46 protein-coding genes and 1 pseudogene are annotated in these 51,770 nt (G+C 33.1%); 4 read left to right on the plus strand and 43 right to left on the minus strand.

Annotation, left to right across the window (positions count from 1 at the left end):
• Positions 1-125: 125 nt before the first annotated feature.
• Positions 126-821, plus strand: a pseudogene (gene yfhO / locus IDG66_RS04955) (lipoteichoic acid-specific glycosyltransferase YfhO); the annotation flags it as partial.
• Between the two features lie 468 nt (positions 822-1,289).
• On the opposite strand, the gene rplS reads toward yfhO, so the two are convergent.
• The 17 genes from rplS to IDG66_RS05040 form a co-directional block, all read right to left on the minus strand.
• The gene (gene rplS / locus IDG66_RS04960) at positions 1,290-1,640 is read right to left on the minus strand and encodes a 50S ribosomal protein L19 (protein ID WP_000181404.1); all 351 of its coding nucleotides are present in this window, start codon (positions 1,638-1,640) and stop codon (positions 1,290-1,292) included.
• 102 nt (positions 1,641-1,742) lie between these two features.
• Complete coding sequence (gene trmD, locus IDG66_RS04965; protein ID WP_000687328.1) at positions 1,743-2,480, minus strand: tRNA (guanosine(37)-N1)-methyltransferase TrmD; 738 nt, start codon at positions 2,478-2,480, stop codon at positions 1,743-1,745.
• Positions 2,480-2,983 carry a ribosome maturation factor RimM gene (gene rimM, locus IDG66_RS04970; RefSeq protein WP_001261987.1) on the minus strand — a complete coding sequence of 168 codons (504 nt, stop codon included), beginning with the start codon at positions 2,981-2,983 and terminating at the stop codon, positions 2,480-2,482. Before rimM ends, trmD begins: the two co-directional genes overlap by 1 nt.
• Before the next feature lie 187 nt (positions 2,984-3,170).
• Positions 3,171-3,446 (minus strand): 30S ribosomal protein S16, encoded by a 276-nt coding sequence (gene rpsP / locus IDG66_RS04975; RefSeq protein WP_000268754.1) that lies wholly within the window; start codon positions 3,444-3,446, stop codon positions 3,171-3,173.
• A 434-nt stretch (positions 3,447-3,880) separates the two neighbouring features.
• Entirely contained in the window at positions 3,881-5,248 is a 1,368-nt protein-coding gene (gene ffh / locus IDG66_RS04980) for a signal recognition particle protein (RefSeq protein ID WP_000863479.1), read from the minus strand.
• Between the two features lie 25 nt (positions 5,249-5,273).
• Positions 5,274-5,606 carry a putative DNA-binding protein gene (locus tag IDG66_RS04985; RefSeq protein ID WP_000531320.1) on the minus strand — a complete coding sequence of 111 codons (333 nt, stop codon included), beginning with the start codon at positions 5,604-5,606 and terminating at the stop codon, positions 5,274-5,276.
• Complete coding sequence (gene ftsY, locus IDG66_RS04990) at positions 5,593-6,843, minus strand: signal recognition particle-docking protein FtsY (protein WP_000007693.1); 1,251 nt, start codon at positions 6,841-6,843, stop codon at positions 5,593-5,595. The genes IDG66_RS04985 and ftsY overlap by 14 nt, the downstream gene beginning before the upstream one ends.
• A complete protein-coding gene (smc, locus tag IDG66_RS04995) occupies positions 6,843-10,409 on the minus strand; it encodes a chromosome segregation protein SMC (protein WP_000262712.1) in 3,567 nt (1,188 codons plus the stop codon). Before smc ends, ftsY begins: the two co-directional genes overlap by 1 nt.
• Before the next feature lie 146 nt (positions 10,410-10,555).
• Positions 10,556-11,287: a ribonuclease III gene (gene rnc / locus IDG66_RS05000; protein WP_000043237.1), complete on the minus strand. Its 732-nt coding sequence runs from the start codon at positions 11,285-11,287 to the stop codon at positions 10,556-10,558.
• A gap of 115 nt (positions 11,288-11,402) precedes the next feature.
• On the minus strand, positions 11,403-11,636 hold the full coding sequence (locus IDG66_RS05005; protein ID WP_000426914.1) for an acyl carrier protein: 234 nt from the start codon (positions 11,634-11,636) through the stop codon (positions 11,403-11,405).
• Positions 11,637-12,005: 369 nt separating this feature from the next.
• Entirely contained in the window at positions 12,006-12,740 is a 735-nt protein-coding gene (gene fabG / locus IDG66_RS05010) for a 3-oxoacyl-[acyl-carrier-protein] reductase (protein ID WP_000167269.1), read from the minus strand.
• Complete coding sequence (gene fabD / locus IDG66_RS05015) at positions 12,733-13,659, minus strand: ACP S-malonyltransferase (protein WP_000047343.1); 927 nt, start codon at positions 13,657-13,659, stop codon at positions 12,733-12,735. The genes fabG and fabD overlap by 8 nt, the downstream gene beginning before the upstream one ends.
• The gene (gene plsX / locus IDG66_RS05020; RefSeq protein ID WP_000239748.1) at positions 13,652-14,638 is read right to left on the minus strand and encodes a phosphate acyltransferase PlsX; all 987 of its coding nucleotides are present in this window, start codon (positions 14,636-14,638) and stop codon (positions 13,652-13,654) included. Before plsX ends, fabD begins: the two co-directional genes overlap by 8 nt.
• A gap of 4 nt (positions 14,639-14,642) precedes the next feature.
• Positions 14,643-15,215 (minus strand): transcription factor FapR, encoded by a 573-nt coding sequence (gene fapR / locus IDG66_RS05025; protein ID WP_001548538.1) that lies wholly within the window; start codon positions 15,213-15,215, stop codon positions 14,643-14,645.
• 202 nt (positions 15,216-15,417) lie between these two features.
• On the minus strand, positions 15,418-17,478 hold the full coding sequence (gene recG / locus IDG66_RS05030) for an ATP-dependent DNA helicase RecG (RefSeq protein WP_001151517.1): 2,061 nt from the start codon (positions 17,476-17,478) through the stop codon (positions 15,418-15,420).
• Positions 17,479-17,667: 189 nt separating this feature from the next.
• Complete coding sequence (gene fakA, locus IDG66_RS05035; protein ID WP_000623903.1) at positions 17,668-19,314, minus strand: fatty acid kinase catalytic subunit FakA; 1,647 nt, start codon at positions 19,312-19,314, stop codon at positions 17,668-17,670.
• Positions 19,315-19,328: 14 nt separating this feature from the next.
• Positions 19,329-19,703: an Asp23/Gls24 family envelope stress response protein gene (locus IDG66_RS05040; RefSeq protein WP_000171418.1), complete on the minus strand. Its 375-nt coding sequence runs from the start codon at positions 19,701-19,703 to the stop codon at positions 19,329-19,331.
• Positions 19,704-20,145: 442 nt separating this feature from the next.
• On the opposite strand from IDG66_RS05040, the gene rpmB reads away from it, so the two are divergent.
• Positions 20,146-20,334 (plus strand): 50S ribosomal protein L28, encoded by a 189-nt coding sequence (gene rpmB / locus IDG66_RS05045; RefSeq protein ID WP_000517908.1) that lies wholly within the window; start codon positions 20,146-20,148, stop codon positions 20,332-20,334.
• A gap of 380 nt (positions 20,335-20,714) precedes the next feature.
• Here the strand turns inward: rpmB and IDG66_RS05050 are convergent, their stop codons facing one another.
• The 9 genes from IDG66_RS05050 to IDG66_RS05090 form a co-directional block, all read right to left on the minus strand.
• Positions 20,715-21,356: a thiamine diphosphokinase gene (locus tag IDG66_RS05050; RefSeq protein ID WP_000547905.1), complete on the minus strand. Its 642-nt coding sequence runs from the start codon at positions 21,354-21,356 to the stop codon at positions 20,715-20,717.
• A gap of 6 nt (positions 21,357-21,362) precedes the next feature.
• Positions 21,363-22,007: a ribulose-phosphate 3-epimerase gene (rpe, locus tag IDG66_RS05055; RefSeq protein ID WP_000164332.1), complete on the minus strand. Its 645-nt coding sequence runs from the start codon at positions 22,005-22,007 to the stop codon at positions 21,363-21,365.
• Positions 22,008-22,883, minus strand: coding sequence for a ribosome small subunit-dependent GTPase A (gene rsgA, locus IDG66_RS05060; protein WP_000847936.1), 876 nt, complete (start codon positions 22,881-22,883; stop codon positions 22,008-22,010).
• Positions 22,884-23,110: 227 nt separating this feature from the next.
• A complete protein-coding gene (gene pknB, locus IDG66_RS05065; protein WP_000579564.1) occupies positions 23,111-25,105 on the minus strand; it encodes a serine/threonine protein kinase Stk1 in 1,995 nt (664 codons plus the stop codon).
• The gene (locus IDG66_RS05070; RefSeq protein ID WP_000888498.1) at positions 25,102-25,845 is read right to left on the minus strand and encodes a protein-serine/threonine phosphatase Stp1; all 744 of its coding nucleotides are present in this window, start codon (positions 25,843-25,845) and stop codon (positions 25,102-25,104) included. Before IDG66_RS05070 ends, pknB begins: the two co-directional genes overlap by 4 nt.
• A gap of 6 nt (positions 25,846-25,851) precedes the next feature.
• Positions 25,852-26,946 (minus strand): dual-specificity RNA methyltransferase RlmN, encoded by a 1,095-nt coding sequence (gene rlmN, locus IDG66_RS05075; RefSeq protein WP_000626905.1) that lies wholly within the window; start codon positions 26,944-26,946, stop codon positions 25,852-25,854.
• Between the two features lie 2 nt (positions 26,947-26,948).
• Positions 26,949-28,256 carry a 16S rRNA (cytosine(967)-C(5))-methyltransferase RsmB gene (gene rsmB, locus IDG66_RS05080; protein WP_103143721.1) on the minus strand — a complete coding sequence of 436 codons (1,308 nt, stop codon included), beginning with the start codon at positions 28,254-28,256 and terminating at the stop codon, positions 26,949-26,951.
• Positions 28,253-29,188 carry a methionyl-tRNA formyltransferase gene (gene fmt / locus IDG66_RS05085; protein WP_000161286.1) on the minus strand — a complete coding sequence of 312 codons (936 nt, stop codon included), beginning with the start codon at positions 29,186-29,188 and terminating at the stop codon, positions 28,253-28,255. Before fmt ends, rsmB begins: the two co-directional genes overlap by 4 nt.
• Positions 29,181-29,669, minus strand: coding sequence for a peptide deformylase (locus tag IDG66_RS05090; RefSeq protein ID WP_000985287.1), 489 nt, complete (start codon positions 29,667-29,669; stop codon positions 29,181-29,183). Before IDG66_RS05090 ends, fmt begins: the two co-directional genes overlap by 8 nt.
• Positions 29,670-29,967: 298 nt before the next feature.
• Here IDG66_RS05090 and IDG66_RS05095 point away from each other — a divergent pair, with 298 nt between their 5' ends.
• Positions 29,968-30,171 (plus strand): TM2 domain-containing protein, encoded by a 204-nt coding sequence (locus IDG66_RS05095; protein ID WP_001198024.1) that lies wholly within the window; start codon positions 29,968-29,970, stop codon positions 30,169-30,171.
• A 162-nt stretch (positions 30,172-30,333) separates the two neighbouring features.
• Here the strand turns inward: IDG66_RS05095 and IDG66_RS05100 are convergent, their stop codons facing one another.
• The 5 genes from IDG66_RS05100 to gmk all read right to left on the minus strand — a co-directional run bounded on the left by IDG66_RS05100 (position 30,334) and on the right by gmk (position 36,454).
• Entirely contained in the window at positions 30,334-31,287 is a 954-nt protein-coding gene (locus IDG66_RS05100; protein ID WP_206158564.1) for a hypothetical protein, read from the minus strand.
• Between the two features lie 502 nt (positions 31,288-31,789).
• Positions 31,790-34,198 (minus strand): primosomal protein N', encoded by a 2,409-nt coding sequence (gene priA / locus IDG66_RS05105; RefSeq protein ID WP_000560840.1) that lies wholly within the window; start codon positions 34,196-34,198, stop codon positions 31,790-31,792.
• Positions 34,198-35,397 carry a bifunctional phosphopantothenoylcysteine decarboxylase/phosphopantothenate--cysteine ligase CoaBC gene (coaBC, locus tag IDG66_RS05110; RefSeq protein ID WP_000722165.1) on the minus strand — a complete coding sequence of 400 codons (1,200 nt, stop codon included), beginning with the start codon at positions 35,395-35,397 and terminating at the stop codon, positions 34,198-34,200. Before coaBC ends, priA begins: the two co-directional genes overlap by 1 nt.
• Positions 35,398-35,612: 215 nt before the next feature.
• Positions 35,613-35,831: a DNA-directed RNA polymerase subunit omega gene (gene rpoZ, locus IDG66_RS05115; RefSeq protein WP_000933956.1), complete on the minus strand. Its 219-nt coding sequence runs from the start codon at positions 35,829-35,831 to the stop codon at positions 35,613-35,615.
• On the minus strand, positions 35,831-36,454 hold the full coding sequence (gene gmk, locus IDG66_RS05120) for a guanylate kinase (protein WP_000368227.1): 624 nt from the start codon (positions 36,452-36,454) through the stop codon (positions 35,831-35,833). The genes rpoZ and gmk overlap by 1 nt, the downstream gene beginning before the upstream one ends.
• Positions 36,455-36,728: 274 nt before the next feature.
• On the opposite strand from gmk, the gene IDG66_RS05125 reads away from it, so the two are divergent.
• Positions 36,729-38,426 (plus strand): Rqc2 family fibronectin-binding protein, encoded by a 1,698-nt coding sequence (locus IDG66_RS05125; protein WP_000312786.1) that lies wholly within the window; start codon positions 36,729-36,731, stop codon positions 38,424-38,426.
• Between the two features lie 262 nt (positions 38,427-38,688).
• Here the strand turns inward: IDG66_RS05125 and IDG66_RS05130 are convergent, their stop codons facing one another.
• The 12 genes from IDG66_RS05130 to lspA all read right to left on the minus strand — a co-directional run bounded on the left by IDG66_RS05130 (position 38,689) and on the right by lspA (position 51,511).
• Positions 38,689-39,090 carry a VOC family protein gene (locus tag IDG66_RS05130; RefSeq protein WP_000354184.1) on the minus strand — a complete coding sequence of 134 codons (402 nt, stop codon included), beginning with the start codon at positions 39,088-39,090 and terminating at the stop codon, positions 38,689-38,691.
• 436 nt (positions 39,091-39,526) lie between these two features.
• Entirely contained in the window at positions 39,527-39,739 is a 213-nt protein-coding gene (locus IDG66_RS05135) for a hypothetical protein (RefSeq protein WP_000998557.1), read from the minus strand.
• Positions 39,740-39,768: 29 nt separating this feature from the next.
• Positions 39,769-40,380, minus strand: coding sequence for an orotate phosphoribosyltransferase (pyrE, locus tag IDG66_RS05140; protein WP_001040246.1), 612 nt, complete (start codon positions 40,378-40,380; stop codon positions 39,769-39,771).
• Positions 40,380-41,072 (minus strand): orotidine-5'-phosphate decarboxylase, encoded by a 693-nt coding sequence (pyrF, locus tag IDG66_RS05145; RefSeq protein ID WP_000654067.1) that lies wholly within the window; start codon positions 41,070-41,072, stop codon positions 40,380-40,382. Before pyrF ends, pyrE begins: the two co-directional genes overlap by 1 nt.
• A 109-nt stretch (positions 41,073-41,181) precedes the next feature.
• Entirely contained in the window at positions 41,182-44,355 is a 3,174-nt protein-coding gene (gene carB / locus IDG66_RS05150; protein WP_001126264.1) for a carbamoyl-phosphate synthase large subunit, read from the minus strand.
• Positions 44,348-45,448 carry a carbamoyl phosphate synthase small subunit gene (locus tag IDG66_RS05155; protein WP_001190913.1) on the minus strand — a complete coding sequence of 367 codons (1,101 nt, stop codon included), beginning with the start codon at positions 45,446-45,448 and terminating at the stop codon, positions 44,348-44,350. The genes carB and IDG66_RS05155 overlap by 8 nt, the downstream gene beginning before the upstream one ends.
• 1 nt (position 45,449) lies before the next feature.
• Positions 45,450-46,724 (minus strand): dihydroorotase, encoded by a 1,275-nt coding sequence (locus tag IDG66_RS05160; protein WP_000767028.1) that lies wholly within the window; start codon positions 46,722-46,724, stop codon positions 45,450-45,452.
• 17 nt (positions 46,725-46,741) lie between these two features.
• Positions 46,742-47,623: an aspartate carbamoyltransferase catalytic subunit gene (locus tag IDG66_RS05165; RefSeq protein ID WP_001016166.1), complete on the minus strand. Its 882-nt coding sequence runs from the start codon at positions 47,621-47,623 to the stop codon at positions 46,742-46,744.
• Between the two features lie 27 nt (positions 47,624-47,650).
• The gene (locus IDG66_RS05170; RefSeq protein ID WP_001178619.1) at positions 47,651-48,958 is read right to left on the minus strand and encodes a uracil-xanthine permease family protein; all 1,308 of its coding nucleotides are present in this window, start codon (positions 48,956-48,958) and stop codon (positions 47,651-47,653) included.
• A 217-nt stretch (positions 48,959-49,175) separates the two neighbouring features.
• Positions 49,176-49,703, minus strand: coding sequence for a bifunctional pyr operon transcriptional regulator/uracil phosphoribosyltransferase PyrR (gene pyrR, locus IDG66_RS05175; RefSeq protein ID WP_000003870.1), 528 nt, complete (start codon positions 49,701-49,703; stop codon positions 49,176-49,178).
• Between the two features lie 399 nt (positions 49,704-50,102).
• A complete protein-coding gene (locus IDG66_RS05180; protein WP_000451306.1) occupies positions 50,103-51,020 on the minus strand; it encodes an RluA family pseudouridine synthase in 918 nt (305 codons plus the stop codon).
• Positions 51,020-51,511: a signal peptidase II gene (gene lspA / locus IDG66_RS05185; protein ID WP_000549207.1), complete on the minus strand. Its 492-nt coding sequence runs from the start codon at positions 51,509-51,511 to the stop codon at positions 51,020-51,022. The genes IDG66_RS05180 and lspA overlap by 1 nt, the downstream gene beginning before the upstream one ends.
• Between the last annotated feature and the right edge of the window lie 259 nt (positions 51,512-51,770).

The raw sequence follows: 51,770 nt of genomic DNA on the forward strand, positions 1-51,770 counted from the left end.
AATTGGAGCCGTTCTTATGGACCTACATGATGAATGGATTTATTCTTCAAGAAAATACATCAATTTTGATAAGTAGAAATGGTAAAAACATTGTATAGCATTTTACACAGGAGTCTGGACTTGACTATTTTAAAGCCAATAAAAATTTACTATCAGATTCAACAATTAAATTAAATAGTGCAGCCTGGCAATCTCCTACAAAACATTTATTACAAGTTAAACAAAATAATGGTGGTCTAACTGTACAGTTGCCAAAATCAGTTTCTAATCAATTTAAAGATTTGTATTTTGAAATGGATTTAGAATTACTTTCGCCGGATAAAGCTCATGATGTTAAAGTGAATGAATATACACAAGAAAGAAATAAACTCACTTATAAATATCGACGCTTTGTAACACCCGTAACAATACGCATTAAAGCTTCAGATAGGATTAGATTATCATTGCCTAAAGGTAAGTATCGTGTAAATTTAAAAGGGATATACGGCGAAGATTATACCACGCTTAAAGACGCTTCAAATTCATTAGAGGCTGTCAAAGTTAGTAAGACAAAGCAAGGTTATACTATTACTAAAAATAAAAATTCATCTGGGTATATTGTTTTGCCAACAGCATATAATCAAGGTATGAAAGCGACATCAGGTGATCAAAGTCTTAAAGTTGAACAAGTAAATGGTGTTATGACCGGCATTAAAGCACCTAAAAATATAACAAAGATTCAATTGAGCTATGCCCCACCATACTATTATTTACTTATAACAATTACTATATTTGGCATTATATGTAGTATTATTTTCACGAGATGGGCAAGACAAAAATAATGTAGCTACGCATATATTTAATGGGAGTGGGACAGAAATGATATTTTCGCAAAATTTATTTCGTCGTCCCACCCCAACTTGCACATTATTGTAAGCTGACTTTCCGCCAGCTTCTATGTTGGGGCCCCGCCAACTTGCACATTATTGTAAGCTGACTTTTCGTCAGCTTCTGTGTTGGGGCCCCTGACTAGAATTGAAAAAGGCTTGTTACAAGTGCATTTTCGTTCAGTCAACTACTGCCAATATAACTTCGTAGAGATAGAACATTGATTTATGTCCCAGCCTTTTGTTTATATAACCATTTTGAGCAAACACGTTATGAATAGAGAAGGAATAAACAATTACATTATCAACTTTACATTAACTAAACAGCAAAAAAAGCCATCTATATCACTCCATAAAAGTGACCTAGATGGCTTTATTGTTTGAGTCGAATTTGACTCATACATAGCTTTGTTTAAATGCTGATTAACGAATTTCTTGGATTCTAGCAGCTTTACCACGTAAACTACGTAAGTAATATAATTTAGCACGACGTACTTTACCACGACGTTTAACTTCGATTTTTTCAATTTTTGGTGTGTGTAATGGGAATGTACGTTCCACGCCAACACCTGATGAAATTTTACGAACTGTAAACGTTTCAGAAACGCCACCGCCACGACGTTTAATTACAACGCCTTCGAATACTTGGATACGCTCACGAGTACCCTCAATGATACGTACGTGTACACGTAAAGTATCACCAGGACGGAAACTAGGTAAGTCTGTACGTAATTGTGATTTAGTTACTGCTTCGATTAATTTGTGATTTGTCATTATAAATTCTCCTCTTCAACCTATGTTCTTGCCTCGACAAATATATAGCAGCGGATCATAGTGATTTTTGTGTTTCCACACTCAGATTATGTTAGCACAATACTAACCTTTTTTCAATCCTATTTTATATCTTTCTAATATTTGCTTATCTGCATTAGTTAATGGATATTTTTCAATTAAGTCAGGTCTTTTATTATATGTGCGGATCAACTTTTGCTCATGTCTCCATGCATCAATATTGGCATGATTTCCAGACAATAAAACATCTGGAACTGTTAGACCCTTAAATTCACGCGGACGTGTATATTGCGGAAACTCTAATAACCCATCTGAAAATGAATCGTCTTGATGTGACTGTTCATTACCTAAAACACCTGGAATCAGTCTAACAATAGCATCAGTCATGGTCATCGCTGGCAATTCTCCACCAGTTAAAACATAGTCACCCATTGATATTTCATCTGTGACAAGATGTGTTCGGATACGTTCATCGTAACCTTCATAATGTCCGCATATGAAAACGATGTGGTCGGCCTTGCTTAATTCAACAGCTTTCTGATGTGAAAATGGCTCGCCTTGTGGACACATTAAAATAACGCGTGTTTGTTCTGTGACATCTAAGTCTTCCATCGCATTAAAAACAGGTTCAGGCTTTAACACCATACCTTGTCCGCCACCATACGGATAATCATCTACTTGGTTGTGCTTGTTAATTGCATAATCTCTAAAATTAACCGTATTGATTTGTAATTTATTGTTTTCTTGGGCACGTTTCATAATTGAATGATTTAAAACACCATCAAACATTTCAGGAAATAAAGTTAAATAATCAATTTTCATTAATCCAACAATCCTTCCATTGGCGTGATGATAATTTTTTTATTTTCAACATCCACTTCTTTTACAACATCAGCAATATAAGGAATCAAATATTCTTTAGATCCTTTAATCACCCACACATCATTCGCACCTGTTTCAAATATATTAATTACACGACCTATTGGTGTTTCTTGATCATCAAAAACTGTACATCCTATAATATCTGAATAATAAAATTCATTTTCCTCAAGTACGATATCTTCATGATCACGCTCTTGATAAATAGAACTCCCTTTTAAATGCTCAATATCATTAATATTATTAATACCTTCAAATGTAAGCATATGAAGCCCTTTATGCACTCTATGTGACTTAACAGTATATTCAAGGTCGTTATTGTTATGCACAACTGTCAGCACTTGACCGGGTTGAAAACGAACGTCTGTAAAGTCTGAATTGGATTTTACTTTAATTTCACCTTTAATACCATGTGTGTTAACAATTTGACCAACTTCAACTCTCATTCTATTACCTCCAACTCTATGCTTTGAACACTTCTATTTTAATTGAAAATAATTCAAAGAAAAAGGGCACCATTATGGTACCCAATACGTTCTATATTACTAACATGTGATATTCCCAACGTATCATTGAGTAATAACTGTCAGTGTAAACGAGTTATTCTTATTGTTAGAACAATTTTACGCTAAATTACTTAGCTTTCTTTTGTTCGTCAAATTTTTTCATAATACCTTCTTTTGATAAGATATTGTGAACTGTATCAGTTGGTTTCGCACCATCATTTAACCATTTTAAAGCTAACGCTTCGTCAACTTTAATTTCTGGAGCATTAGCGCTCGTTGGGTTATAAGTACCGATTTGTTCGATGATACGTCCGTCACGTGGAGAACGAGCATCTGCTACTACGATACGATAGAATGGATTTCTTTTTGAACCTAAACGTGTTAAACGAATTTTAACTGCCATTTATAAAATCTCCTTTAAGTCATGTTTTAATTTTTATTTTCTACAAGAAATAATATTAACAGGTGTGTGAATGTTTGTAAAGAGTTTTTTCTTTACCAGGAAAATTATTGAACCTTTTTCTTACAATAATAACTATGTGATTACTAAATTAGACTGTTAATAGGTTATAAAAATTCATAGTAGCCTTCACCACATACGTGTTTAGTTAATTTATCCCGTAAGGACATGAATGGTACCACTTCTACCGCACACATTCCCCCAATATAACTTATTAATATTAGCAACAATAACCTCATGTTCTAGCAAATCCGCAATTTCAGTTTTTAATTATTATTGTGTATCTAAAAATATGCACCCCATAAAGTTATATTCTTTAGTATAACTTTCGGGATGCACATCTCATTGCAACAAAAATCAGCGTGTTATATTAAACATTAAAACGGTAAATTCATACCTTTTAACATATTTTGCATTTGATTGCGTTTACCTTTTTTACCTTTACCGCCACCAGTGAATTGTTTCATCATTTTCTTCATATCGTTAAATTGTTTCATCAAACGATTGACTTCTTGTAATGAACGACCAGACCCTTTAGCAATACGCTTTTTACGTGATACATTCAATGTGTCTGGATTGTTTCTTTCAGCCGGCGTCATTGACTGGATAATCGCTTTAATATGATCAATTTGCTTTTCACTCATATTAAGCTTATCTAGCCCTTTCATTTTATTCATACCTGGAATCATTTTCATAATATCATCCAGTGGTCCTAGATTTTTCACCTGATCAAGTTGTTCTAAAAAATCATCTAAAGTAAACGATGACTCACGCATCTTTTTCTCTAAATCTTTTGCTTTTTCTTGATCCACATCTTGTTGCGCTTTTTCAATTAAACTTAACACATCACCCATACCTAAAATACGTGATGCCATACGTTCAGGATGGAATAGCTCTAAACCATCTAACTTTTCACTCATACCAACAAATTTAATTGGTTTTTGTGTCACCGAACGAATAGATAAAGCTGCACCACCACGTGTATCACCATCTAATTTAGTTAAGGTAACACCTGTGACATCAAGTTGATCGTCAAAAGATTCTGCAACATTGACAGCATCTTGACCCGTCATTGAATCGACAACTAACATAATTTCGTTTGGTTTAGCAATGTCTTTTACTTCTTTTAATTCGTTCATCAATGCTTCATCGATGTGTAATCGACCTGCTGTATCAATGATTACAAAGTCTAAATGTTCTTCTTTAGCATGTTTTAATGCATTAGTTACAATTTGTTGTGGCTTTACTTGATCTCCTTCACTGTATACAGGAATATCAATTTGTTTCCCTACTGTTTGTAATTGATTTATCGCTGCTGGACGATAAATATCTGCTGCAACTAACATAGGTTTTTTGTTGTATTTTTTACGCATCAATAATGCTAATTTACCTGCAGTTGTTGTTTTACCAGCACCTTGTAAACCAACCATCATAACAACAGTAGGTGGTTTATTTGACATATTAATCGACGTATTTTCTCCACCCATCAACTGCGTTAATTCATCTTGAACTATTTTAATAACTTGTTGCCCTGGTGTTAATGATTGCATTACATCGGAACCTAATGCGCGTTCTGATACTGTTTTAATAAATTCTTTTACCACTTTAAAGTTTACGTCAGCCTCAAGTAACGCTAATCTTACTTCACGCATCATTATCTTTATATCAGCTTCAGTAAGTTTACCCTTACCACGCATTTTTTGCATCGTCGCTTGCAAGCGTTCTGATAACCCTTCAAATGCCATATCGATGTCCTCCCTCAATTTATATCTATTCTAAGTCTTCTAATTGTTGAATATAACGTTGTATTTGTTCTGGATTACTTAAATGTTGTTTCATTTCATCATATATTTCTCGGCGTTGCTCAAATTTCTGGTATAATTCCAATTTCTTTTCATAATCTTCAACTAAATCGCCAGTTCTTCTTATATTATCATAAACTGCTTGTCTACTCACATTAAAAGTATCTGCGATTTCACTTAAAGAATAATCTTCAAGATAAAATAATTCCAAATAATTACGTTGTTTATTCGTCAATAAGGATTGATAAAAATCAAACAAATAATTCATTCGTAACGTTTTAACTAAATCATTTTGACCCATGATTATCGTCCTTTTCTTCTGTTACAATTTGATCATTTTCAACTGTTGTTATTTCTTCATTTTGTTCAATCATATCAGCGAATAAGCCGTAGACATAACTTTCAGGGTTAAATGGTTGTAAGTCATCTAATTGCTCACCTAAACCTACATATTTAACTGGAATGTGCAATTCATTACGAATGGCTAATACGATACCACCTTTGGCTGTACCATCTAATTTCGTTAATACAATACCTGTAACATTTGTTACTTCTTTAAAGTTTCTAGCTTGTGACAACGCATTCTGACCAGTTGTAGCATCTAAACATAGTAATGCTTCATGAGGCGCATCTGGCACTGCTCGATTAATTACACGCTTAACTTTTTCTAATTCTTGCATTAGATTTGTTTTATTTTGTAAACGTCCAGCGGTATCACAGATTAAAATATCAACACCTTTGTTTTTAGCGGCATTAATCGCATCATACATAACAGCAGCTGGATCAGAACCTTCACTTTGGCTAATTACGTCTACACCAACACGTTCGCCCCAAACTTTCAATTGATCAATAGCACCCGCTCTAAAAGTATCGCCCGCAGCTAACATTACTTTTTTACCTTCCATTTTATATCGGTAAGCTAATTTTCCAATTGTTGTTGTTTTACCAACACCATTCACACCAACCATTAAAATGACATTTAAACGACCATCTTCTAAGTTCATAGCTTCTGAATTATCATCTTCTTGATGGTAAATCTCTACGATTTTTTCAACAATGACTTCACGCAAATCTTCAGTATCTTGAATATTACGTCGTTGTGCTTCCATACGTAATTCTTCAGTTAACGTCATCACTGTATTAAAACCGACGTCTGCAGTGATTAACATTTCTTCTAAAGCTTCAAAAAAGTCTTCATCTACTTTACGATATCTCGCTATCAAATTATTTAATTGTTCTTGGAAATTTTGACGAGATTTTTCGAGTCCTGCTTTAAATTTAGCACCCATTTTTTGAGCTTCAATTTCTTCAAAATCTTCAATTGATATTAAGCCATCGTCATCAAAATCCGCTTCACTCAACTTGCGTGGCTTCTTTTTCACTTCAGCATTTTCTGCTAAATCATTTGCGTCCTGCGTTGAACTTTCAGAATGTGTATCTTCTAATTTGTCTTGACCTTGTTCTTCTGTTAAGGATTTAACTTCTTCATTTTCTTTATTTGTTGCAAACTTATCTTTTAAGCGTTTAAAAAAGCTCATTATTGCTCCTCCTTCAACACATCATCTATTGTATTTAAATTCACACTCACAAGTTTAGTAACACCTGATTCTTGCATTGTTACACCGTATAACCTATCCGCAAATTCCATTGTTCCTTTACGGTGTGTAATAACAATGAATTGTGTTTCGTCTGATAACTCATTTAAATATTTTGCGTATCTAATAACATTTGCTTCATCTAGTGCAGCTTCAACCTCATCTAATATAACAAAAGGTGCAGATCTTACTTTTAAAATTGCAAATAGTAAAGCAATAGCAGTTAATGCACGCTCACCACCACTCAGTAACGATAAATGTTGCAACTTTTTACCCGGTGGTTGTACCACAATATCAATACCAGCTGTTAAATAATCGGCTTCAGTTAATTGCAATTCTGCATCGCCTCCACCAAACAATTGTTTGAACACAGCTGTAAAATGTCCTTGAATAGCATGGAAAGTTTCTTTAAATCTTTCAGTAACCTCTTGATCCATTTCACTTATAATTTGCTCTAATGTTTCTTTAGCTTTACGAAGATCTGTACGTTGTTCACTTAAAAATGTATAACGTTCATTTAACTCTTCAAATTGTTCAATTGCATTTAAGTTTACAGGACCTAGTTCATCAATCGACATCTTCATTAACTTAACTTTTTTACGTAATGCGTCAATCGATTCATCACTCGTATATTCAGATTTCGCACGTTCAACAGTCAATTGATATTCATCATTTAAATGATCTATCGCATGATGAATTAATACATCTAGCTTTGATTGTTCAGCTTTAATATCTTGGTAGTGATTTTCGATAGCTAAAATATCTTGGTGACAAACTTGTAGTTTAGCTTCTTGCGCATCGATTTGTTCATTCAACTCAATACGTTGTTGTTTCAATTTATCTAATTCATCAGATAAGCGTGTTCTCGTTTCTTGTTGACCATTAATTTGATCTTTAATATTTTGAAAAGCTTGTTCGCCCATCACTTCATCCGAATTAAACAATGCAATTTTTTCTTTAACATCTTTTAATTGATGTTTAGTTTGTTGATTTTGATTATTTAATCGATCTATTGTCTGTTGTTGTGTTTTAATACGCTCTTTAACCACAGCAAGATCAGATTGTTTCTGATGTAACGTTTGTTGTGTTTTAGTTACGCTTTCCTTACCTTCTTTAGAAAGTTTTGTGTAGCGTTCAATTTCATCTTCTAGTCGTTTTAAAGATGCTTTAATACTTTCTAAATGAGTTTCTTTTTCACTCAAAGTTTGTCGACTTTTGTCACTCGTATAACCATCATTTTTTTCAAATTCGAATTCTTCATGATCATTTTTTATTTGTGTTTCTTGTGTAGTTAATCTATCGAGCTCCATTTCAAAATGATGCACTTGCTCTTTAAGTGTATTATGCTTTTGACTTTTTTCAAAATACAGTTCACTTAATTGATCACTTTTTATCTTCAACTCTTTAAATTGTTGTTCAAATGATTCTGTTTGACGCAAGTAATCTTCTAATTGGTGTCTCATTGTTGTCAACTCGTCTTTTTGAGACAGAATACTTTTGGACTTACGAGCGCCACCACCAGTCATAGAACCACCAGGGTTTACAATATCACCTTCCAAAGTAACAATACGAGTTCGATATTTAATCGCACGTGCCAATTCATTTGCATGCTTTAAATGATCAACGATAATCGTATTACCTAATAAATTCCCGATAATATTTTGATATTCTGGTGCTACTTTAACTGCTTCCGAAGCAATACTAATAAATCCGTTTGCCTCTTTAGCAATAGATTTAATATCAGTCGCTACCACTCTACTCTGTATAACATTTAATGGTAAAAACGTCGCACGACCTAAATTACGTTCTTTTAAAAATTGAATAGCCTGGCGTCCATCTTTTTCTGAATCTACAATGACATGTTGTAATGAAGCACCTAATGCTGTTTCAATTGCCTGAGTTAATTTAGATGGCACATCAATAATTTCCGCAACTGCACCATGAATACCCTTTAATTCTTTATTTTTAGCTTTCAAAATATGTTTGACGCCATTGAAAAAATAAGTATATTCTTCCTCTTGCGTTGCCAAACTATCAATACGTGTTTTCATTTTTTCGGTATATCGATATGCTTGATACAATTTCTCTTCGTATTCATTTTGTGCTTTTTTTGTATCAGTGAGATCTTTTTCTATATTTTTAATTTCTTTATCTACAGCAGAAAGTTCTTTGTTGGTCTGTTGATATTCTTTTTTTGTCGTTTTTATTTGACCCTGAATATCTTTCAATTGCTCAAAAACTTCAACTAATCGAGAATCTAGTCTTGATTTTTTAGCCTCATTCTCTTCTATAGTATGCTTTAAAAAACGAATATCATTGTTAACATCTGATTGCTCTGACATTAATGTATAGTATTCGTTTTTAATTTCTTCCAATTTTTCATCATGTGCTTCGTCTGAAACATAAAGTTGTTCTTCAAGTTCACGAATGACAGCATTGAGTTCTTTTTGTTTACTTTTCAGAGACTTATAAGTATCTTGAGCTCCAGAAATCTCATTTGATATATTTTCTAAAAGCTCCATTAAATTTTCTTGTTCTTCTTCATATCGTGCATTTGTTTCAGATTGATTTTTCTTACGTTCTTCTAAAACATTTAATTGTCCCGTATATTTTTCAAAGGCTTCCGTAGCTTTTACTAATTGATAATTAAGCGATTCAACATCATTATCAAGTTGATGACGTTTACCTTTATATTGTTGAATTTGTTGGCTTAAACGTTGTTTGTCAGCTTCTTTATTTGCTTGTTGGCCTTGTAAATCATTTAAACGTTGATCTAATTGTCTATTGTCATTTGTATATTGATCAATATCGTGCACTGTAACTACAATGTCACTATGTTTCATTTGATGTGAAAGTGTCTTATATTCTTTAGCTATAGCTGCCTCCTCTTTTAGAGGTTCTACACGACCTTCCAAATCATATAAAATGTCTTCTACTCTCGTTAAATTATCTTCTGTTTGGTCAAGTTTATTTAATGATTCAGCTTTACGTTTTTTATATTTAAGTACACCAGCCGATTCTTCAATAATTTGACGTCTATCAATTGGTTTAGCATTTAGTATTTCATCAACTCTACCTTGCGAGATAATGCTATACGCTTCTTTTCCCAATCCAGAATCTAAAAATAAATCGGCAATATCTTTTAATCTTGCACGGTCATTATTTATGTAGTACTCACTTTCACCACTTCGATACAATCTTCTTGTTACAATAACTTCGTTTTCATCAACACTGAGCTTTTTAGAATGATTATCTAATCTTAACTGTACTTCAGCATAATTTTGAGCTTTGCGATGTTCTGCACCTGAGAAGATAATATCTTCCATTTTTGAGCCACGTAATGATTTAGCCGATTGTTCACCCAACACCCATTTAATAGCATCTGTAATATTACTTTTACCGCTTCCATTTGGACCAACAATTGCAGTTACACCTTTATCGAATTGAACATTGGTTTGATCTGCAAAAGACTTAAATCCAATGGCATCTATTGATTTTAAATAAACCATCCTAAACTCCTTATCACAATTTTAAAGAACACATGTATACGATATTTTAGTATTTGTATATTAAATTTCGAAGTTGTTCCATAAAATATTAAAAATTCTTCCTTAAATCCTAAATCGAACACCTATATGTCGTATCATATAAATTTCTATTTAATTTGTTTTAATTGCTTATAGGCACTTTCAGCAGCACGTTGTTCTGATTCTTTTTTCGTTTTCCCTTTACCTTCAGCTATTGCTTCCCCTTGCAGAATAACTTCTGAAGTGAATAGACGATGATGTGCCGGTCCCTCTTCTTTTATTAAATTATAGGTTACATCACCTTTATTTTGCTGGTGCACATATTCTTGGAATTGTGTTTTAAAATCTACCACGCCTAATAACTCATTTTGTTCTACATGTGGGAAAATGACTTTCTCAGCAAATTTCCAAACTATATCTAGTCCTTGATCCAAATACAATGCCCCAATAAATGCTTCGAATGCATCTGATATTAATGATGGTCTTGTACGTCCCCCTGTTTTCTCTTCACCTTTACCAAGTAAAATCATTTCGTTCAATCCAATTTTATTCGCAAATATTACAAGTGAGGGCTCACATACAATAGTGGCACGCATTTTTGTTAAATTCCCTTCTGGCAAGTTGGGATGTTTATCAAATAAATATCGTGAAACCGTCAATTCTAATACCGCATCACCCAAAAACTCTAAACGCTCATTATGGTCTAAACGATTCATATTAAAATCATTAATAAAACTCGAATGCGAAAATGCTTGTTGGTATAAATCAATATTTTGATAAGTAAAGCCTAACTCTGTCATTTTAGTATCAAAGCGCTTTCTAAAACGATTAACTATCTCACTTTTCTTTTGTTTAGACATTATTTTATCTCCTTTATGTGTTGCTCTTGAATCATCTTTAATTTTACGTTAAAACTATTGATAATTAAAGAAAAAAACTGAGTCGACAATACTGACGACCCAGATGTAAGATTTATTATTTTTCAAGACTGTTAATAAATTTAACAGCATCACCAACAGTGTTGATTTTTTCAGCTTCTTCATCAGGAATTTCAGTACCAAACTCGTCTTCTAATTCCATTACTAATTCAGCGATATCAAGTGAGTCAGCGCCTAAATCATCTTTGAAAGATGCATCTTCAGTTACTTTATCAGCGTCTACACCTAAACGGTCAACGATGATATCTTTTACTTTATCGAAATTTTCCACGTCGATTCACCTCCTTTAAAAATGCCTATACATAGACTATTATATTTTCCCATTTTAAATTCTAAAAAACAAGTAGAAATTTTAGAAACACTTATCAATTTATTGATTAGTGTTTCTTATGCATGAGCTTTAGCTCAAGCGTTCCTCTAATCTTCTTATCAATTTATTGATTAGTGTTTCTTAGGGAGAAATTCTCGAACCTTATCTAGGTTGCTTAGAATTTCCCCCGCAAAGTTGACTAGGTCAGGCAATTCTCCATTGGATGACCAGTCAACCACTGCGTCAATTAGCTTTAGCTCAGGCGTTCCGCTTATCAGTTATCAATTTATTGATTACTACGTCTTTATCTTGAGCTTTAGCTCAAATATATTACATGTACATTCCACCATTTACATGGATTGTTTGACCTGTAATATATTTTGCTTTGTCTGATGCTAAGAACGCTACTGTATTAGCAATATCTGTGTCTTGACCAAAACGTGCTAACGGAATTTGAGTCAACATTTGTTCTTTAAGCTCATCACTTAAAGCATCTGTCATATCAGAAACAATAAAACCAGGTGCAACTGCATTTACAGTGATACCACGAGATGCTAATTCACGCGCCGCAGATTTAGTTAAACCAATAACACCTGCTTTTGTTGCAACATAGTTTGCTTGTCCCGGATTACCTACTGCTCCAACAACACTTGATAAATTGATGATAGCACCACTACGTTGTCTTAACATTTGTGGTGTTGCTTTTTGGATACAGTTAAATACACCTTTTAAGTTTGTGTCAATAACATCATCCCACTCTTGTTCTTTCATACGCATTAATAAATTATCGCGAGTAATACCTGCATTATTTACTAAAACATCTAAAGAACCAAATTGGCTAACTACTTCTTTAATCATTGCTTTAACTTCATCAGCATCGGCAACATTTGCTTGAATCGCAAAACTGTCAACACCTTTAGCTTTGATTTCTTCGACTACTGCTTCAGCTTTCTCTTTGCTGCCTGCATAGTTTACTGCTACATTATATCCTTCTTCTGCTAATTGTAACGCAATACTACGTCCAATTCCTCTTGATGCACCTGTTACTAAAGCACTCTTAGTCATTTTCATTCCATCCTTTCACATCTTCTAAAGTTTGAATTGATGTTAACTTAACATCTCTATTTATTTTTTTAATTAAGCCAGATAAAACTTTTCCAGGACCAATTTCAATAAAATGATCAACACCTTGGTCTATTAGCCATTCTGTTGAGTTAATGAATTGTACTGGTGAATATAATTGCTTGACCATATTAGATTTAATTACTTCTTTGTCAGTTTCACCTTGCGCATTTACATTTTGAACTACAGGAAACTTAGCATCACGCCATTCAAATTGATTAATATAACTTGAAAAATCTTCTTCAATCACTTTCATTAGCGATGAATGGAATGGACCAGATACTGCTAAAGGCATGACACGTTTTGCACCTAATGATTTACCTTTTTCTACTAGCTCATCAATTAAAGCTTTGTGACCTGAAACAACAATTTGACCTGGGCAATTAATGTTTGCTGGTTCAATTATTTTGTCATCAGATGATAATGACTTACAAATTTCATCGACTTTATCAAAATCTAAGCCCAATACTGCAGCCATACTTCCTACACCAGTAGGAAATGCTTGCGCCATTAATTGACCACGTTTTCTAACAATTTTAACTGCATCTTCAAATGATAATACGTCAGCTGCAACTAAACTTGAATATTCACCTAAACTATGCCCCATAGTAAAATCAGGATTCAAATTTTTTAGCGCTGCTAATAATGCCGAACTATGCGTCAATAAAGCTGGTTGCGTGTTTTCAGTTTCACCCAATTTACCTTCTTCATCAGTAAACATTGTCTCTAAAATATCAAAGTCTAACGTCTTTGCTGCTGAAGTTAAAATTTCAGTTGCTTGATCATTGTTATTAAACAAATCTTGTGCCATACCAACTTTTTGGGCACCTTGTCCCGGAAAAATAATTGCTGTTTTACTCATTTGATTCACCTACAGTCTCTTTCATTGTTTGTACAATATTTTGTTCTCCTGCGATTTTCGCTTGTCTAATTGCAGAATAAAAAGCTTTAGCATTTGAACTACCGTGTGCTTTAACTACAGTACCTTCCAATCCTAATAATACTGAACCACCGTATTCTGAGTAATCCATCTTTTTAGCGAATTCTGCTAAATCTTTCTTCAATATTGCACCTGCTAATTTATTTTTAGTACTACTCATAATCGTATCTTTTAACATTTTACCGATTGATTTTGCAGTACCTTCTAAATTTTTAAGGACCATGTTCCCAGTATAGCCATCGGTAACTACAACATCTGTATCGCCATCCATTAATGTCTTCGCTTCAATATTCCCAACAAAATTCAATGAATGATCTTGATTTAATAACTCATATGATTTTTTCGTTAAACTATTACCTTTAGCTGGCTCGGTACCTATATTTAATAATGAGATTTTCGGATTATCAATACCTCTGATTTTTTGAGCATAAATATCCCCTAGTTGCGCATACTGTAATAAGTGTTCAGGTTTAGCATCAGCATTTGCACCAACGTCTAAAAATACAAAACCTTTTCCATCAATCGTTGGCAATGTTACTACTAAAGCCGGTCTAGCTACACCTTTAATACGTCCAACAATGAATAAACCAGCTGACATTAAAGCACCAGTATTACCTGCTGACACACATCCATCTGCTTCACCAGATTTCACAGCTTCAGCCATTTTTACCATTGAGCTATCTTTTTTACGTTTAATCGCTCTAACAGGCTCATCTTCCATTTCAATCTTTTCAGAACAATGTCTAAATTCGATTCGTTCATGGTTCAGATTATACTTTTTTTCGTCACCGAAAAGTATAATTTCTAGATCTTTAAAGTCTTCAACAGCCTTTTGTACGGCTTCTAATACGATATCAGGCGCATTGTCGCCACCCATCATATCAATTGCTAATTTAACCATAATTTTATCCTCGCTTATCATAAAACATTTTAAAATTTCCTTTGAAAACTAATGTATGTTTAACATATGACTTTACTTCGACGTAATAATGTTTTGCAGTTTGATTTACAACTCGTGCTTCTGCTCTTACCGTATCATTTAATTTTACTTTTTCAATAAATTGAATGCTACTCTCATGAGTTAAAACTGTTGGTTGCTTAATTAGCGCAACACATAACGAATTTGCCTGAGCAAACAGCACATGACCACGCGCAATTCCAGTTTTATGAAAAACAGAATCCGATGTAATATCTAAAATTGATTGCGCTTTAACATTTGGATTGACTTGAATCAAATCACCAATAAATTCTTGTTCTTCAATAGAACTTATTTGGTCATAATTCTTTTCAGCAACTAATTTAATACGCTTCCTTAATTCTGGTATGTTTAAATAAGTGCGATCTAAACGAATTGTTTGTATACTCACTTGAAATAAGTCGCTTAGTTCATGGTCTGTGATGAAGGGATTGCTATCAATTTGTTGTCTGATTGCTTCTCTACGTTTATCTTTCTTTAGTTTCAACGTCTCACCCCTCATTTTTTAGTACCTAGTCTTAAACATTCCTCACATATCATAACACTTTCTATTTAACCGACTCAACAAATAACTGTATTATTTAGCTATTATTTAGTCGGAAATTTATAAATTGTTAAAATACCACTTTACATTTAAATAGTTCAAGTGTCATATCACTCAATTAACGAAGTGTTGCACTCAAATTGACAAATCAGCATGGTAATTAGTCAAAACTGCGATGTAATAAATTTTCTTCAACAAAATGACGTAAATGTTGATACGTATTTTCAAAGAATACGCCAGATTGAATAAGTTCAGCTGCTTCATCACGAGCAACTTCTAACATACGATAATCTTCAACTAAATTGGCAACTAAGAAATCTGGCAACCCACTTTGTTTAACACCAAAGAAATCTCCAGGACCACGCATTTCTAAGTCTCGTTCACTCAATTCAAATCCATCCGTTGTTTGTGTCATAATTGTCATTCTTTCAATTCCTGTTTCTGTTTTAGGGGATGCAATTAAAACACAGTAACTTTGCTGGTCACTTCTACCTACACGACCGCGTAACTGATGTAAAGTTGATAATCCAAAGCGATCCGCATCATAAATCATCATAAAAGTTGCATTCGGTACATTAACACCTACTTCAACAACAGTAGTAGAAACTAAAACATCTATCTCATGATTACTAAACTTTTGCATGACCTCATCTTTTTCATCGGCAGATAACTTACCATGCAATAACCCTACACGGGAAACACCATAATACTGTTGTAAAGACTCGTACAATGCGACAACATTTTGAACATCTTCGAGATGCTCAGAACTTTCTATTAGCGGGCAAATGACATATGCTTGACGACCTTTTTTCAACTCTGAGGTCATTTGCATCAAAACTTTATCGTATTGCTCATGCTTTGCCCAAGTAGTAATGATAGGTTTACGACCTTTTGGTAATTGTTTAATTGAAGACACATCCATCTCACCAAAAACTGATATTGCTAGTGTTCTTGGTATCGGGGTTGCTGTCATAAATAACACATTCGTCATTGCACCTTTTTCTCTTAAAAGCTGGCGTTGATTCACACCAAATCGATGTTGTTCATCTGTAATTACTAAACCAACATTATGGAAAATCACATCATCTTGAATCAAAGCATGGGTTCCAATTAAACAATCAATCGTACCATTTTCAAGTTGTTCTAAAAGTATCTTTCGTTTCTTACCTTTTACTGACCCAGTTAACAATGCAACGTTCATAGAATCTCCAAATAAAGCCATTAAACTTTCAGCATGTTGCTCTGCTAAAATTTCAGTTGGTACCATCAATGCTGATTGATAACCAGCCGTTTTTAACGCATACATACAAATTGCAGCAACTACTGTTTTTCCTGAACCTACATCACCTTGAAGTAATCGATGCATACGTATTGGTGCTTTTAAATCTCTAAAAATTTCATTAACACTGGATTTCTGTGCTTCAGTTAGTTCAAAAGGTAAACGATCAATAAATGATTTAACTTGGTCTAAGCCATAATCAATTTCAATTGCTTCGTCAGATGACTTTTCTAATCTATTTAGCCATTGCATACGTAATTCGAATAAAAACAGTTCAGTAAATGCATAGGTTCTACGAGCACGTAATAAATCCTCTTTACTTTTAGGATGATGTAATGTGTTCAAAGTAAAGTCCAAGGTCTCTAATTTATATTTTTCTCTTAGTTCATCAGTTAACCATTCATGAATTGTCACATCATTTAACGCTTGTCTAATTTGGTCTCGTATTTGCTTTTGTTTAATACCTTCCTTAATACGATAGACTGGTTCTAATTGAACATCTGCGTTTTCTTGAGTTTGTGTCCCTTGTGAATTAAAGAAAACCCTATTACCAGTAATTTCCTGTTTAACTCTATTCCACTTACCTTTAACAGTTATAGTTTGATTTAATTCGATTTTCTTTTTTAAATACGGTTGATTGAAAAAAATACATTTGACAGCAATATTATTTACCATTAAATGAACGGTTAATTTTGAATTATTTCTTCCAAAAAATGCAACTACTGGAGCTGTATATACTTGTCCTTCTATCGTAACGTTAGATTGATCTTCTGCTTGATTCAAATCAATCACTGTATTATCTTCATATCTAGTTGGCAAATAAAGAACAAGATCTTCCACTGTATGAATATTTAGTTGTTGCAATACTTCTATTTTCTTAGGACCTATACCTTTTAATTGTAAAAGAGAATATGGACTTTCTATTAAGTTTACTTTAGCCAAAATAAATCACCTATGTTTTATTTGATTTTACGTATCATTTAGTATGTTATTTATTTTATCATGACTAAGTTGAACATGACATTGTTAGCAACTCGAGAATGATACTTTTAACCCGCAATAACACTAAAATAGCAAAATAAAAAACTACCAACTGATGATTTATCATTGGTAGTTTTTTATTTTAAATTTTTATTCTACTGAAAAGAAATATTGATAAATTGGTTGTCCACCTTCATGAACTTCCACTTCTACATCTGGATATTGCTCTTCGATCCAGTTTATCATGTTATCTGTAACTGCTTGCTCTGCATCTTGACCAATAATCACAGTCAATATTTCACTATCTTCTGCTAACATCTCATTTAACAACTCAGTAACCGTTGTTAATTGATCACTTTGGCTGCTTACAATCTTATCTTCAATCAAGCCCATAAACGCGTCTTTTTTAATCTCAACGCCATCAATTTTCGTATCACGAACAGCGTACGTTAATGAACCAGATTTAACGTTATTTACTGAATCAGCCATTTGCGCTTTATTTTCTTCAAGTGTTGCGTCCACATCATATTGGAATAGTGCGCTTATACCTTGAGGAATAGATTTCGTTGGAATAACAACTGCTTCTGCATCAACAATACTCGCTGCTTGTTCACTTGCCATTAAAATATTTTTATTATTCGGTAAAATAATTGCACGTTTACATTTTGATTGTTCAATGACTTTAACGATATCTTCTGTAGAAGGATTCATCGTTTGTCCACCACTAATGATATGTGTGGCACCCATTGATTTGAATATCTCTGAAATACCTTCACCCATAGAAATAGTAATAATTGCTGTTTCAACCGTTTCCATTTTCGGTTTAGCTGTGTGCTGTTCTTTTCGAATCACTTCACGGTGCTGTTCTCTCATATTTTCAACCTTAAGTTTAATTAATTCACCATATTGTTGACCATAATTAAACACTTTACCTGGGTATTCGGTATGCACGTGAACTTTCACAATTTCTTCATCATTAATGACTAATAAAGAATCACCAAATTGACTCATATCTTGCCTGAATTCTTGTTCATCAAAGGCTTTTTTATTCTTTCCAAAACGAACCATCATTTCAGTACAATAGCCATAAATAATATCTTCAGTATTAATTACACCATGGAAATCATGTTCATCATGTACAAATTCATCTTTATCTATCTTTGCAACTTTGGCTTCAACTTTTTCACCTTTAAGCGCTTTTAAGAATCCTTCGTAAACGCATAACAAACCTTTACCGCCACTATCAACAACACCAACTTCTTTAAGTACAGCTAATAAGTTTGGTGTGTTTTCAAGTGATTCATTGGCTTTTACAATAATGTACTCCATTAATTCTATACAATCTTCAGTATTATTTGCTTTTTCTATTGCAGCTTGCGCAGCATCTTTTGCAACTGTAAGTATTGTACCTTCAACTGGTTTCATAACAGCTTTATATGCCGTTTCAACACCAGCTTGAAAACTTTCAGCTAACAATTTTGAATTAATTTCAGATTCACTTTCAATATTTTTACAAAATCCTCTGAATAATTGTGACAAGATGACACCAGAGTTACCTCTTGCACCCATTAGTAAACCTTTCGAGAATGTTTTACCTAATTCGCCGATATTTTTCGACAAATTATTCTCTACTTCTTCGCGACCTGAAGTCATAGTAAGATTCATATTTGTTCCTGTATCACCATCTGGCACTGGATACACATTCAAAGAATCTACCAAATCTGCATTGTTAGATAAATTTTGTGCCCCTTGTATAATCATATCGGCAAATAATTTACCATTAATTTTGCTAATCATTTCAAGTTGTCCTCCTAAGCTTTCTTGCCTGTATTATTCACACGTACACCTTGTACATATATATTGATTGAATTTACTGATACATTAAGTGATTTTTCCAAAGTATATTTCACTGTTGATTGTACATTATTGGCAACTTCAGATATTTTCACACCGTAACTTACAATAATGTACATATCTATATCCACTACGCCATTATTTTCAGTTACTTTGATGCCTTTAGCATAATTTTCATGTCCTAGTATTTCCGCAATACCATCTCTAACTTGTTGTCTAGATGCCATACCTACAATACCATAACATTCAACGGCCTTTCCACCTACAACCGAAGCAATCACTTCGTTTGAAATATCAATTTTACCGTAATCATTTGAAATCTCTAATGTCATATCTTTGTCCCTCCTAAATTTCAAAGTTTATTATTCGTTTTCCCTAATCACTTTTAAAATTTTACCACTTAGTGTAGTCATAAACGCTTTAAGTTTCATTGATTATTTTTATAAAATATCAATGGTACAACTTATCAGAATGACTTACGCTTAAATCACCTATTATATTTTGAGTAAACTGAATTTACACTCATGACGATTATCTATAGGCGTTTTCTTTTAATAGATGTAGTATCATTAAATAAAAATTTTAAATGTTTCATTCACTTATTTCTCTAAAATATCATACTACATAACTTCACAGTCTACAATTATATCACAAAACTCAGTATTTTTGACTTTTATGTGAAAATTATTCATTGTTTTTCAAATGAAACTATGCTATCTTAATTAAGTATATAAGTAGTTATGTGTATTTATATTTATTAAAGGAGGTACTCATATGGGTAAACAATGTTTCGTAACAGGTCGTAAAGCTTCGACTGGTAACAGACGTTCACACGCTTTAAACTCTACTAAACGTAGATGGAACGCTAACCTTCAAAAAGTTAGAATCCTAGTTGACGGTAAACCTAAAAAAGTTTGGGTTTCTGCACGTGCTTTAAAATCTGGTAAAGTAACTAGAGTTTAATAAATATATTGCACATAAAAAATGTGACCTTATGTGGAGGACACATTTACTTAAGAACTAAGAGCTCAACCTCTTAGTTCTTTTTTTGTTACCAAACAATACATAATGGTTCATAGTGAAATTCGAACTATCAATATAATTTGGTTAATACGTTTAATAATGGTTCTCTGTCAAATTGGACTTATGGGTTCAATATCGATTTTGGCACATAAATCAATGTACTAGGACCTACAATTTTCCTTTCAATAATAAATCACGCCATAATCTTCATTAATTACAGCGTGATTCATCTATTATTATGTTATAAATTCTATCTATAAACGTCACTTTATTAAATAACTCATGCACTTTATTAAAAATCCTCACAAATTTGAATATACTTAATTTAAATCTGTACTTCTAATTTGCAAAATCAACCCATCATGTACAGTTACTTTCGCTTGCAAAGACTCAATTTCATTTGAAATAGTTAAAGTAGAACCTATATTAAGCATTTGTCTAGCTAAATTATATTTAAAACCTGCTAGAGAAAGTTCTACATCATCAGTCATCGGTATAAATGAAATGTACGGATAACTCTTATCTTTTTCAACTGTATGTTGACCTTTAGGCAATAATTCAATTTTATTTTGTTGATCGATAACTTCTATATGAACATCATGTTTATAATATGCTTTTTTCAATAATAACTGAATTGCCCCAAAAAAGTGATCTAATCGTCCGCCTGTTGCACCATAAATTGTAATACTATCAAATCCAAGTGCAACAGCTTTATCAACCGCTAAAGCTAAATCCGTATCAGCTTTTTCAGCTTGAACTGGTTTGATTTGTAACTGTTCTGTTAGAAGTTGGCGTTCTTCTTTACTGACTGAATCAAAGTCTCCCACTGAGAAAAAAGGGATAATTTGATGCTTCAATAAAATCAAAGCACCTCTATCAACGCCGCCCCATTTACCTTCATTACTTTTGGCCCAAATATCTTGCGGCAAGTGTCGATCAGAACATAATAAATTTATATGCATATACACTCAACCTTTCAATGCTTGTGTGACTTTTTTATAATCCTCTTGTTTAAAGAAAAATGAACCTGTTACTAGCATTGTAGCACCATTTTCAACACAAACTTTCGCTGTATCGGTATTTACGCCTCCATCAACTTCAATATCAAAGTTTAATTGACGTTCCATTTTAATAGCATTAAGACCCGCTATTTTTTCTACGCATTGATCAATAAATGATTGACCACCAAACCCTGGGTTAACTGTCATCACTAGTACATAATCAACAATGTCTAAAATAGGTTCAATTTGTGATATTGGTGTACCAGGATTAATTACTACACCAGCTTTTTTATCTAAATGTTTAATCATTTGAATAGCACGATGAATATGAGGCGTTGATTCGACATGAATTGAAATCATATCGGCACCATGTTCTGCAAATGATGCAATATACTTTTCTGGATTTTCAATCATCAAATGTACGTCTATAGGTAATGTTGTGCCTTTTCTTACTGCATCTAATATTGGTAAACCAATAGATATATTAGGCACAAATTGACCATCCATAACATCAAAATGAACTCCGTCGACACCTGCTTCTTCAAGTCGTTTTAATTCATGTTGTAAATCCAAAAAATCAACAGATAATAATGATGGATATAGTTTTGTCATTTAATATCTAACCTTTCTATTTGAAATTTCATTAAATAGTTGTAAATAATGGTCGTATCTAAATTGCGCAATATTCCCTATCTCTAATTGATGCTTAACATTACAATTAGGTTCTTTGATATGATTACAATTCCTAAACTTACATGTTTCACCATATCGATTTAATTCAAGAAAATAATCTTTTATTTCATCTTTATCTATATGATCAAAATCTAAAGCACTGAATCCAGGTGTGTCTGCAATATAACCGTTTTGACGTTCGAATAGTTCGACATGTCTTGTAGTATGCTTTCCTCGATTTAATGATTTTGATATATCATTTGTCTCAAGATTAAGTTCTGGACGATAATGATTTAAGAAAGTGGACTTACCGACACCTGATTGACCACTAAGTACTATAAGTCCAGCTGGCCAAGCTTCTACAATTTTTTTTCGATCATCATCATTTCCAATAAATTCAGTCTCATAGCCAATATTTTCATATATTTTCAACAACTCATTAATTTCGAACTGCTTTTCAATTGGTGTTTTATCTTTTTTAGTCACCAAAACTCTCGCATTTAACTGATACGAATGTGCAATAACTAAAAATCGATCTAATAATTGCGTTGAAAAATTTGGCTCGACAGCACTCATTACAATTACTAGTGTATCTATATTACTTACAGGTGGTCTTTTCAACTCATTTTTCCGCTCAAACACTTGATGAATATAGCCTTCGTTAATGTTTTGTACTTCAAATTCCACTATATCACCAACTACCGGTGAAAATTTTTTCTTTCTAAATAATCCTCGTGGTTTTGTATTGAAACGTTCGCCATTAACGTCTACTTGATATACCCCACTAATTGATTTCACTATTCGACCTGTCTTCAAAATGGCACCTCTCGATTAATTTTACTGCATTTATTATATCAAAGACTGGAAAATTAATATATAAATGATCATTTCAAATGATATAAATATTGTGAGAGTGATACAGAATTGATAGACAATGCTCACCTGTATATGATGACATGAAGCATTTTAAAACTACCGCAATCTCAACATAAAAATACCGAGACTTCCAAATAGAAACCTCGGTACATTTACTTCAATTATATTTATACATCATCATAGCTGACTTCTTTTTCAGCTACAGTTTTACCGTCAACTTTAACAATATAACTTGCTGTTTTTCCTTTTTCAATTCTTAAAGGAATGTCTATACGTTGATCACTAGTAATGTCGAAACTACCTTTTTCAGTTGAACCGTCATTATCTTTATCTTTAATATAAACTTTAACTTTTTGTGACTTATCATTTTTACCAGTGTATGGTACATCTACCGATTCAGTTGTCGTTTTGACATCTGATGAGTCACTTTTTTTACCTTTAGAAACAACAAATGAAATCGTTGACCCCTCATCTACTGATTTTCCTTTAGGAGATTGAGAAATCACATCACCCTCATCAATATCGTCACTATACTCTTCCTTACTTTCAACTTTAAACCCTTTTTCTTCTAAGGCTTTTTTAGCTTTGCTAAAGGATTTATGCTCAAAGTCTTCTACATAAACTTGCTTAATGCCTAAAGATTCATATAGTTTAATATTAGAATCATGAATAGCGATTTCAGTATTTGCGGTTACACTTTGATTTGCAATGTATCCTTTTGGCGCTTGATTATTATATACTTTTTCAATCGTAACATCTTTAAGACCTAACGATTTTAATTTCTGCAAGGCTTCCTCCTTAGGTAAACCAATGACATTTGGCATTTTAACCTTTTCAGGGCCTTTTGATATAACAACATCAACACTGTCACCACGTTCAACACGTTCACCTGTATTAGGAGTTGTCTTAATAATTTCATTTTCAGGATATTTATCACTATAACTTCTAGAAATTTTACCCAATTTCAGGTTGTTTTTATTGAATATTTGCTCTGCTTCTTTTACAGATTTCCCGATTACATCAGGTGTCTCTTCGTATTTATTACCAAACATTGCCATTGCCACAAAAGAAACAAGTGCAATCATTAACAACGAAAAGATTAGTGATAAGAGCACAATCTTTCGTGTTGATTTCTTTTTAGGTTTTGGTTCGTAAACCGTACCTTCTGGCTTTTGGAATTGCTGATGATGAGCAGGCCCATTTACAATAGGTACTTGCGTCGTTTCACGTTTAGGTTGATTCGACTTATGTTCACTAATATGCTTTGCTAGATCTTCTTTTTTCAAAGGTACCGCTATCGTTTTCATTTTATCGAGTTCATAGACATCTTCATTCGCTCGATTTTCATGTAAAACACTACTCAAATCATCTTTCATTTCTTGAATTGTTTTGTAACGATTCGCTTTGTCTTTTTCTGTAGCGCGTAAAATGACATTACTTAAAGATTGCGGAATATCCTTACGTACATCTGTTGTCACATTTGGCACAGAATCCTGAATATGTTTAATCGCAATGCTAACTGCAGTTTCTCCATTAAAGGGTGGTTCACCAACAAGCATTTCATATAACACAATACCTATAGAATAAATATCTGTACATTCATCCGTTGCCTCACCTTTTGCTTGTTCTGGCGAAAAGTACTGCACAGTACCTAACACATGATTAGTCTGAGTTAAAGACGTCTCACTTAAAGCTTTAGCAATTCCAAAATCAAATATTTTCAACGTTTTATTGCTGTCAATTAATATATTTTGTGGCTTAATATCTCTATGTACAATACGCATATCATGCGCATGTTTAATACCATCCAATATTTGATTCGTAAAATTAATCGCCGTGTCAACACTTAATGGCCCATGACTTTCAATATACTCAGACAAAGTCGGACCTTCAATATATTCCATTACTAAGTAGTAACAGTCATCTTCTTCATCAACATCGATCATACTTACTATATTTTGATGTGATAGCTGTGATGAGTTATGTACTTCTCGTTCAAAACGTTTTAATGTTTCTTCTTTTTCTCTAGGTGGTATAAAAATCGCCTTAATTGCAACTTTAATGTTAAGTATCGTATCTTCAGCAAGATAAACGGTACTCATGCCACCGCCGCCAAGCTTATCTACAATTTTATATCGTTCATTTATTATTTTACCTATCATACTTTATCACCTTCAATAGCCGCGAGTATGAAAGTAACGTTATCTTTCGAATGGTTATCTAATGCCAATTGCATTAATTGATCACCATGATCTTCTATTGTACCTTCTTTTACTAACAAACGCTTAATTTCATTGTCTTTAACATAATCAGTTAATCCATCTGAATTTAATAATAAATAATCATAAAAATTTAATCGCTTAATAAACAAATCTGGACTCACACGTTTATCTGTGCCCATCACCTTCGTAATAATATTACGTTGTGGATGTGTAAATGCTTCTTCCGGCGTAATTTGACCCGTTAAAACAAGATGATTAACAAATGAGTGATCACTAGTAATTTGTTCAATTTGTCTACTATTAATAACATAGGCTCTAGAATCACCGACATTTGCTATCACAACTGATTTTTCAAAAACAAGTGCACAAACACATGTTGTACCCATACCTTTATATTCTGCATTTTCTTGTGCATAGTGATATAACTGAAAATTTATATCTTTTATATTATTACGCAACCAATTTTCAGCTTGATGTTCTTCTATAAGATTTTCCGCTTCAAAACGGGATTTCAACTCATCTGTAACAAATTTACTTGCAACTTCTCCTGCTTTATGGCCGCCCATACCATCACACAGAACTAAAAGTTGTTGATTAGTTCGATTATAAAAAATACCACCCGCATCTTCATTCTTATCTCTATGTTGTCCAGTATCAGTAAAAAATTGTGCCTCTAGCATTTGTCTTTACCTCGTTTCTACTTGTCGTTCCTTTGCTCTTAATTGACCACAAGCTGCGTCAATATCCGAACCTTGTTCACGACGTATTGTGGCATTAATTCCTAGTCTCTTTAATTCTTTTTCAAATTTAAAGATATCATTTTTAGCCGTTTTCACATAATTTCTTTCTGGAACATGGTTGACAGGAATTAAGTTAACATGGCAGTTTAAGCCTTTTATTAAATGTGCTAATTCTCTTGCATGTTCTAGTTGGTCATTCACACCACCAAACAGACCATATTCAAAAGTAACACGACGATTTGTTTTTTCTTGATAATATTGAATTGCTTCGATTAACTTCTCAACATTATATGCACGGTTAATTGGCATCAAGCGTGATCGCACTTCATCTTTTGCGGCGTGTAAGCTTACAGCAAAATTAATTTGGATATCTTCATCCGCAAAGTCGTATATTCTAGGAATGATACCTGATGTTGATACTGTAATGTGACGTGCACCAATATTTAAACTATTATCATCATTGACGATTCTTAAAAAGTCCATCATTTCATCATAATTTTCAAATGGTTCACCGATACCCATTATGACAATTTGAGATACGCGCTCTTCTGTAGCATCAAGGGCTTTTTGAACTGTTAAAACTTGTGAAACAATTTCGCCAGCTTCAAGGTTTCTTTTTAAGCCGCCAAGTGTAGAAGCACAAAACGTACATCCGATACGACAACCTACTTGTGTCGTTACACATACTGAATTTCCATAATCATGTCTCATTAAAACAGTTTCAATTGTATAGCCATCTTGTAATTCATATAAGAATTTAATTGTACCGTCTTTACTTTCTTGTTTTACTACAGTTGTTAAAGTTGTAACAGTAAAGTTATCTTTTAAAAGCTGTCGTAAGTCTTTCGATAAGTTCGTCATTTCATCAATCGAATCTACTCTTTTTTGATATAACCATTCAAAAATCTGTTTCGCTCGAAATTTTTGTTGACCTTGTTCAACGAGCCAGTTTTGCATTTCGTCAAATCGCAATGAATATATTGATTGCTTGTCAAAATTTGGAAGAAATTTATTCTTCTTTTTCTTTTCAGCAGTTATCATTCCTAATTGTCCTTTCTTTTTATCTTAGTGATAAAGAATCCATCTGAATTAAAGTCTTGCGGCATGATTTGTAACGTTTTGACCAACTCTCCAGTTATCGGATGTTGAAACGGTTCAAATTCGAAGTTTTTATTATTTTTCAAAAACATATAAATCACGTTTTCATTTTCTAGTTGCTCAATTGTACATGTTGAATAGATGATTTCGCCACCTATTTTTACATTGTTTTTTACATTTTCCAATATTTCAAGCTGTAATTCAACTAGTGACTCAATATGTTGTTTGCTTTGAGTATACTTAATCTCCGGCTTATGTCTCATTACACCTAATCCGCTACATGGTGCATCAACAAGTATCTTATCGTATGTTTTATCATAAGGTTTTGTCGCATCATGTTGAAAAGCTTTAATATTTGTTAATCGTAATTTTTTTATATTAAAATTAATTAAGTCTATTTTGTGATCATGTATATCTGAAGCGTCAACTTGCCCTTCTGGCATTAAAACTTCAGCAATGTGACAAGCTTTACCGCCAGGTGCACTACATGCATCTAATACGTGATCATGTCGGTCTACATTCATAATGTGTGCAACAAACATTGAGCTTTTATCTTGAATTGAAACGAATCCATCTTTAAATGAACGAGAATGAATAATTGGTTGTCCTCCTATATGGAGACAATAAGGTAAGTCATGATCTTTTTCAACGTCATAACCTTCGTCTTGCAACTTTTCAATAATATCATCTAATGATGCTCGCGTCAGGTTGGCACGCACAGTTGTTGATGTCGTTTCTAAAAATGACTGTAAAATTGTTTCAGTTTTTTCGAGACCATAATGTGTTGCCCAATGATCTATAATCCACTTCGGCATACTATACTCGATTGCCATTCTTTTTTTAGGATCTGCAATTTCATTAAAATCAGGTAAGTCACTACGCATCATTGTACGTAAAATACCATTTACGACATTACCATTATGATAGCCACCGCGTTCTTTTGCTATTTCAACTGCTTCATTAATGATGGCGTGATTTGGAACTTTATCTAAATAAACATATTGATAAATACTCATCCATAATAATTGCCTAACCCATGCCTTAATTTTTGTTTTCACAAAAGGCTTTAAATAAAAATCTAACGTAAATTTTCTTTTAACGGTTCCGTAGACAATTTCTGTAAATAAAGCCTTATCCATTGCATTTAATTCATTTTCTGACAACACTTCATTGATACGCAAGTTACTATACGCACCTTCATTTAATATATCTTGAATCGTGTCAAAAGCAAGACTTCTCACGTTTTCTATCATATAAGTTTCTTCCCTACTAGTGTGTTTTGCGCACCACTTAAATAATTGGCAGCTAACATTCTCTTTTTCCCAGCTAATTGCATATCTTTAATTGCAACAGCTTCATTATCATTTGTAGCAACAATAATGGCTTTTTTAGTCGTTTCTATAATGGTTCCAGGCTCGTTTATCTTATTAGTCTCAACGAGTTCAGCATCGTATATTTTCAAGTTAGTGTCATCCATAGTTGTATAAGCAACTGGCCATGGTGATAATCCACGAATTTGATTAAACACTTGTCTTCCTGGTTTATTCCAGTTAATTCGCTCATCTTCGCGTCGAATATTGGAAGCAAATGTTGCTTGCGTATCATCTTGAGGTACACTTTCATTTGTGCCCTCTATAATAGATGGTAAAGTTTCTTTTAATAAATCTGCCCCTAATACACTTAATTTATCATGCATCGTACCGACATTATCATTTTCTTCTATTTTAATTGCTTGTTGCGAAATAATATTACCCGCATCTAATTTTTTAACCATATACATAATTGTTATGCCGGTTTCTTGTTCACCATCGATAATCGCCTGATGAATTGGTGCACCACCTCTATACTTCGGTAACAATGATGCATGTACATTAATTGCCCCAAGTTTTGGTAATGCCAACAATGATTCAGGTAATAATTGTCCAAAAGCAGCAGTTACAATTAAATCTACATCTAATTGAAGCAATTGTTCTAATTCTTCTGATCCACTTAATTTTTCAGGCTGATATACAGGTAAATCATATTTCATTGCAACTTTTTTAACTGGTGGTGGTGTCATAACACGTTTACGTCCAACAGGTCGATCTGGTTGCGTTACGACTGCAATGACATCATGTTCTGCAATAAGCATTTCTAAAACAGTTGTTGAAAAGTCTGGTGTACCCATAAATATTATTTTAGTCATTTATAAAATATGCCTCCACTTCTTTATCTGTTAAAATACGGTCCGCACGTTCTGTAAAAGGGATACCGTTCATTTGATCTATAATATGCAAAATCATTCTTGCTACATCTTCATGTGCAGTTAGTTCAACTTTGTTCCCATTGACGTCATAACTTTCGACAACTATCATTTTACTTCTTGTCACTTCGCCGTAAACATCTGGCAATGTAATTGAACCTTCTAAGTCTGTTATCGTTTCATTTGATTGACTAATAATTTTCGGATTAACAAGTTGTAATAATCCTTCCATTTCCATATCAATGATTGCCACTTGCAATGACTGATTAATTTGAGGTGCACATAAGCCAGCTGCTTCTTGTGCATACATTGTATCTTCTAAATCTTGTAATAATCTTTTTAACGAATCATCAAATTTTATAACTGCTTGCGCTTTTTTCGTTAAAATAGGATGCGATGCTGGTACTAACTTTTTAATCGCCATAGCTCTTACTCCTCAATAAAATTCATCAAACCATTATAACGTAAATATATTAAAAATGCGACCTTACATCATAGAATGTATATTTTTCAATTTAAAGATTGTCATGTGATTCATTACGTATATTTCACACGTAAAATAATACAATGCAACTGAAGTGTAATCCTAAATTTATTGTAAGGATTGAATAACTGAAATTTAGATGATTGGGAATGCTTAAACTAGAATGTTTGAACTAAAAGTGGGTATAATAAAAAGAGAAGCTAATGTCATTATAAGCAATTCAACTGGAGGGAAAGAAATGCAAGTAAACAAAGTTATTTATATTTTATTAGCATTGTTCTTAGGTAGTTTTGGTATTCATAAATTTTATGCCGGCAAGAATATGCAAGGTATTCTACACTTAATATTCTGTTGGACAGGTATCCCACACATTTTAGCAATTATTAGTGCAGTGATTACTGTTTTCAAACCTGCTGATGAACAAGGTAATGTCACTTTATAAATTGATAAAAATAAATCCCGATGACAATCATTTATTATTTGCGAATCATAGAGTTATAGTTATTACGAACTCTATATGATAAGCAGTAATGCTGATTGTTTATCGGGATTATTATTGCGATTATTTAATGTAGTACACTATTTATTTTTCACACAGTAAATACTATTTTAAAGAATCATCTGACGCTGTTTCATAGTTTGATTCATACTCTTTAATATATTTACTTAAAACAACAAAATGTGCGTTACCAAAATCACTAGATGCATTTAAGAAATCCATATGTACTAAATTTAAAACTTTTGGATCTGGATTAGACTTGTCTTCATAATTTTTTGGTGAAAAAGTGAAATAGGCCAATGCCGGCAACACTTCATCTTTAGTATCCTTTGATCCATATGTCATAAATGAAACGCTTGTTAAAGGTACTCCGAAAGATTTGATTTGAGCTACGCTATATGGAACTGGTTTTGGATGATCAAGTTTAGTTAGCTGACTTAATTTTTTTAACTTAGAATAATCGTCATATTTAATTGCATCATCTTTATGTATTACGTAAGATCCTGGTTCGACTGATGCATAAACTAACTTTCCATCTTTATATTTTGTCATAATTTCTGCGTAAAAAACAGGTGTGTTTGAATTGCCAATTTTCTTTCCATCTGGATCTACATACCAATAATCAACTTGTTTTACATCATCGTGTGTTTCAATCACTTTCCTTTTTATACCTTTCTTACCTTTAAAGAATGCATCAACATCTTTTATTGAAGATCCTTTTGAATCTTTAGTAAATCTATAATCTGCAAGTTCCACTTTACCCATTAATTCTTTGTAATCTTTCCATCCTTGAATCCCTTTACTATTCGTAAACGACTTTTCTGTCATTAATGGATCCAACTTATCAAGAGATGGCGCATCTTTAATTCCTTTCATTTTCTTCTCTATTTCTTCATATTTCTCTAAATCTGGATCTTTCTCTTCTTCCGATTCTTTTTTTACAGTTTCTTGTTTTGATTCTTCTGATTTCTTTGATGATAATTTATGATTCCCACCAAAAGAACAACCTGCTACGACTAAAAGCATAATTAAAAGTAAACATCCCAGTGTCTTTTTCATAAACTTTCTCCTCTTAAGTTATTTTGTTTGAATCAAATAAACATACATAAATTTAAAAAACTTATTTATATTGATATTTTACATTAACCATCAATATTTTTAAATACTTTAATTGATAATTTAAGAAAATTGTTTTGTCTAATAATTTAAGTAGTTAAAACATAGATAGATATAAAATAGTTTATAGCCATTAATTTATAAGTGTAAAATTTGCACTATTTCAATTTGCCATTTAAAAATAGTTTGTTTAATCATTAGTACTTTTATTCATCAGTAAGTATGGCACCTACATTAAAATCAGAATTCGTAAATGAAAATACTAATAAATTCCTAATCAAATCAAAATCACGTAAGTTATAAAGCCATATAAAAAGACAGAATATAAACTGCTAATTTAAATGGTTAACAGTTGTATATTCTGCCCTTTTTCTGTACTTAAAGTAAAAACAAGACCTTTCATACTCTTAGGAAACATTGATATTAAAGTGTTTTAGTCAAAAAATTACATCATCATCTGTGGATCAATATCAATCTTCAATGCTAATTTTTCTTTTATAAATTTTTCATGGTAATAGTCATCTAAAAACTGAATGGCTTGTAATAATCCAGGTTCACTTTTATATTTCACTAAAATTTGGAATCTAAATTCATTGTTGATTCTCGCAAGTGCTGCCGGAGATGGACCTAGTACAAGCGCTTTTTCTGTTAAATGCTGTAATAAAATTTTATGAACATGCTGCGATGCTTCCATAACCTTCTTCATTTCTTTATGTGAGATTGTGAAATTAATCAAATAATAATACGGTGGATACTTTCCTAATTTACGATATTCCATTTCCTGACGATAAAATGTTAAATAATCATTTTTTTGAACATCCAATATTGAATAATGATCTGGATTATACGTTTGAATGATGACTTGACCTGCCTTTTCATGACGACCAGCTCTACCAGCCACTTGCGTTAATAGTTGATAAGTACGTTCGCTCGCCCGAAAATCAGGTAAATTTAACATTGTATCTGCATTCAGCACACCAACTAAAGTAATATTTGGATAATCTAATCCTTTCGCAATCATCTGAGTACCTAGTAAAATGTCACCGTTACCTTTTTCGAATTCAGTCAATAACTTTTCATGTGCACCTTTCTTTGAGGTTGTATCTACATCCATCCTAATTATGCGCGCATCTTCAAATTCTTGTTGCAATAGTTCTTCAACTTTCTGAGTACCAGTACCTACTTGTCGAATGTGTTCACTCTCACAATTTGGACATTGATTCGGTGGCGTCTCTTGGTAACCACAATAGTGACATTTTAATAAGTCTGTCGTTTTATGATACGTTAATGAAATATCACAGTTTGGACATTGCGGTACATATCCACAATCCCGACATAACATAAACGATGCATAACCACGTCGATTTAAAAATAAAACAACTTGTTCCTGTCGATCTAATCTTAATTGTATGGCTTCACGTAAATCTTTTGAAAACATTGACCGATTACCTTCACTCAATTCTTCACGCATGTCTACTATATCAATTTCAGGTAAAGCTTGTTGGTTCACTCTGTTTGGTAATGATAGCAAATGATAAACGCCTTTTTCAGCTCGTGCATAACTTTCAAGACATGGTGTTGCACTTCCTAAAATGACTGGACAGTGATGATATTCACTTCGCCATTGGGCAATTTCTCTAGCGTGATATCTCGGATAATCTTCTTGTTTATATGTAGATTCATGTTCTTCATCAATGATGATTAACCCTAAATTTTTGAAAGGTGCGAACACACTTGACCTTGCACCAACACTTACTCTCGCACGACCATCCCTAATTTTTTGCCACTCATCATAACGTTCCCCATTAGATAAGCCAGAATGTAATACAGCAACGTCATCACCAAATCGACGTTTGAAGCGTAAAACCATTTGCGGTGTTAGAGCGATTTCAGGAACTAACATCATCGCCTGTTTTCCTTGGCTTAAAACATCTTCTATCGTTTGTAAATATACTTCTGTTTTACCTGATCCCGTCACACCATGAAGTAAAAATGTTTCTTGCTCTTGGCTTACAATTTTAGCTTTAATCGCTTCATATGCTTTATATTGGTCTTCTGTTAATTGCTGTTTTGATTCTTGTTCGAAAACACGATCTTTAAATGGGTCTCTTTCAACAACCGCGTCATATTTTTCAACATAACCTTTTTTGATAAGTCCATCTAAACTGGATTTTGAAAAGCCCATATCCTCAATATCAGTTAAAAATATTGTTTTATGTTGTTCTTCAGACAAGTAAGCATACAAATCGTATTGTTTAATAACTTTCTCCAACTTAGCTAATACTTCATCAGGATGATACCCTTCAATGACACGAACAGCACGCTTGGTTTTTTTAGTTATATTTTGTGTGAGAATCGTTTTTTCTTCAACGATATCATCTTTTAACAACTTCATAAGCAATTGAATATCATTATTTTTTTGCGCATCTTTATAATAATAGTAACCATGCTTATCAAATTTTTGTAATAAAGCTGAAGGTAGCTCTATGTCATCTTTCATCTTAAATGCTTTTTTATACTTCGCTTTAATAGCACTCGGAAGCATCACTTCTAGCATAGAAATACGTTTAATGACATGAGTTGAACCCATCCACTCACTTAAAGCTATTAATTCTGATGTTAATTCTGGTTGTATATCTTTCACTTCTATGATTTTTTTTAACTTCGAAACGTCAAGTTGTGCATCAGGTTCTGCTGTTACTTCCATTACATAACCTTGAATCGTTCTTGGTCCAAAAGGTACAATTACACGCACACCAGGTTGGATGACAGATTCGAGTTGTTCGGGAATTATATAATCAAATTTATAGTCAACGCTCTTCGACGCGACATCGACTATGACTTTCGCTATCATTATTGCCACCTAGTTTCTAGTTCATCTAAAATTTGTGCAGCTAATACTACTTTTTTTCCTTTCTTGATATTTACCTTTTCATTATTTTTAAAATGCATTGTCAATTCATTATCATCAGAACTAAATCCGATAGACATATCCCCAACATTATTTGAAATAATCACATCTGCATTTTTCTTGCGTAATTTTTGTTGTGCATAATTTTCAATATCTTCAGTCTCTGCTGCAAAGCCTATTAAATACTGTGATGTTTTATGTTCACCTAAATATTTAAGAATGTCTTTAGTACGTTTAAAAGATACTGACAAATCACCATCCTGCTTTTTCATCTTATGTTCTAATACATCAACCGGTGTATAGTCAGATACGGCTGCTGCTTTTACAACAATATCTTGTTCGTCAAATCGGCTTGTCACTTGTTCAAACATTTCTTCAGCACTTTGAACATGAATAACTTCAATATCTTTTGGATCCTCTAGTGTTGTAGGACCAGCAACTAACGTCACGATAGCTCCTCGATTTCGCAATGCTTCAGCTATTGCATAACCCATTTTTCCAGAAGAACGATTGGATACAAATCTGACTGGATCGATAACTTCAATAGTTGGTCCTGCTGTAACCAATGCGCGTTTATCTTGAAATGAACTATTAGCTAAACGATTACTATTTTGAAAATGAGCATCAATTACAGAAACGATTTGAAGCGGTTCTTCCATACGTCCTTTAGCAACATAACCACATGCTAGAAATCCGCTTCCTGGTTCGATAAAATGATACCCATCTTCTTTTAAAATATTAATATTTTGCTGCGTACGTTTATTTTCATACATATGCACATTCATAGCAGGCGCAATAAATTTCGGTGTCTCTGTTGCTAGCAACGTTGATGTCACCAAATCATCAGCAATACCTACACTCAATTTTGCAATTGTATTTGCCGTTGCAGGTGCAACAATGATTGCATCTGCCCAATCACCTAATGCAATATGCTGTATTTCTGAAGGATTTTCTTCTATAAAAGTATCTGTATAAACAGCATTTCGACTTATTGCTTGAAATGCTAATGGTGTCACAAATTTTTGTGCGTGATTCGTTAACATAACGCGAACTTCATACCCAGATTGTGTTAACTTACTTGTCAAATCAATTGCTTTATATGCCGCAATGCCACCTGTAACGGCTAATAATATTTTCTTCATATTCAATCTCCCTTAAATATCACTATGACATTTACGCTTTACATCATCATATGCGCACAAATGCTCATTACTTTTTTATAGATACAAATTTAGTATTATTATAACATCAATCATTGGATAAACTAAAAAAACACACCTACATAGGTGCGTTTGATTTGGATATGCCTTGACGTATTTGATGTACGTCTAGCTTCACATATTTTTAATGGTCGAAACTATTCTTTACCATAATAATCACTTGAAATAACAGGGCGAATTTTACCGTCAGCAATTTCTTCTAACGCTCTACCAACTGGTTTAAATGAATGATATTCACTTAATAATTCAGTTTCAGGTTGTTCATCAATTTCACGCGCTCTTTTCGCTGCAGTTGTTGCAATTAAATACTTTGATTTAATTTGTGACGTTAATTGGTTTAAAGGTGGATTTAACATTATTTTTTAGCCTCCAAAATCATTTTTCTATACTTAGCTTCTACGCGCTCTCTTTTTAAGTGCTCAGCTTCTACAATACATTGAATTCTATTCTTCGCAAGTTCTACTTCATCATTAACTACAACGTAATCGTATAAATTCATCATTTCAACTTCTTTACGCGCTTCGTTAATACGACTTTGTATTTTCTCATCAGATTCTGTTCCTCTACCTACTAATCGCTCTCTCAAGTGTTCTAAACTTGGAGGTGCTAAGAAAATAAATAGCGCATCTGGAAATTTCTTTCTAACTTGCTTTGCACCTTCTACTTCAATTTCTAAAAATACATCATGACCTTCGTCCATTGTATCTTTAACATATTGAACTGGTGTACCATAATAGTTGCCTACATATTCAGCATATTCTATAAATTGGTCATCTTTGATTAAAGCTTCAAACGCATCCCTAGTTTTAAAAAAGTAATCTACGCCATCAACTTCACCTTCACGCATTTGACGTGTTGTCATTGAAATAGAATACTTATATGATGTACTTGGATCTTCAAATATTCGTTTTCTAACAGTACCTTTACCTACTCCAGATGGTCCTGATAAAACGATTAACAATCCTTTTTCATTATCCATGCCTTACGACCTCTCTAAGCTAATCTTCTATTATTTAAATATGATATCACATTGTTCTTTATATTGTATAGCATATTTGAAATTGCATGCCATAATTTCTATTAAGTCTAACAATATCGTTATATTGCACGATTAATTTTAATTAAATAAATTGAATTGCAAACTTTTAGATAATGTAAAATGTAAGGCATAATGTATGGTTCAATAACTATACCGAAAAGTTACAATCATGTTAAAATGAAACGAATGATATGAAGAAGGTGGAAGATAAATTATGGCTTATGATGGCTTATTTACAAAGAAAATGGTTGAGTCTCTACAATTTTTAACAACAGGACGCGTTCACAAAATCAATCAACCTGATAATGACACGATACTAATGGTTGTACGTCAAAATAGACAAAACCATCAATTGTTATTGTCAATCCATCCAAACTTTTCAAGATTACAATTAACTACTAAAAAATATGATAATCCATTTAATCCACCCATGTTTGCGCGTGTTTTTAGAAAACACTTAGAAGGTGGTATTATCAAATCGATTAAGCAAATTGGTAATGATCGTCGCATTGAAATCGAAATAAAGAGTAAAGATGAAATTGGCGATACTATTTACCGCACTGTCATCCTTGAGATTATGGGTAAACATAGTAACTTAATTTTAGTAGATGAAAATCGCAAAATAATTGAAGGATTTAAACACTTAACACCAAATACGAATCACTATCGTACAGTAATGCCAGGATTTAATTATGAAGCACCACCTACTCAGCACAAAATAAATCCGTATGATATTACAGGTGCAGAGGTGTTGAAATATATCGATTTTAACGCAGGTAATATTGCTAAACAATTATTGAATCAGTTTGAAGGATTTAGCCCTTTAATTACGAATGAAATTGTTAGTCGTCGTCAATTTATGACTTCATCAACATTACCAGAAGCATTTGACGAAGTAATGGCAGAAACCAAGTTACCACCTACTCCTATTTTTCATAAAAATCATGAAACAGGTAAAGAGGATTTCTATTTTATAAAGTTAAATCAATTTAATGATGATACAGTTACATACGATTCATTAAATGATTTACTTGATCGTTTTTATGATGCGCGTGGCGAACGTGAACGCGTTAAACAACGTGCGAATGATTTAGTTCGATTTGTTCAACAGCAGTTGCACAAATATCAAAATAAATTAGCGAAGTTGATTGAAGAATATGAGCAGTCTAAAAATAAAGATACTGAACAGTTATATGGTGAATTGATCACTGCTAATATATATCGAATTAAGCAAGGCGATAAAGAAGTGACGGCATTGAATTATTATACGAATGAAGAAGTTGTCATTCCTTTAAATCCTACAAAATCCCCATCAGCAAATGCTCAATATTATTATAAACAATATAATCGTATGAAAACGAGAGAACGTGAATTACAACATCAAATTCAATTGACGAAAGACAATATAGATTATTTTTCAACAATCGAACAACAATTACATCATATTTCTGTCCATGACATTGATGAAATTAGAGATGAATTAGCAGAACAAGGCTTTATGAAACAGCGTAAAAATCAAACTAAGAAAAAGAAAGCGCAGATTCAATTACAACATTATGTATCAACTGATGGCGACGATATATATGTTGGCAAGAATAACAAGCAAAATGATTATTTAACAAATAAAAAAGCTAAAAAAACTCACACATGGTTACACACAAAAGATATTCCTGGTTCACATGTCGTTATATTTAATGATGCACCAAGTGATACGACAATCAAGGAAGCGGCTATGTTAGCAGGATACTTTTCAAAAGCTGGTAATTCTGGACAAATACCTGTTGATTACACATTAATTAAAAATGTGCACAAACCATCAGGTGCAAAGCCTGGGTTTGTAACATATGACAATCAAAAAACTTTGTATGCTACACCTGATTATGAACTTATTCAAAAAATGAAACAATCATAATCAAGTTGTCGACAAATAAACACCTCACAAAAGAAAGTAGTCCTTTCTTATGGTGAGGTGTTTATTTATTATTTAATGCGTTCATTGAAACGAAGTATCGTGTTTTTAAATAACGTATCATCATTTAAGTTACAAATTATCTTTGTGATTTTAAAAATGAGTGAAACTAAAATGCTAATGTGTACTTAAAATAGAAATACATAGGTAAAACGCATGCATAAGAAAAAGTGTTTCTTTATCATTCAACGCTGTGCGAATCCTTTTACTCAGGTAATGCTAATTGAAAACTTACTCCAAACTTATCTTGAACCCAAGCAAACTCTCTGTATGGTGGCATATTCGTTTTTGGCATTAAAATGGCACCTTCATCTTTTAATCCATTAAATAGTCGTTCCATTTCAATAGTATCTTTTACTGTAACAAATAATGAAATCGCAGGATTCATTGGTAATTCTGTGCCACTATTAGCATCAATCGCCATGAATACTTGTCCATTTAATGTAAATATTGAGTGTTGTACAGTCCCGGGATCACCAGGTCCATTTTCACCATACTTAGCCATTGTTATAATCTCACTATCTTCAAATAAGCTTGTGTATAGTTTAACAGCTTCTTCAGCTTGGTTATTAAACATTAAAAATGTCGTGATTTTTGGAATATCCATGCTATGCCTCCTATAGATTGAACTTCTATAACTACTATTATCTTAACATAATTAAAATGACAAAAGCGCGTCGTACCGTTATGTGCACGAATGACAAACGTCTTATTGGCCTGTTGATTAAATCACATAGTTAACGATAAAAATTACGCAAGATTAAAAATATGATACATATGTTAATAAATGATACTTATCATAGGTATTAATGTTTTGACTTATTGTCAAATTTGATTACAATTAAAATTAAGTTAAAGGAGGGACGTTATGTTACATTATGTGATTCCAGTATTAGTCCTATTACTCGTATTCTTAATTGGTTGGATTTTAATAAAGTTAATTATCCGCTAATAAATTTTTTATATAATAAAAGCTATAGTGTTTGTAATATTCGGATGCGGTTAAGCAGCCCCTGATATTAAACACTATAGCTTTTTTGTTTTTAAATTTGTCCTTGTTTACGTAATATATCCTTTACATGTTTAAATAAATCATCATTATGGTCTATAGTTGTTTTATTTTTTATATGTTTTTGCTTCGTTGAACTTTCGTCGACATCGTGACTACTAGATAGATTGGAATCATTTGAATGATTGATAAATTCGTTACAATGTTTTATCTTCCCATATAAATCATTAGATGTTTTGTCATTCATTTGTTGAATTCCTCCTTCTAGTGTCTATATTATGCTAAGTTGTCTCTCCATTCAACTAATGTTTGGATATCTTCACTAGAAATTTTACCTTCATTTTCAGCTACTTCAATTAATTCACTGTAATCACTTAAAGTGTAAAAAGGTAGTTGAATATTGCTAAATGTATCATCTGCTTTTTTCAAACCGTAAGTAAAGATAGCTACAACACCTAATACTTCTGCACCTGCTAGTTTTAAGGCTTCAACTGCTGTGACTGAAGATCCCCCTGTCGAAATTAAATCTTCTATCACAACTACTTTTTTACCTTCACTTTTAGCACCTTCGATTTGATTTTGCTTACCATGACTCTTATTTGATGAACGAACATAATTCATTGGTAATTTTAATTTTTCAGCAATAAAAGCTGCATGTGGAATACCAGCTGTTGCAGTACCAGAAATAACTTCTACTTCAGGAAAGTGTTCTTTAATTAAGTTAATTAAACCATCGCGGATTGCGCCTCGAACTAAAGGATAACCTAACGTAACACGGTTATCACAGTAAATCGGTGATTTAATACCTGAACTCCATGTATATAAATCATTTGGTGATAATGTTACAGCTTCAATATCTAATAATGATTTTGCAATTTCTTTAGCCATTATACTAACCAACTTTCTTTAATTTTATGATAACTTTCGACTGGATTGTCACTTTGTGTAATCGGTCTACCGACTACAATATGCGTCGAACCAAGCTGTCTTGCTTCTTCCGGTGTCGTAATACGGTGTTGGTCATCTTGAGATGCACCTTTAGGTCTAATACCTGGTGTTACTTTTAAAAATGATGTACCTAACTTTTCAGTCAACATACGACTTTCAAGAGGTGAACAAACAACGCCATCTAAACCAGCTGCATTTGCTAACTTGGCATAATTTAAAACGGCCTCTTCAATCGATGTTTGTATATTTTGTTCGTGTCGTAACATGTCTTCTGTTGTTGACGTAAGCTGTGTTACTGCAATAATTTTTGTATGTTGATTATGTTTTCTTAATCCTTTAATGGCCTCAGACATCATTTTTACGCCACCAGCAGCATGAACATTTACCAGATCAACATTCAATTTAGCTAGTCCTTCCATCGCCTTACCTACTGTATTAGGAATATCATGCAATTTTAAATCTAAAAATACATCATGGCCTCTTTCTTTTATCTCATTAATTAATTGAGGACCTTCTTGATAAAAAAGTTCCATACCTACTTTTACGAATAATGATTCATCAAATAAATCTAAAAATTGATTTACTTTTTCTTTTGATTCAAAATCTAATGCAATAATTGGTAAATCTTTCATCATATATGTCTCCCTTTATATTAAGAAATTCATTAAAATAATGAGGCTGTAATATAAACTTCTTTAAGTAAATGGTTAATTACAGCCCCACCGATACAGTTTGATTGATTTACATTTGACGCATTGTAAATGTCATACTTTCAATTACATTCGTTAAGGCATTAGCTGTATCTAAAGATGTCAAACATGGAATACCATTTTCAACTGTAGTACGTCTAATTTGGAAGCCATCTCTTTCTACTTCTTTACCTTTAGTCATTGTATTTATAACGATTTGAACATCACCATTTTGAATACGTGTTAATAAATCATTTTCGCCACCAATTTTGCCTACTACTTCTGCAGGTATGTCATACTCAGCTAATTTATTAGCTGTTCCAGACGTTGCTAAAATTTTATAGCCAACTTCATTTAAGCGTTGTGCCAATTTAACAACTTCCTCTTTATCTTTGTCACTGACGGTCATTAATACTGTACCGTGATCTTTAACTTCAACACCACTACCTGTTAACCCTTTGAATAACGCCTTTTCTAATGTAGTATCTTTCCCCATCACTTCACCTGTTGACTTCATTTCAGGTCCTAAAGTAATATCAACATTTTTCAATTTATTGAAACTAAATACCGGTGCTTTCACAAAGACACCCTCAGCATATGGTTGAACCCCTTCTTGATAACCCATATCTGTTAGTTTTTCCCCAATGATTGCTCGCATAGCTAATTGTGCCATTGGAATATCAGTAATTTTACTTAAGAATGGTACCGTTCTACTAGAACGTGGATTTACTTCTAAAACATACACACCATCGTGAGCTATAACGAATTGAATGTTGATTAAGCCAATGATGTTTAAACCTTTAGCTAATTTTATAGTATAGTCCTCAAGTGTTGCTAACTCGTCTTCTGTCAAAGTTTGTGGTGGATATACAGCGATTGAGTCACCACTATGCACACCAGCACGTTCAATATGTTCCATTATTCCTGGAATAATGACCGTTTCTCCATCACAAATCGCATCAACTTCAATTTCTTTACCAGTTAAATATCTATCGACTAGTACCGGATGTTCCGGACTCGCTTTTACAGCCTGGGTCATATAGTTTTCTAACTCTTTGTCATTGTCTACAATTTCCATTGCGCGACCACCTAATACATAAGAAGGTCTTACTACAACCGGATATCCGATTTCTGCAGCATTCGCTAATGCTTCCTCAGGTGATGTAGCTGTTTTCCCTTGTGGCTGTGGCACGTTAATTTTTCTTAATAGTGCTTCAAATTCTTTTCTATCTTCAGCACGATTTAGATTTTCTAGTGAAGTACCAAGTATTTTAACACCATGTTTAGCCAATTTGTCTGCTAAATTAATCGCTGTTTGTCCTCCAAATTGTACAACGACACCTTTAGGTTTTTCTAAATTAATGATATTCATCACATCTTCTTCAGTTAAAGGTTCAAAGTATAATTTGTCAGAAATTGAGAAGTCTGTTGAAACTGTTTCTGGATTGTTATTCACAATTATCGCTTCGTACCCTGCTTTTTGAATTGCCCAAACGGCGTGAACTGTCGCATAGTCAAATTCTACACCTTGGCCGATTCGAATTGGTCCAGAGCCTAATACTAAGATTTTTTCTTTGTCAGTAACTATGGATTCATTTTCAGTTTCGTATGTACCATAATAATATGGTGTTGAAGATTCAAATTCAGCTGCGCAAGTATCAACCATCTTGTAAACAGGTTTAATATCATTTTCCATACGCAATTGATATACTTCTTCTTCCGTCATATTAAAGCGATGCGCTATTGTTTTATCACTAAATCCATAATCTTTTGCATATTTAAGATATTCTAAATCACCTTGATGCTCTTTTAGTTGATGCTCAATATCAATAATGTTTTGGAACTTGTGTAAGAAGAAGTAATCAATCTGAGTCATATTATGAATTTCTTCTAATGTTGTGCCTCTTCTAATTGCTTCGCCGATGAAAAATAATCGTTCATCATCTTGGTGTGAAATACGTTCTTTAATATAATCAAGATCGAAGCTTTCACCATTTGGTAATCCTAAGTGATGCACACCATACTCAAGTGATCGAATTGCTTTTAACAATGATTCTTCGTAAGTTCGACCAATGGCCATAACTTCACCTGTTGCTTTCATTTGTGTGCCAAGCTCTCGTTCTCCTTTTTCAAATTTATCAAAAGGAAATCTTGGTATTTTTGAAATCACATAGTCTAAAGTTGGTTCAAACGCTGCATAAGATGTTCCTGTAATTGGATTTAACATTTCATCTAATGTTAGACCAACCGCGATTTTAGCAGCTAATTTTGCAATAGGATATCCTGTTGCTTTTGAAGCTAACGCTGATGAACGTGATACACGCGGATTTACTTCTATAATATAATAATCGAATGAATGGGGGTCTAATGCTAATTGAACATTACAACCACCTTCGATACCTAAAGCTCGAATAACTTTTAATGAAACATCACGTAACATTTGATACTCAACATCTGATAATGTTTGACTAGGAGCCACAACAATTGAATCGCCAGTATGAATACCAACTGGATCAATATTTTCCATGTTACATACAACGATGGCATTATCGTTTTTATCACGCATTACTTCGTATTCGATTTCTTTAAAACCTGCGATAGATTTTTCTAATAAACATTGCGTTGCTGGACTATAATGAAGACCATTTGAGACGATTTCATGTAATTCTTCATCATTATGACAAATACCGCCTCCGGTACCACCCATCGTAAATGCCGGTCTAACAATTAGCGGGTATCCCACTTGCTCTTTGAATTTAAAGGCTTGCTCTACTGTATTTACAATGTCACTCTCTGGTACAGGAACGTTTAAATCATTCATTAATGTTCTAAACATTTCACGGTCTTCTGCTTGTTGAATTGATGTTAGCTCAGTTCCTAATAATTGGACGTTATTATCTTGAAGCACACCACTTTCGTGTAGTTGAATCGCCATGTTTAAACCTGTTTGACCACCTAAAGTTGGAAGTAAAGCGTCAGGTTGCTCTTTACGTATAATTCGCGCTATAAAATCATGAGTTAACGGTTCGATATATACTTTATCCGCAATTTCCTTATCAGTCATGATTGTCGCTGGATTTGAATTTACAAGAATAACTCGATATCCCTCTTCTTTTAAAGCTAGACATGCTTGTGTTCCAGCATAATCAAATTCAGCTGCTTGACCTATGATAATTGGCCCAGACCCTATTACTAAAATTGTTTTGATATCATTACGTTTAGGCATTGATATGACGCTCCTTTTCCTTAAAATTAGTCATCATTGCTACAAAATCATCAAATAGATAGTTTGAATCTGACGGTCCTGGATTTGCTTCAGGATGGTATTGAACAGAAAATGCTGGTAATGTTTTATGTTTTAAACCTTCTACAGTACCATCATTTAATGCAAGATGAGTAACTTCTAAATCAGTACTTTTTAACGAATCTATATCTATTGCATATCCATGGTTTTGACTCGTAATATCAACTTTTCCAGTCTCTAAATTTTTAACTGGATGGTTCGCACCACGATGACCAAACTTCATTTTAAATGAGCTTGCTCCTTGAGATAATGCAAAAAGTTGATGTCCTAGACAGATACCAAAGAACGGAATTTTCCCTAAAATTCCTTGAATCATTGGAATCGCACATTCTACAACTTCAGGATTACCTGGTCCGTTTGATAGCATAACGCCATCTGGAGCCATTGCTAAAATTTCTTCGGCAGTAGTTGTATATGGTACAACTGTGACGTTACAACCTCTGACGTTTAATTCTCGAACAATATTTTGCTTCTTACCAAAGTCTACAAGTACGACACTTAGATCCTTACCTGTCGAAACATACGGTGTTTTAGTCGAAACGATTTCTACTTCGTTTTTAGGTAATTCTACTTGTTGTAAATGTTTGACAAGTTGATCAATATCTTCTTTTCGATCAGTAAAACCAGCTTTTAACACACCGTGTTGTCGAATTTTACGCGTAATACTTCTTGTATCAACACCTGCAATCCCTGGAATTTGATGCAATTCTAAAACGTCATGAAGTGTCTTTTGTTGTCTAAAATTACTTGGATGCGCACTCGCTTCTTTCACTACAATACCGTTTAATGTAGGTACTAATGATTCAAAATCGTCTCTATTGATACCATAATTACCGATTAATGGATACGTAAAAGTAATGATCTGACCTGTATATGATGGATCTGAAATAGTTTCTTGATAACCTGTCATCGCTGTATTAAATACAATTTCTCCTACAGTTAAGTTATCAGATCCTAAACGGTAGCCTTCGTAAAAAGAACCGTCTTCTAACACTAGATAACGTTTGCTTTGCATATTATTTATCCCCCTCAAATTTAACTTCGCCTTCAACCATTGTTAAGATCGGATTTCCATAAACTTTATAGCCGATAAATGGTGTATTATCTGCTTTTGATAAGAAATCTTCTCCTTTAATTTCTTGTTCACTATCTAAATCAATGATTGTTAAATCTGCATAACCATTTTCTTTTAATGTGCCGTATTCTAAATTAAATGTCTCACATGGTTTAATTGTTAAGTAATCTACTAATTGTTGTAATGTCCAATCACCATTTTTTACAAAATGCGTATATAATAATGGGAATGCTGTTTCACTACCAACAATTCCGAATGGTGCTTTTTCCATTGGTTGCGCTTTTTCATCACGTGCATGTGGTGCATGGTCTGTTGCGATACAATCAATTGTACCGTCTAGTAACCCTTCTAACAAAGCCTCTCTATCTTCAGTACTTCTCAATGGTGGATTCATTTTATAAATGGCATTATTACCAGGAATATCATCTTCTGTTAACAATAAATGATGTGGTGTAACTTCAGCTGTAACATGAATGCCTGCGCGTTTAGCATCACGAATGACTCTAACACTTTCTTTAGTAGAAACATGACATACATGATAATGACAACCTGCTGCTTCAGCTAATAGTACATCTCTTGCGATTTGAACAGATTCACAAATGTTTGGAATACCTGGTATACCTAACTCTTTACTGCGTTTCCCTTCATGCATTGCACCACCATAGATTAATGAATTATCTTCACAGTGTGCTACGATGGCTTTGTTTACTTTTGCAGCTTCAATCATACCTTCATACATCATGCTTGCAGTTTGTACTCCTACACCGTCATCTGTAAACGCAAAGGCACCTTCTTTTACTAGTGCTGGGAAATCAACCAATTCTTTACCTAATTGACGTGTTGTAATTGAAGCATAAGGTAATACACGTACTTGAGCATTGTCATCGATTAATTTTTGTAAAGCTTCAAAATGTTCTACAGAATCTGGTACCGGTCTTGTGTTAGGCATTGGACATACAGTTGTAAATCCGCCTCTAGCAGCAGCTTTAGTACCAGTTTCAATTGTCTCTTTATATTCACCACCAGGTTCACGTAAATGAACATGAACATCGACAAATCCAGGTGACACAAAGTGACCTTTCGCATCTATGATGTCAACACCATTGCTTGGTTCAATTGCAGGTGCAATTTGTTTAATTACCTTACCATCAATTAAAATATCTGCTTGTTGTAATTCGCCATTTTGTAATACTTTACCGTTTTTAATTAATTTCATCATTTTCGTCCCCTTACCTATTTTAATAATTCATCAATGACTGCCATTCTTAAGTAAACGCCATTTTCCATTTGCTTAAAAATTCTTGATTTTGAAGCTTCTACTAAATCGCTTTGTATTTCTACTCCTCTATTCACAGGTGCCGGATGCATAACAATAGCATGTTCTTGTAATTTGTTATAGCGCACTTCATTTAAGCCATGCTTTTGATGATAATCATCTGCTGCAAATCTAGTTTCTTCTGCAAGCCCATGTCTTTCATGTTGAATTCTTAATAACATAACTATATCTACTGTTTCTATAACATCATCTATATTTACATAAGGTGCTTCTAAAGAATCATCAATCCAAGCATTTGGGCTATTAAACATTACGTTTGCACCTAATGCTTTTAAACTATGGTAATTACTACGTGCGACACGTGAATTTTTAATGTCTCCACAAATCAATACATTCAAGCCTTCAAAATATCCATATTCTTCATATATCGTCATTAAATCAAGTAAACTTTGTGTTGGATGTTGTCCACTACCATCACCAGCATTCGCAATTGGGATGTTAATATTCGCTAATTTTTCATAGTAGTTATTAAACGGATGTCTAATGACTAATAAATCACAGCCAATACTTTCTAAAGTTTTACATGTGTCATATAAAGATTCACCTTTTGAAACAGATGATGTTGATGTTTCAAAGCTAATCGTTTTTAACCCTAGCTTAAGTTCTGCCATTTCAAAACTACATTTTGTTCGAGTAGAATTTTCAAAGAATAAATTTGCGACATATTTCCCTTCAAAGTTTGGTAGTTGACGTTCACCAGATTTAAATTGACTTGCCTTTTGGATAAGTTTGTATATTTGATCTGTAGATAAATGTTCCATTGATAATAAATGATTCATAAAAGCGCCCTCCTTAATTTGTAAATCTTAATTGTTTTGTTTTTTCTCTTTAGGTAAGATTAAGTTCAAAATAATTCCTGAAAGTGCAGCTAATGCCATCCCCTCAATTTGAAGGTTGATACCAATTTCTTTTAAGTTAAATACTAAATTACCGATACCTACAACTAAAATTACTGAAGCTATAACTAAATTTCGATTGTTCGCAAAATCTACTTTGCTTTCAACTAGCATTCTTAAGCCACTTGCTGCAATAATACCGAAAAGTAATATAGATACTCCTCCCATAACTGGTGTAGGTATAGAAGAAATTAATGCAGTGAACTTACCAATGAATGCTAAAACAATTGCTATAACTGCTGCACCACCAATGACGTAAATACTGTATATTCTGGTAATCGCTAATACACCGATATTTTCACCGTATGTTGTACTTGGTGGTCCACCAATAATACTGGCAAACATTGTAGAAACACCATCACCAATGATTGATTTATCAAGTCCTGGCTTTTCAAAGAAGTTTCTACCTACGATTTTATTCAATACCATTTGGTGCCCAATATGTTCACTTACTGTTACAAACACAATCGGAATCATTACCAGTACAAGTCCTAAGTGAAATGAAGGTACATAATCTTTAAATGGCAGATAAATATGAGGGAAATCTATCCATTTTGCTGACATAATTGCATCAAATTTCACAATCCCCATAAAAATCGCTACCACATAACCTACGATAATACCTACAAGTACTGGAATTAAAGATAGGAATCCTTTAAAAAATCCTTGAACGACTATTGTTACAAGCAAGGTTATCATTGCAACAATTAAGAAACTGATATTGTAACCTTTCATATCTCCAGGATTTTCATACATTGCCATATTGACTGCAGTAGGCGCTAAGCTTAAACCAATTACCATGATGACTGGTCCAACAACAACTGGTGGTAATAATTTCATTAACCATGCTGTCCCACTTAATTTGATTAGAATCCCGATGATGACGTACATAACACCACTCATGAATAATGCTACAAGCATGTCTCCTAAGCTATGCGTACTTAATCCCGTGATAATTGGCGTGATAAATGCAAAGCTAGATCCCAAGTATGCTGGTATTTGCGCCTTCGTTATTAAGATATAAAGTAATGTACCGATTCCCGAAGCTAGTAACGCTGCGGATATTGGTAATCCTGTTAAGAATGGTACTAGTACTGTTGCGCCAAACATCGCAAATAAATGTTGTAAGCTTAAAAATGCCCATTGCGCTGGTTGTGGTTTTTCATTTACATCTAGTACAGGTTTTACTGTTCGTTCAAACATTTCATCATTTTGCATAATATTCATTTCCTCCGATAATAAAAAAATCTCTTTACATCAGTATATGTAAAGAGACAAAAAGTGTGACAAGTTGCTACAAGTCATTTTCGTCCATAGAAATTGACTTATAGTTGTCGAACATGAGGGTATTATTAGATAAACAAGCATATGAAAACTTATTTATCATTCAACTCCCCCACCTTTTTCAGTCTCTCGTACTGAATTAAAAGGGGTATTATTTAATTATAACTGCATTTCTTTGATCCATTTCTTCTAAATAGACACTTACCGTTTCCTCTTTAGAAGTAGGTATATTTTTACCAACAAAATCTGCTCGAATTGGTAACTCACGATGTCCTCGATCAACCAAAGCAGCTAAACCAATTTTAATAGGTCTAGCATTTAGCAAAATAGCATCAAGTGAAGCACGAACCGTTCGACCAGTATACAGCACATCATCAATAATGATGACTACTTTATCTGTAATATCTGTGTCGATGTCTATTGCGTCTTTTGTCGTAAGTGATGACATGTGCTCTATATCATCTCTAAAGTATGTAATATCAATTGTTCCAGTAGGTATACGTTGTTGCTCAATTTGATGAATTTTATCTTGTATACGATTCGCTAAATATTCACCTCTTGTTTTGATACCTAAAAGAATTAAATTATCAGTACCTTTGTTATACTCCAAAATTTCGTGAGCGATTCTCGTCACTGTACGTTGTATTGCGGCATCATCCATTATGATACGTTCAGACATATTCTCACCCTTTCAAAATTTAGAAACAAAAAACCTCATGTCTTTAATATCGACATGAGGTTTAGTATATACAATCAGCCTATTTACATAGAAGAATCGTAGTATTACTACTTATTCTTGCATATGTGAAAGTGTTATGATCATTTTAGTATATATCTATATTTTCATGTCTTTGACGTCTCTCTGGACGCTCAATTAAAGACTCTTTATGTTGTACTTAAACTGTTATAAGGATAATACTAATCAGGCGCTTTGTCAATCTATATTGAAAAATTAACCGATCTCAGTAAAAATGTTAACCTTAATCTATTTTATAATGTGTTTTCATTTTAAAAAAACGAAAACGATAAATACTTATAGTTTACATAATAATGTTATCGTAATTATAGCACAACACAATTATGCATCTCTTTTTCGAATTGTATCTAATAAATCTTCAAAGTCTTGTGGTAATTCAGCATGTCTTTCAATATATTCACCTGTTACTGGATGTTCGAATCCAATAAGTCCAGCATGTAGAGCTTGACCACCAATATCCAATGTCTTTTTCGGTCCATACTTTGGATCACCAACTAATGGGAAGCCAATATATTTCATGTGCACACGGATTTGATGCGTACGTCCTGTTTCAAGTTGACATTCAACAAGCGTATAATCTTTAAAATGTTCTAGTACGTTAAAATGTGTCACTGCTTCCTTACCATCATCAACAACAGCCATAGATTGACGATCATTTTTGTTTCTACCAATTGGCGCATCGATTGTACCGTAATCATGAGGAATATTCCCGTGAACTAAAGCGATATATTTTCTTTTAACAGATTTATCCATTAATTGTTCTACAAGCCCACGATGAGCAATATCATTTTTAGCAACCATTAATAAACCAGAAGTATCCATATCTATACGGTGAACAATACCTGGACGAATTTCTCCATTAATACCTGACAAATTTTTAATTTGATACATTAAACCATTAACTAATGTATTGGTATAATGCCCTGGTGATGGATGAACTACCATGCCTTTCGTTTTATATACAACTGCAACATCGTCATCTTCATAATAAATATCTAAATTTAAATTTTCAGGTAGAATATCAGCTTCAACCACTTCTTTTTCAGTGACAACTATATGATCATTAAGTTTCACTTTATAATTAGATTTAACAACTTTATCGTTTGCAACGACTAAACCTGCTTTAATCCAATCTTGTATCTGGTTACGAGACCAATCACTATTTAATTCAGGCAGCAACTTATCTACACGCATACCTGTTTGTTCTTTATCTGTAATGTTAAATTCATAAGTCTCCATTACTTAACCTCCTTCTCCTTTTTATTGGAAGTATCCTTTAATAAGGCAATAATAATTAATATTACACCAATTGTTAAACTTGAATCTGCGATATTAAATATTGGAAAATCATAACCAAAAATATTTGTATCAATAAAGTCAACAACTTCTCCTGTTAAAATTCTATCAATAAAGTTTCCAAGTGCACCTGCAAAAAGTAAACTAATAGCAACTTGCATAAACAAATTATATTGAGCATCTTTAATAAAGAAATATACTAAGGCTATTAATATAATAATGGTAATAATAAAGAAAAATGTCATTTTTCCACTCAATATTCCCCATGCAGCACCATTATTTCGATGTGATGTTATGTTTAAAAAGTGCGGTATCACTTCAAATGAATCTCCAATTTTCATTGTAGTAGCTATAATATATTTAGTAACTTGGTCAAATATAACGACAAATACTGCTATTAAAATGGAAGTGCCAATAAAATATTTTTTGTGCATTTTCGTTCCTCCAATCAATCGTCCATGAGACAACTCTTTATATTATAGCTTACACCTGCTAATAAAAAAAGTAAGCATATTACATTAAATCTAATGTTACTCACTCAATACTTGATAAACTACTATGTTTTGACATTAAAAATTAGGAAAGCAGGCTGGGATATTAAGTTCTTAGGCAATTTAAAAAAGCAGTTTTCTATTAATTATTTGATAGAAATCAGCTTTTTTGATATGTATTTTATAATGTACAGCTCGTTGA

Origin of the sequence: Staphylococcus sp. EG-SA-18 (assembly GCF_017151825.1) — a bacterium.
Classification (GTDB): Bacteria; Bacillota; Bacilli; order Staphylococcales; family Staphylococcaceae; genus Staphylococcus; species Staphylococcus aureus.

Excerpts from the sequence above, each read along its gene's own strand:
- fapR (WP_001548538.1), bottom strand. The coding sequence starts at position 15,215 with ATGAGGGGTGAGACGTTGAAACTAAAGAAAGATAAACGTAGAGAAGCA.
- fmt (WP_000161286.1), bottom strand. The coding sequence starts at position 29,188 with ATGACTAAAATAATATTTATGGGTACACCAGACTTTTCAACAACTGTT.
- IDG66_RS05135 (WP_000998557.1), bottom strand. The coding sequence starts at position 39,739 with ATGAATGACAAAACATCTAATGATTTATATGGGAAGATAAAACATTGT.
- gmk (WP_000368227.1), bottom strand. The coding sequence starts at position 36,454 with ATGGATAATGAAAAAGGATTGTTAATCGTTTTATCAGGACCATCTGGA.
- IDG66_RS05170 (WP_001178619.1), bottom strand. The coding sequence starts at position 48,958 with ATGCAAAATGATGAAATGTTTGAACGAACAGTAAAACCTGTACTAGAT.
- IDG66_RS05125 (WP_000312786.1), top strand. The coding sequence starts at position 36,729 with ATGGCTTATGATGGCTTATTTACAAAGAAAATGGTTGAGTCTCTACAA.
- rpe (WP_000164332.1), bottom strand. The coding sequence starts at position 22,007 with ATGACAAAACTATATCCATCATTATTATCTGTTGATTTTTTGGATTTA.
- fabD (WP_000047343.1), bottom strand. The coding sequence starts at position 13,659 with ATGAGTAAAACAGCAATTATTTTTCCGGGACAAGGTGCCCAAAAAGTT.
- IDG66_RS05180 (WP_000451306.1), bottom strand. The coding sequence starts at position 51,020 with ATGGAGACTTATGAATTTAACATTACAGATAAAGAACAAACAGGTATG.
- smc (WP_000262712.1), bottom strand. The coding sequence starts at position 10,409 with ATGGTTTATTTAAAATCAATAGATGCCATTGGATTTAAGTCTTTTGCA.
- IDG66_RS05155 (WP_001190913.1), bottom strand. The coding sequence starts at position 45,448 with ATGCAAAGCAAACGTTATCTAGTGTTAGAAGACGGTTCTTTTTACGAA.
- coaBC (WP_000722165.1), bottom strand. The coding sequence starts at position 35,397 with ATGAAGAAAATATTATTAGCCGTTACAGGTGGCATTGCGGCATATAAA.
- pyrE (WP_001040246.1), bottom strand. The coding sequence starts at position 40,380 with ATGGCTAAAGAAATTGCAAAATCATTATTAGATATTGAAGCTGTAACA.
- IDG66_RS05070 (WP_000888498.1), bottom strand. The coding sequence starts at position 25,845 with ATGCTAGAGGCACAATTTTTTACTGATACTGGACAACATAGAGATAAG.
- IDG66_RS05040 (WP_000171418.1), bottom strand. The coding sequence starts at position 19,703 with ATGACATTAGAGATTTCAAATGATTACGGTAAAATTGATATTTCAAAC.
- priA (WP_000560840.1), bottom strand. The coding sequence starts at position 34,198 with ATGATAGCGAAAGTCATAGTCGATGTCGCGTCGAAGAGCGTTGACTAT.
- IDG66_RS05160 (WP_000767028.1), bottom strand. The coding sequence starts at position 46,724 with ATGAAATTAATTAAAAACGGTAAAGTATTACAAAATGGCGAATTACAA.
- rlmN (WP_000626905.1), bottom strand. The coding sequence starts at position 26,946 with ATGATAACTGCTGAAAAGAAAAAGAAGAATAAATTTCTTCCAAATTTT.
- lspA (WP_000549207.1), bottom strand. The coding sequence starts at position 51,511 with ATGCACAAAAAATATTTTATTGGCACTTCCATTTTAATAGCAGTATTT.
- IDG66_RS05095 (WP_001198024.1), top strand. The coding sequence starts at position 29,968 with ATGCAAGTAAACAAAGTTATTTATATTTTATTAGCATTGTTCTTAGGT.
- fabG (WP_000167269.1), bottom strand. The coding sequence starts at position 12,740 with ATGACTAAGAGTGCTTTAGTAACAGGTGCATCAAGAGGAATTGGACGT.
- pknB (WP_000579564.1), bottom strand. The coding sequence starts at position 25,105 with ATGATAGGTAAAATAATAAATGAACGATATAAAATTGTAGATAAGCTT.
- fakA (WP_000623903.1), bottom strand. The coding sequence starts at position 19,314 with ATGATTAGCAAAATTAATGGTAAATTATTTGCCGATATGATTATACAA.
- rpsP (WP_000268754.1), bottom strand. The coding sequence starts at position 3,446 with ATGGCAGTTAAAATTCGTTTAACACGTTTAGGTTCAAAAAGAAATCCA.
- rnc (WP_000043237.1), bottom strand. The coding sequence starts at position 11,287 with ATGTCTAAACAAAAGAAAAGTGAGATAGTTAATCGTTTTAGAAAGCGC.
- rpmB (WP_000517908.1), top strand. The coding sequence starts at position 20,146 with ATGGGTAAACAATGTTTCGTAACAGGTCGTAAAGCTTCGACTGGTAAC.
- ffh (WP_000863479.1), bottom strand. The coding sequence starts at position 5,248 with ATGGCATTTGAAGGGTTATCAGAACGCTTGCAAGCGACGATGCAAAAA.
- IDG66_RS05100 (WP_206158564.1), bottom strand. The coding sequence starts at position 31,287 with ATGAAAAAGACACTGGGATGTTTACTTTTAATTATGCTTTTAGTCGTA.
- ftsY (WP_000007693.1), bottom strand. The coding sequence starts at position 6,843 with ATGAGCTTTTTTAAACGCTTAAAAGATAAGTTTGCAACAAATAAAGAA.
- IDG66_RS04985 (WP_000531320.1), bottom strand. The coding sequence starts at position 5,606 with ATGGGTCAAAATGATTTAGTTAAAACGTTACGAATGAATTATTTGTTT.
- IDG66_RS05165 (WP_001016166.1), bottom strand. The coding sequence starts at position 47,623 with ATGAATCATTTATTATCAATGGAACATTTATCTACAGATCAAATATAC.
- plsX (WP_000239748.1), bottom strand. The coding sequence starts at position 14,638 with ATGGTTAAATTAGCAATTGATATGATGGGTGGCGACAATGCGCCTGAT.
- IDG66_RS05130 (WP_000354184.1), bottom strand. The coding sequence starts at position 39,090 with ATGGATATTCCAAAAATCACGACATTTTTAATGTTTAATAACCAAGCT.
- pyrF (WP_000654067.1), bottom strand. The coding sequence starts at position 41,072 with ATGAAAGATTTACCAATTATTGCATTAGATTTTGAATCAAAAGAAAAA.
- rsmB (WP_103143721.1), bottom strand. The coding sequence starts at position 28,256 with ATGATAGAAAACGTGAGAAGTCTTGCTTTTGACACGATTCAAGATATA.
- carB (WP_001126264.1), bottom strand. The coding sequence starts at position 44,355 with ATGCCTAAACGTAATGATATCAAAACAATTTTAGTAATAGGGTCTGGG.
- pyrR (WP_000003870.1), bottom strand. The coding sequence starts at position 49,703 with ATGTCTGAACGTATCATAATGGATGATGCCGCAATACAACGTACAGTG.
- IDG66_RS05090 (WP_000985287.1), bottom strand. The coding sequence starts at position 29,669 with ATGGCGATTAAAAAGTTAGTACCAGCATCGCATCCTATTTTAACGAAA.
- IDG66_RS05050 (WP_000547905.1), bottom strand. The coding sequence starts at position 21,356 with ATGCATATAAATTTATTATGTTCTGATCGACACTTGCCGCAAGATATT.
- trmD (WP_000687328.1), bottom strand. The coding sequence starts at position 2,480 with ATGAAAATTGATTATTTAACTTTATTTCCTGAAATGTTTGATGGTGTT.
- rplS (WP_000181404.1), bottom strand. The coding sequence starts at position 1,640 with ATGACAAATCACAAATTAATCGAAGCAGTAACTAAATCACAATTACGT.
- rimM (WP_001261987.1), bottom strand. The coding sequence starts at position 2,983 with ATGAGAGTTGAAGTTGGTCAAATTGTTAACACACATGGTATTAAAGGT.
- rpoZ (WP_000933956.1), bottom strand. The coding sequence starts at position 35,831 with ATGTTAAATCCACCTTTAAACCAATTAACGTCACAAATTAAATCAAAG.